53 protein-coding genes and 1 tRNA gene (1 of these 54 running past the window's edge) are annotated in these 57671 nt (G+C 35.2%); 10 read left to right on the top strand and 44 right to left on the bottom strand.

Translation table 11 applies throughout. The annotated features are described in order from the left end of the window. Positions 1–96: the final stretch of a hypothetical protein gene (locus PHD84_03275; GenBank protein MDD5636825.1), read on the top strand. Its footprint begins 720 nt before the window's first position; only the last 96 of its 816 coding nucleotides appear in the window; its start codon lies off the left edge, out of view; its stop codon occupies positions 94–96. A gap of 266 nt (positions 97–362) precedes the next feature. Here the strand turns inward: PHD84_03275 and PHD84_03270 are convergent, their stop codons facing one another. From PHD84_03270 to PHD84_03220, 11 genes are all read right to left on the bottom strand, one after another. Continuing rightward, entirely contained in the window at positions 363–995 is a 633-nt protein-coding gene (locus tag PHD84_03270) for a V-type ATP synthase subunit D (protein ID MDD5636824.1), read from the bottom strand. Positions 996–1001: 6 nt separating this feature from the next. Further along, positions 1002–2375 (bottom strand): V-type ATP synthase subunit B, encoded by a 1374-nt coding sequence (locus tag PHD84_03265; protein ID MDD5636823.1) that lies wholly within the window; start codon positions 2373–2375, stop codon positions 1002–1004. Next, positions 2365–4152, bottom strand: a complete 1788-nt coding sequence (locus PHD84_03260) for a V-type ATP synthase subunit A (GenBank protein ID MDD5636822.1) — start codon at positions 4150–4152, stop codon at positions 2365–2367. The genes PHD84_03265 and PHD84_03260 overlap by 11 nt, the downstream gene beginning before the upstream one ends. A gap of 1 nt (position 4153) precedes the next feature. Next, positions 4154–4786 (bottom strand): V-type ATP synthase subunit E, encoded by a 633-nt coding sequence (locus tag PHD84_03255; protein ID MDD5636821.1) that lies wholly within the window; start codon positions 4784–4786, stop codon positions 4154–4156. A 14-nt stretch (positions 4787–4800) separates the two neighbouring features. Beyond that, positions 4801–5109: a V-type ATP synthase subunit F gene (locus PHD84_03250; GenBank protein ID MDD5636820.1), complete on the bottom strand. Its 309-nt coding sequence runs from the start codon at positions 5107–5109 to the stop codon at positions 4801–4803. A 14-nt stretch (positions 5110–5123) separates the two neighbouring features. Then, on the bottom strand, positions 5124–5543 hold the full coding sequence (locus PHD84_03245; protein MDD5636819.1) for an ATP synthase subunit C: 420 nt from the start codon (positions 5541–5543) through the stop codon (positions 5124–5126). Between the two features lie 5 nt (positions 5544–5548). Further along, positions 5549–7612, bottom strand: coding sequence for a V-type ATPase 116kDa subunit family protein (locus tag PHD84_03240; protein MDD5636818.1), 2064 nt, complete (start codon positions 7610–7612; stop codon positions 5549–5551). Positions 7613–7630: 18 nt separating this feature from the next. After that, positions 7631–8677, bottom strand: a complete 1047-nt coding sequence (locus tag PHD84_03235; GenBank protein MDD5636817.1) for a V-type ATPase subunit — start codon at positions 8675–8677, stop codon at positions 7631–7633. Continuing rightward, the gene (locus PHD84_03230) at positions 8670–9005 is read right to left on the bottom strand and encodes a hypothetical protein (GenBank protein MDD5636816.1); all 336 of its coding nucleotides are present in this window, start codon (positions 9003–9005) and stop codon (positions 8670–8672) included. The genes PHD84_03235 and PHD84_03230 overlap by 8 nt, the downstream gene beginning before the upstream one ends. A gap of 154 nt (positions 9006–9159) precedes the next feature. Then, positions 9160–9888: a ZIP family metal transporter gene (locus PHD84_03225; GenBank protein ID MDD5636815.1), complete on the bottom strand. Its 729-nt coding sequence runs from the start codon at positions 9886–9888 to the stop codon at positions 9160–9162. Next, a complete protein-coding gene (locus tag PHD84_03220) occupies positions 9876–10631 on the bottom strand; it encodes a DUF1722 domain-containing protein (GenBank protein MDD5636814.1) in 756 nt (251 codons plus the stop codon). Before PHD84_03220 ends, PHD84_03225 begins: the two co-directional genes overlap by 13 nt. A gap of 429 nt (positions 10632–11060) precedes the next feature. Here PHD84_03220 and PHD84_03215 point away from each other — a divergent pair, with 429 nt between their 5' ends. From PHD84_03215 to PHD84_03200, 4 genes are all read left to right on the top strand, one after another. Further along, positions 11061–11795, top strand: coding sequence for a radical SAM protein (locus tag PHD84_03215; GenBank protein ID MDD5636813.1), 735 nt, complete (start codon positions 11061–11063; stop codon positions 11793–11795). A 116-nt stretch (positions 11796–11911) separates the two neighbouring features. Continuing rightward, entirely contained in the window at positions 11912–13210 is a 1299-nt protein-coding gene (locus PHD84_03210) for a nodulation protein NfeD (protein ID MDD5636812.1), read from the top strand. Between the two features lie 37 nt (positions 13211–13247). Beyond that, positions 13248–14252, top strand: coding sequence for a flotillin-like protein FloA (gene floA, locus PHD84_03205; GenBank protein ID MDD5636811.1), 1005 nt, complete (start codon positions 13248–13250; stop codon positions 14250–14252). 53 nt (positions 14253–14305) lie between these two features. Then, complete coding sequence (locus PHD84_03200; GenBank protein MDD5636810.1) at positions 14306–14827, top strand: hypothetical protein; 522 nt, start codon at positions 14306–14308, stop codon at positions 14825–14827. Between the two features lie 3 nt (positions 14828–14830). On the opposite strand, the gene PHD84_03195 is transcribed toward PHD84_03200, so the two are convergent. The 11 genes from PHD84_03195 to PHD84_03145 all read right to left on the bottom strand — a co-directional run bounded on the left by PHD84_03195 (position 14831) and on the right by PHD84_03145 (position 28395). Next, a complete protein-coding gene (locus tag PHD84_03195; GenBank protein MDD5636809.1) occupies positions 14831–16012 on the bottom strand; it encodes an ROK family transcriptional regulator in 1182 nt (393 codons plus the stop codon). 53 nt (positions 16013–16065) lie between these two features. After that, positions 16066–17274 carry a sugar ABC transporter permease gene (locus PHD84_03190; protein MDD5636808.1) on the bottom strand — a complete coding sequence of 403 codons (1209 nt, stop codon included), beginning with the start codon at positions 17272–17274 and terminating at the stop codon, positions 16066–16068. Positions 17275–17286: 12 nt separating this feature from the next. Further along, on the bottom strand, positions 17287–18807 hold the full coding sequence (gguA, locus tag PHD84_03185) for a sugar ABC transporter ATP-binding protein (GenBank protein ID MDD5636807.1): 1521 nt from the start codon (positions 18805–18807) through the stop codon (positions 17287–17289). 110 nt (positions 18808–18917) lie between these two features. Further along, positions 18918–19973 carry a substrate-binding domain-containing protein gene (locus tag PHD84_03180; protein MDD5636806.1) on the bottom strand — a complete coding sequence of 352 codons (1056 nt, stop codon included), beginning with the start codon at positions 19971–19973 and terminating at the stop codon, positions 18918–18920. Between the two features lie 147 nt (positions 19974–20120). After that, on the bottom strand, positions 20121–22454 hold the full coding sequence (locus PHD84_03175; protein ID MDD5636805.1) for a glycoside hydrolase family 3 N-terminal domain-containing protein: 2334 nt from the start codon (positions 22452–22454) through the stop codon (positions 20121–20123). Positions 22455–22564: 110 nt separating this feature from the next. After that, the gene (locus PHD84_03170; protein ID MDD5636804.1) at positions 22565–23422 is read right to left on the bottom strand and encodes a carbohydrate ABC transporter permease; all 858 of its coding nucleotides are present in this window, start codon (positions 23420–23422) and stop codon (positions 22565–22567) included. Positions 23423–23436: 14 nt separating this feature from the next. Beyond that, the gene (locus PHD84_03165; GenBank protein ID MDD5636803.1) at positions 23437–24375 is read right to left on the bottom strand and encodes a sugar ABC transporter permease; all 939 of its coding nucleotides are present in this window, start codon (positions 24373–24375) and stop codon (positions 23437–23439) included. 76 nt (positions 24376–24451) lie between these two features. Continuing rightward, positions 24452–25723 carry an extracellular solute-binding protein gene (locus tag PHD84_03160; GenBank protein MDD5636802.1) on the bottom strand — a complete coding sequence of 424 codons (1272 nt, stop codon included), beginning with the start codon at positions 25721–25723 and terminating at the stop codon, positions 24452–24454. A gap of 317 nt (positions 25724–26040) precedes the next feature. Next, positions 26041–26955: a GGDEF domain-containing protein gene (locus PHD84_03155; protein ID MDD5636801.1), complete on the bottom strand. Its 915-nt coding sequence runs from the start codon at positions 26953–26955 to the stop codon at positions 26041–26043. A 27-nt stretch (positions 26956–26982) separates the two neighbouring features. Continuing rightward, on the bottom strand, positions 26983–27921 hold the full coding sequence (locus PHD84_03150) for a 2-dehydropantoate 2-reductase (protein ID MDD5636800.1): 939 nt from the start codon (positions 27919–27921) through the stop codon (positions 26983–26985). A 168-nt stretch (positions 27922–28089) separates the two neighbouring features. Continuing rightward, complete coding sequence (locus tag PHD84_03145; GenBank protein ID MDD5636799.1) at positions 28090–28395, bottom strand: ferritin family protein; 306 nt, start codon at positions 28393–28395, stop codon at positions 28090–28092. A gap of 319 nt (positions 28396–28714) precedes the next feature. Between PHD84_03145 and PHD84_03140 the strand changes: the two genes are divergently transcribed. The 3 genes from PHD84_03140 to PHD84_03130 all read left to right on the top strand — a co-directional run bounded on the left by PHD84_03140 (position 28715) and on the right by PHD84_03130 (position 33200). Further along, positions 28715–30274 (top strand): glutamate synthase-related protein, encoded by a 1560-nt coding sequence (locus tag PHD84_03140; GenBank protein ID MDD5636798.1) that lies wholly within the window; start codon positions 28715–28717, stop codon positions 30272–30274. Between the two features lie 170 nt (positions 30275–30444). Continuing rightward, complete coding sequence (locus PHD84_03135) at positions 30445–32100, top strand: carbon-nitrogen hydrolase family protein (protein MDD5636797.1); 1656 nt, start codon at positions 30445–30447, stop codon at positions 32098–32100. 197 nt (positions 32101–32297) lie between these two features. After that, a complete protein-coding gene (locus PHD84_03130) occupies positions 32298–33200 on the top strand; it encodes a diacylglycerol kinase family lipid kinase (GenBank protein MDD5636796.1) in 903 nt (300 codons plus the stop codon). Between the two features lie 24 nt (positions 33201–33224). On the opposite strand, the gene PHD84_03125 is transcribed toward PHD84_03130, so the two are convergent. After that, positions 33225–34229 carry an aldo/keto reductase gene (locus tag PHD84_03125; GenBank protein ID MDD5636795.1) on the bottom strand — a complete coding sequence of 335 codons (1005 nt, stop codon included), beginning with the start codon at positions 34227–34229 and terminating at the stop codon, positions 33225–33227. 217 nt (positions 34230–34446) lie between these two features. Between PHD84_03125 and PHD84_03120 the strand changes: the two genes are divergently transcribed. After that, positions 34447–34734, top strand: coding sequence for a hypothetical protein (locus PHD84_03120; GenBank protein ID MDD5636794.1), 288 nt, complete (start codon positions 34447–34449; stop codon positions 34732–34734). Positions 34735–34869: 135 nt separating this feature from the next. On the opposite strand, the gene PHD84_03115 is transcribed toward PHD84_03120, so the two are convergent. The 16 genes from PHD84_03115 to PHD84_03040 all read right to left on the bottom strand — a co-directional run bounded on the left by PHD84_03115 (position 34870) and on the right by PHD84_03040 (position 50959). Beyond that, positions 34870–35541 (bottom strand): hypothetical protein, encoded by a 672-nt coding sequence (locus tag PHD84_03115; protein ID MDD5636793.1) that lies wholly within the window; start codon positions 35539–35541, stop codon positions 34870–34872. 49 nt (positions 35542–35590) lie between these two features. Next, positions 35591–36109, bottom strand: coding sequence for a type 1 glutamine amidotransferase (locus tag PHD84_03110; protein MDD5636792.1), 519 nt, complete (start codon positions 36107–36109; stop codon positions 35591–35593). A 20-nt stretch (positions 36110–36129) separates the two neighbouring features. Beyond that, positions 36130–36309, bottom strand: a complete 180-nt coding sequence (locus PHD84_03105; GenBank protein MDD5636791.1) for a hypothetical protein — start codon at positions 36307–36309, stop codon at positions 36130–36132. Between the two features lie 38 nt (positions 36310–36347). Continuing rightward, positions 36348–36614 (bottom strand): hypothetical protein, encoded by a 267-nt coding sequence (locus tag PHD84_03100; protein ID MDD5636790.1) that lies wholly within the window; start codon positions 36612–36614, stop codon positions 36348–36350. Between the two features lie 325 nt (positions 36615–36939). After that, positions 36940–37716 carry a TdeIII family type II restriction endonuclease gene (locus PHD84_03095; GenBank protein ID MDD5636789.1) on the bottom strand — a complete coding sequence of 259 codons (777 nt, stop codon included), beginning with the start codon at positions 37714–37716 and terminating at the stop codon, positions 36940–36942. Position 37717: 1 nt separating this feature from the next. After that, complete coding sequence (locus PHD84_03090; GenBank protein MDD5636788.1) at positions 37718–39307, bottom strand: DNA methyltransferase; 1590 nt, start codon at positions 39305–39307, stop codon at positions 37718–37720. Positions 39308–39487: 180 nt separating this feature from the next. After that, positions 39488–39565: transfer RNA gene (locus PHD84_03085), tRNA-Pro, on the bottom strand. A gap of 22 nt (positions 39566–39587) precedes the next feature. Continuing rightward, the gene (locus PHD84_03080) at positions 39588–40127 is read right to left on the bottom strand and encodes a biotin transporter BioY (GenBank protein MDD5636787.1); all 540 of its coding nucleotides are present in this window, start codon (positions 40125–40127) and stop codon (positions 39588–39590) included. Positions 40128–40188: 61 nt separating this feature from the next. Beyond that, positions 40189–41433 (bottom strand): glyceraldehyde 3-phosphate dehydrogenase NAD-binding domain-containing protein, encoded by a 1245-nt coding sequence (locus PHD84_03075; protein ID MDD5636786.1) that lies wholly within the window; start codon positions 41431–41433, stop codon positions 40189–40191. A 1-nt stretch (position 41434) separates the two neighbouring features. Beyond that, the gene (locus PHD84_03070; GenBank protein ID MDD5636785.1) at positions 41435–45556 is read right to left on the bottom strand and encodes a PEP/pyruvate-binding domain-containing protein; all 4122 of its coding nucleotides are present in this window, start codon (positions 45554–45556) and stop codon (positions 41435–41437) included. Positions 45557–45589: 33 nt separating this feature from the next. Continuing rightward, positions 45590–46570, bottom strand: a complete 981-nt coding sequence (locus tag PHD84_03065) for a biotin--[acetyl-CoA-carboxylase] ligase (GenBank protein ID MDD5636784.1) — start codon at positions 46568–46570, stop codon at positions 45590–45592. Positions 46571–46588: 18 nt separating this feature from the next. Next, positions 46589–47242, bottom strand: a complete 654-nt coding sequence (locus PHD84_03060) for a deoxynucleoside kinase (GenBank protein MDD5636783.1) — start codon at positions 47240–47242, stop codon at positions 46589–46591. A 17-nt stretch (positions 47243–47259) separates the two neighbouring features. After that, a complete protein-coding gene (locus PHD84_03055; protein ID MDD5636782.1) occupies positions 47260–47886 on the bottom strand; it encodes a deoxynucleoside kinase in 627 nt (208 codons plus the stop codon). Between the two features lie 339 nt (positions 47887–48225). Further along, positions 48226–49845 (bottom strand): carbon starvation protein A, encoded by a 1620-nt coding sequence (locus tag PHD84_03050; protein ID MDD5636781.1) that lies wholly within the window; start codon positions 49843–49845, stop codon positions 48226–48228. 167 nt (positions 49846–50012) lie between these two features. Beyond that, the gene (locus PHD84_03045) at positions 50013–50558 is read right to left on the bottom strand and encodes a hypothetical protein (protein ID MDD5636780.1); all 546 of its coding nucleotides are present in this window, start codon (positions 50556–50558) and stop codon (positions 50013–50015) included. Between the two features lie 239 nt (positions 50559–50797). After that, positions 50798–50959 carry a hypothetical protein gene (locus PHD84_03040; protein ID MDD5636779.1) on the bottom strand — a complete coding sequence of 54 codons (162 nt, stop codon included), beginning with the start codon at positions 50957–50959 and terminating at the stop codon, positions 50798–50800. Between the two features lie 135 nt (positions 50960–51094). Here PHD84_03040 and PHD84_03035 point away from each other — a divergent pair, with 135 nt between their 5' ends. Next, positions 51095–51571: an FmdE family protein gene (locus tag PHD84_03035; GenBank protein ID MDD5636778.1), complete on the top strand. Its 477-nt coding sequence runs from the start codon at positions 51095–51097 to the stop codon at positions 51569–51571. 147 nt (positions 51572–51718) lie between these two features. Here PHD84_03035 and PHD84_03030 read toward each other — a convergent pair whose 3' ends face one another. From PHD84_03030 to PHD84_03010, 5 genes are all read right to left on the bottom strand, one after another. After that, positions 51719–53098 carry a dihydroorotase family protein gene (locus PHD84_03030; protein ID MDD5636777.1) on the bottom strand — a complete coding sequence of 460 codons (1380 nt, stop codon included), beginning with the start codon at positions 53096–53098 and terminating at the stop codon, positions 51719–51721. A gap of 83 nt (positions 53099–53181) precedes the next feature. Further along, positions 53182–53853, bottom strand: coding sequence for an aspartate/glutamate racemase family protein (locus tag PHD84_03025; GenBank protein MDD5636776.1), 672 nt, complete (start codon positions 53851–53853; stop codon positions 53182–53184). A 35-nt stretch (positions 53854–53888) separates the two neighbouring features. Further along, a complete protein-coding gene (locus tag PHD84_03020; protein MDD5636775.1) occupies positions 53889–55820 on the bottom strand; it encodes an aldehyde ferredoxin oxidoreductase C-terminal domain-containing protein in 1932 nt (643 codons plus the stop codon). Positions 55821–55835: 15 nt separating this feature from the next. After that, positions 55836–56075, bottom strand: a complete 240-nt coding sequence (locus PHD84_03015; GenBank protein ID MDD5636774.1) for a hypothetical protein — start codon at positions 56073–56075, stop codon at positions 55836–55838. Between the two features lie 42 nt (positions 56076–56117). Then, positions 56118–57536 carry an aspartate ammonia-lyase gene (locus PHD84_03010; protein ID MDD5636773.1) on the bottom strand — a complete coding sequence of 473 codons (1419 nt, stop codon included), beginning with the start codon at positions 57534–57536 and terminating at the stop codon, positions 56118–56120. Between the last annotated feature and the right edge of the window lie 135 nt (positions 57537–57671).

Below are 57671 nucleotides of genomic sequence, written 5' to 3'. Positions count from 1 at the left end.
ACTTTTCCGGATATACAATTTATCTTTTTTAAAAATAGAAAATTAGCTAACGAATGGCTCTACCGCTGGTTTAAAAGGATATGGGTACATTCTTGATTTTACCTGACGATACCAGATTCAGAAATAACCAAATATCATACTCTGGAATGAGAAAAAAATTCTTGCAACATGTAAAGATAAAAAATAATAACTTTCTTTCAAAATTGAAAAATAAATTATTTCATTTGGAATACTACTAGTAAGATATAGGATAGTAAGTAAAGAACTATAGGCTTTAATGTATGGTGTTCAGTCGTTGGTTTTTATTTTCAGCTAACACTTTAATAAAATCCCTGAGGAATAACCATCAATTAAGCAGCTAATTATAAAGAAAGATATTTATGTTGTTTTTTCCTCTTTAATATTTTCAGGCGAAAGAAATCTTCTCTCTCCTTTTCTTCCAACTCCTCGGAAATTGATTTCACCAGAACTTCATATCTAGGTATTTGAATATTTTTTAGAGCATTGGTTCTTTTCTGAGTTCTTTTTATTTCCATAGCTAATTTGTATATTGAATCCTCAATTTCTGCCAGATCATAGATTAGATATTTAACCTGCTGAAATTTCTGTAAAGCTACATCTAAAGCTGTATTTGTGTGATAAAAACTATAACAAGGTTCAACTCTATGTCGTTCATACTTAATCTGAGGTATTTCCACACCCATAACGCTATAAGCAAGAATGTTAAATTCAGTAGCCTGTGGAATTGATCTGGCTATTTCGTTTACTTCATTTATTCCCAGGGTTATATTTGCTACAGTAAGGGCTTCATACGCTTCTTTAAATATTTCTCTTATCTTTTGTTGAGCTTCTGTTGCCCTGTCTACAAAATCCATCATCTTTCTAATAAGGACATTTCTCTTTTTATCCAGCAATTCAAAGCCCCTTTTAGAAAAATCCAGTGCAGTCTGAGCGGCAATCAGATTAGATTTGGTAGCAGCAATATTTCCCTGCATAAATATTCACTTCCTGAGATATTTCTTAAGCAAAGAAGGATCTATCCTATTAAGCTCCTGTTCTGGTAAAATACTGATAAGTTCCCACATGAGATTTAAGGTTTGATTTAGATCACGATATTCTTCAAAATCCTGCCGAACATATTTTTCTTCAAGTTGGCGACCAAATTCCATATAGCTGCGATCAATATAAGAAAGTTCATCTTCTCCTATAATCTGAGCTAAAGCTTTTATCTCCTGGACCCGGGAGTAAGATGAAAAAACTTGATTAGCAATATCAGCATGGTCTTCACGGGTAAACCCTTTACCAATTCCATCCTTCATTAAACGGGAAAGGGAAGGAAGGATATTTATTGGTGGGTATATCCCTATCTGGTGTAAAGAACGACTTAAAACTATCTGACCTTCAGTAATATAGCCGGTGAGATCTGGTACCGGATGGGTAATATCATCATTAGGCATGGTAAGAATTGGTATCTGAGTAATACTACCCTTTGAACCTTTTAACATTCCTGCTCTCTCATAGAGACTGGCTAAATCAGAATAAAGGTATCCTGGATATCCTTTACGGGAAGGTACTTCTTCTTTCGCTGAAGAAATCTCTCTCAATGCCTCACAATAACTGGTCATATCTGTCATTACTACCAACACATGTTTTTCACATTCAAAGGCAAGATATTCGGCAACAGTAAGAGCACATCTGGGAGTAATAATTCTCTCCATAACAGGATCATCAGCTAAATTCAGAAACATAGCTATTCTATCCATAACTCCAGATTCTTCAAAAACCTTATTGAAAAAGTCAGCTTCATCGTGCTTAATGCCAATAGCAGCAAAAACAATGGCAAAATTACTAGCTTCTTCCTCTAAAATGCGAGCTTGTTTAACAATTTGGGCAGCCAACTGATTATGAGGAAGACCATCTCCAGAAAAGATAGGTAGTTTTTGTCCTCTAATCAGAGTTACAAGACCATCAATATTAGATATCCCGGTTTGGATATAGTTTCTAGGATAAAGTCTGGCTATAGGATTCATCGGCCTACCATTGATGTTATAACTCTTTTTTGAATAGATTTCTCCAGCACCATCTATAGGGGCTGCCATTCCACTAAAAATCCTACCTAAAACCTCATATGAAACAGGAATCTCCATAGGTTTTCCTGAAAAACTTACTGCCACATTATTCAAAGAAATACCTGAAGAACCTTGGAAAACTTGAATAACTACCTTATCCTTATCAATTTGAACAACCTGCCCCATTCGGCATTCCTTACCAGGTATCTCTATTTCGACAATTTCTCCATAAACTGCATCTGAGACCCCATTCATTATAATCAGGGGCCCTTCTGCTTTATCCAGTTTAAGATATTTAACCTTCATCAACGGAACCTTCTTTATACATATTCTCCAAGCTATCATAATATTTATTAATTTTATCTATTAATTCCCTGAATGGCTTTATTTTTTCTCCACTAATTTTATATTTCATCATGATTACATCGGAAAATAAACTTTCATCTTTTACTTTGGAAAGAGGTATCCCCTTTTTAATACAGGAATAGGACCTATCATAAAGGTTATCAATTACTTTTAGCATGTTATACTGGTTAGATAGAATAGTATATAAATCCTGGGGATGGAAGGCATTTTGCTGAAGATATCCTATTTTTATTATTCTCGCAATTTCCAGTATAATCCTCTGTTCATCTGGTAAAACATCCTCTCCTATTAATTTCACAATGTCCATTAGTTTATTTTCTTCCAGAAGAATTGCCATCATTTTAGACCTAATATCCATTATTTCTGAAGATACGTTATCTTTAAACCAATCTTTTAAAACAGGAATATAATTACTGTAGGATAAAAGCCAGTTAATGGATGGGAAATGCCTGGCATGGGCTAATTCACGATCTAAGGCTAAAAAGGTGCCTACAATTCTCTTGGTAGATTTGGTAACTGGTTCAGAAAAATCTCCTCCGGCTGGGGAAACAGCACCTATTATAGTTATAGAACCTTCTGTGCCATTGAGATTTTTACAATATCCTGCTCTCTCATAAAAAGCCGTCAGTCTAGAAGCAAGATAAGCCGGATATCCTTCTTCAGCAGGGATTTCCTCTAATCTACCTGAAATCTCCCTTAAAGCTTCTGCCCATCTAGATGTAGAATCAGCCATTACAGCTACATTATATCCCATATCTCTAAAGTACTCAGCAATAGTAATGCCTGTATATATAGAGGCCTCACGAGCTGCTACCGGCATATTGGAAGTATTAGCAATAAGTATGGTGCGATCCATTAATGGATTATTGGTTTTCGGATCCCTAAGTTTAGGAAAATCTTCCAGAACTTCAGTCATCTCATTACCGCGTTCGCCACAACCAATATAGACAATCAGATCAGCATCACTCCACTTAGCTAACTGGTGTTGGGTGATAGTTTTCCCGGTACCAAATCCTCCCGGAATAGCAGCAGTGCCACCTTTAGCTAAAGGGAAAAAAGTATCAATAATCCTCTGTCCAGTTATCAATAATTTCTCCAGAGGTATTCTATTCATAACTGGTCTTGGTTGTCTTATCGGCCATTCCTGAGACATTTTAATCTCATGATTTTGCCCATCTTTATCTAATAAGATAATCAAGGTATCTTCAATAGTGTAATAACCATCTGGCACTACACTTATTACCTTTCCTTTAATATCAGGGGGAATCATTACTTTATGAACAATTATTGTGGTCTCTCTTATTTCAGCAAAAATAGTACCCGGTTTTAAAATATCCCCCTCTTTTGTTACAATTCTAGTATCCCATGGTTTTTCTTTATCCAGTGAGATAAGACCAATCCCTTCAGGAATAAATGGATTTCCTGAATTATAAATTTTAGATAGGGGTCTTTCTATGCCATCAAAGATATGACTCACAATCCCTGGTCCCAACTTTACGGACAAAGGTTTGCCTGTACCGTTGATTTTCCCGCCTATTTTGAGGCCGGTTGTCTCTTCATAAACTTGGATAGTACCGATCTCATTTTCTAGAGAAATAACCTCACCAATCAACTTTTTTTCTCCTACTGTTACCATTTCCCGTACCTTAAAACCTTCCAAATGCTCAGCTTTTACCACTGGTCCGTTAATATAAATAATCCTTCCCATCCCTTGCATCTTATTTCTCCTTATCCCTATCCAGCCATGAGAATAATACTTCTACAATCAGTTTATGACTCTCCTCCAGAATGGTATTAATGGTATAATCTATTTCTAATCGACCATCTCCACTCTCTACAAAAACTCCACCTATTTGTCGATCATCAGTATCAATCTGATAGGTATCCTGGCTTCTGGTGGAATTGATAGTTTTTAAAATCAATTCCTGTCTCTTCTTAATATCATTATTGCTAAATTTAAAACAGACAAATTGGTCTTTAGAAAATCTGGATAATACCTTCTTTATTACCTCTGCTAAAAAAATCGTATATTCGTCTGTTTGCACAAAAGTTTTAACTCTCTTTTTTACTTCCCTAAAAATTCTTTCCATTAATTCTTTTTTCTTTTTTAATACTGCCAAACGCATATTTGACCTGGTTTTTAAAACTATACCTTGCTTTCTACTTTGAGCTTCTTTAGAAATCTTCTCTATTGTGAGTATTTTTTCCTCCTCATAATCATCAATGATATTTTTCGCCCTGTTTTTATGATTTTCTATTATATTTTCTTGTTTTTTCTGGAAGTCGGATTCTATTCTCTCAATGATAACTTTTGTAAACAGGGAAATCTTGTCTTCAATAGTATTTGACATGGGATTTTCTCACCTCAAATCTTGAGTCCTATGGATTCTCTTATATATCTGGTTAAGAAGTCAGGTAAACGCCTACTTCCATGCCGGTCAGGAATCTCTACAATGATAGGAAGATTTCTGGATAGTTTCATCTCGTTAATTTCCGATTGTACCTTCTCTAGCAATAATTCTGTAATAAGTAAAATTCCTAAATCCTTTTTCCCCTTAATCTTTTCTAATTCTCTTAATATCTCTTCCCTTTCATGAACTACTATTCCTTCAACACCTGCTAGTCTCATTCCTGCCAGGGTATGGGTATTATCACTAATTAAAAAGATTTTCATGTTAACCTTCTGTATTATAATCTTCCTAATATCATAATAGAGACAATTAAGCCATAAATAGCAATACCTTCAGCTAAACCCACAAATATTAAGGTTTTTCCCAAAATATTGGGATCTTCTGAAACAGCTCCAAGGGCAGAAGAGCCTACTGCACCCACTGCATAACCTGCTCCAATAGTAGCTAATCCGGTTGAAAGTGCGGCTGCTAAAAACCCCATCCCTGACGAGGGATCTGGTGAAGATTGAGCACTAGCCATATTCGGAATTAAGAAAAAGAGAAAACTCGCTACCAGAATAACATAAGTTACCACAGACATTTTAACTAATTTTCTAATTCTAAGCAGATTATTATTATCCTTCTTTAATAAGAGGTAAAATCCAGCTGCTATAGTTAAACCTGATATAGTCATTGCGATAAATAGTATTATATACATACAATTTAAACCTCCGTTTTCGAATTGACAAAATTATAGGATTTGTTTCCATCAATTGGTAAAACTATTGTTTTAAAAATTACTCTTTTTTTCTCTTTTTGGAGAGATGGTCTCTTAATTTTTAACGGAACATATTCAATTCCATCTCCCCTATAATACTTAGTAAACAACTCATAATACTCTAACCTCAAAGCTTGAATAAATACGATCAGGGCTTCCAGTGTTAGAATAACAATATTTCCTACTACCAGAACTACCCAATTGCTCCAGGCACTACTCATCATATTAGCCAGGGTAAGAAAGGCTATATAAAGTCCAACATGATTCAGGGCAAAAGCGCCAACTCTGAGAAAGGAAATGGTATTAGAGAGCATAGACAGTAACATTTCTATTATGCCAAAACCTTCTTCAATATAATCATTGGCCGATAATTTTTTGTAAATTTTATTTAAATGGAATAATTTTGAGGCAATTGATTTTTTAAATAACATAATACAGAGAAGAACAGGTAGAATTATTATTAAAACCGGTAACAAGTCGTTATGGATGATAAAAGCCTGGTATACGGTATATAATAATAGAAGATAAAGGATGAATCCCGCTAGACCATTTTGTCCAAGTAATCCCTCTTCCAAATTCTTTTCCTTTATAGTATTTATAATATTGAATATATAACTGAGTGAAATAAGTATTATGCCAAAAAATACTGCTATAATCAGCATATTTTCAATATTAGCCATCGGTCTGATAACCAGGGCAGGTAATATTTCCTCCGACCCAAAAACACTGCCATATAGGAAACCAAAAATGATTGAGCTTAAACCTAACCTGTTTAAAACTCCACCAAAATCTATTTTTTGGTAAATATACTCTAAAATAAGACCGCTTATAAGTAGAACAAGTCCCTGACCAACATCGCCAAACATGGCTCCAAAGATAATCATATAAGACAAACCAAAAAAGATAGTAGGGTCCTTTTCTTGATAAGATGGGATGCCATACATTTTTACTAAACTCTCAAAAGGCTTAAATAGCTTTACATTGTTTAACTTAGTAGGAGGAATTGTACCCGAATAAGGTTTTTTTACGTCATCTACTAAAATGATTAATTTATTACCCAATTTTTTTTCTAAATTTTCTTTTAACTTATTTACACTACTGATCGGTACATAACCAAACATAAAAAACAATTTCTTACCTATGGCAACTTCTGACTTAACCTCTTCAATTCTTTTCTCCATTTCCAACCTGGAATACATCTTTTTTAATTCATCTCTATATTGCTCTTTATACTCTTCTATTGATCTTTTCAGTGATTCAATCAATTTTAGGTCTTGCTCAATACTATTATTCAGCTGTTCTAAAACCTCTGCTATAGTGCCTTTCATTTCTCGAGGTATAGGCAGAATTGTATAATTTAGTGAGCTAAAAATCTTCTCTAAGGTTTCCTCCAGAGTTTCCGGAGTAATAGATACCAATATAACATATTTACCTTCTATTGCTACTTTCAATATGACTGCTGGAATATTCTCATAATTCCTCTTAAGCTTATCATAATTTTCTCTGGTAATCCTTATCAACCTGAATACCAGGTATTTCATATTAGCAAAGCGGCTGATATCTAAATTGATTTTAGATAGATATTTTAGGTTGTTTATAAATTCCCTTTTACTATCAATCTCTTTAAATTTAGCCTCAATCTCAAGCATAGTGAAATGTAACACATCATATATTCCTAAAAATTGCTTCATAAAATTGTCATAGTCATATTCTTCACTTAAAAATTCATTCTTTAAATGTGACTTTATATCAAAAAGATCATAGAATAACTTTACAATTCTTTCTTCTTCGGTAAAGTCTCTCCTGTTTGTATAGGATTTTAGAAAAGGTTCTTCTTCTAAGGCTTCAATATTTCTCTCGGTAGGTGGAAGAAAAAAATCAGCTGAATTTACCCTGGTCAAGGCATTAATCGTATGCATGCTGCCTTGCAAAATAATTAAGCGTAAAGCCCTGTTTAAAAGATTCTTCGATCCAATAATCCCCATTATTTTCATTTCTTCTACACTCATAAATGAGTCTCCCTCAGTTTAAGCTACTTTTACCAAAAATTTTTTAGCTTCTTCACTGGATAATTTATACCTTATACTCTCGACAATAGAAATAATGTCTTTTATTTCCAGCTCTGATTTCCAGATATAAGCAATTGTTTGAATAATGCTAAGAGGAAATTTCCGACTTAATAACTTGAGCTTGTAAAAAATAAACCTATTTATACGTCTTTCCATATAGATATCTGTTGACATCTCTTCTTTTTTAAATAAAAAACCATAGACTGAATTTAATGTCATCTGGTAAAATTCTTCTAAGCTCTTTGCATAACACATTCTTTGACGGTCTTTGTAAGTCAATTTATCACCAAAATTTATGGTATAATTCAATAATTCTTCCGGAGATAACTGATAAAACTTTTTCCCCCTATATATCCACTGAATGTTATACAAATCAGATAACAAACCTTCCCATTTTTTTATTAAATATCTATCTGCAGAGAAAATCTTTAATCTTCGGCTTTGAATGATATTAAAATAACCAGTATCTAAAGCCATCTCAAAACGAAAAAGATTCTCCCTTCTGCCATCAATCAGTGGTATTAAAAATTCGAAAAACTCTGATCCCTTCAGTGAATATATTAAATCCCTAATTGTCTTCGCTTTATAAAATTGTTCAGGTTCCATCTGACTGTACTTGCCTAAAAAAGAGAGTGGTTTTTCGATTTCTCCGGGTTCCTTACCATTAAAAATAATTCTAGCAAGTACTTTTAAATCTTCTATCTCATATTTTATACAAAGAGAACGAACCAGTTTTTTATAATCACCACGAAAGTAATAGATTAGTTTGTCAATATTGGTAACCATATTTAGCGTTAGAATATCTTCAATATCCCGCCTGCTGACTATATCTGTCTTTATTTCAGCCAGAAGCTTTCTATAAGGAGTATTTTCTTTTAAATAACTCGCTGTCTCAGCAACAGAAAACATTTTAAGCAGATTTAAATAATCCTGCCTTTTTAAAAACTCTCTTTCTAAAATTCTTATCTTGGTATTTATTGCTGAATAGACTATGATCTTATCCATAATTTTCCCTGTTAATCTCAAAAATTCGCTTAATTATCTCATCAATAATACCTTTTAAGTTTTTTTCAAATTTTTTCTGCATATCTTCCAACAAAATTTTATTTTCCAATCTTAATTGATTTACTTCTTGTTCTGTTTCCTGTTCCATCTTTTGAACAATATACCGGGTTTTTTCCTCAATCTGCTTCTTATAATTTTTTATAATTTTTAGCTCTTCTTCTTTGTATTGATTAGTCAAATCTAGTAGTTGTTCTTTTCTCTTTTCACTTATTTCTATCGCTTTAGAATCTAAATTAATGAGGTTTTCTATGATATCTATCTCTTCCAATATAACACCTTCTTTCAGCTAAACAAATATTGCTCAAATTTGATTATACATCTAAATGTCAATAAGTGAAAAAGAATTGCATAGCGGATGACAATAGAATTTTTAAAAGAAGTTAATCTTTTACGGGCAATATTAATTATTTTTTGGCAATGACTTAGACCGTTTCGGTCATAACAATAAATAGAGCTAGAATAATACCTGCCACAAAAGCAAGTGGGGAATGGTGTTTTTCATGACCTCTTGCTTCCGGCAATAGATGGGAAGCAGAAAGATAGATTAACACCCCTACCACAAAACCGAGAGACAAACCTAAAATAGAAGAGCTTAATTTAGAAACAACAGGATAGGCTAACAGAGCTCCCAGTGGAGTGGTCAAAGCTGACATTAAAAAAGCAAACAAAAATGCTCTTTTCCCGCTGAAACCTCCTTCCATTAAAACAGAAAAAGTAATGACACCCTCAGCAAATTCATGCACTACCAAACCTATTCCGGCTAAAAAACCAGTAAGTATGCTGGTACTAAATGTTACCGCATATATTACACCATCGACAAAGGAATGTATGGCTATACCTTCCACTGCCGTAATACCAAAAGCCAGAGATTTCTGTTTAGTCCTCTGTTGAATAATCCTATTACTAAAAAACATAAATAAAAAACCAACCAGGGCAGCAAGACCAGCAGAATAATTCTTTTCCACCGCTTCCGGAAAGACCAGAACTAAGGGAACTGTAATTAAGACACCTGCAGCAAAGCACATAAAATAAGTATTTGCTCTTTCTGCTAATTTTTTATTCTTATAAATTGTTATTATACCTAGGCCATTAACAATTACTGCTAATAAAGCAAAAAGAACGATCCAGGTAAATGTACTTAATGCGAGCATATTCCCTTTCTCCTTTCTCTTTTTACCATTATAAAAATATCAGCAAAAATAGTGGAGTGAAGAAGATAATTTTTTTGATATTTTATAGACATATCATAAAGTAACTTCATTTTCTCTGAAAAATTATTTAAATCAAACAGGTGTCTCTTTTCTTCTGGACTGGCTTCATTTTTGAAATACCCCCATAAATGTAGAATAACATTTCCTAATGCCTTTTCGGAAACGGGTATTTTCATAAAATTCTGAATCTTTACTATTAAATTATTATCCTGAATAATAGGTAAATTAGGTCTATTGTTCATAAAACTTTGCATTTCTTTATAATACTGATAACCACGGGACATAACAGAATATTTATGCTGAGCCCAAAATTCAGTACCATAAAGAGGTAGTGGGATACGGCCTCTTTGTCCCTTTGCCTGGTATTTCTGATGCAAAATTTCAAATTGTGCTGAGGGTAAATCAATATAGGAAACAGGATTGCATTGTTCTTCCTTGTCAATATATTCTGCAAAACCTAAAGGGCTGAGATGCTTAAAATCCCTGATAGTCATTTCTCTAACCAGTAAGTTATGTCGGAGAACCAGAAGATTTAAATGATCATTCCATCTTTTTGTTTCAGGATGACTGGAATAACCTCTTTTATGCTCAGTAATGATACTGTATAATGCATGAATTTCTGAGTGCTCCCCCAGTAAGCTTTGTCCAGAAAGATAACCAGGGTGAATATCCCAGACCCTCATAATCATCACCAATTTTAAAATAATTTAGTTATATTATTATAATAAAAATTTAATCATCAATAAACAATATATTTTTCTCTATCATTCTATCATAACCAGAATTATCTGTAATATTATATTGTTTTATTGTCTACCCTAGCTTTTTCTATTATTCTTATTGGCAGAACATGATAAAATAATAATAGCTTTTACAGTACAAGTAATCAGTTAATGGTAATTTTATTATTAGCTCTTGACTGGTCAAGTGGTACTTATGGCCGCCTGCATGATGTAGTGGTGGGACCGAATAATGCTCTATATGTATTAACCAACAATCACGATGGAAGAGGTAAGCCTCAGGAAGGTGACGACAAAATTCTACGCCTAACCCTAAAATAAGATAAAATTATTAAATTATTTAGTAAGAGGAATGTTTTAAAAAATTAGACCATGATTATCATCAAGGAAATAAAATCAAAGACTATTCTATCTAAATCAAAAGTCTATCCCTATGCTATCAATCCTTACTTGGGTTGCCAACATGGCTGTATCTATTGTTATGCTCGTTTTATGAAAAAATATTCCGGTCATTCTGAACCCTGGGGAAACTTTGTGGACGTAAAGACGAATGCGCCGGAATTACTGAGTAAGGAAATTGCTAGAAAAAAACTGAGAGAGGTCTGGATAAGTGGAGTATGCGATCCCTATCAACCCTTAGAAGAAAAATATAAAATTACCCGTCAGTGTCTCGTTATACTGGCAGATGAATGTTGGCCAGTTGTAATTCAAACCAAATCTCCTCTGGTTTTGAGGGATATTGATATTTTTAAAAAGGAGAGGAACTTTCAGGTAGGCTTCAGCATTGCCACTGCAGATGATACAATCAGAAAACTATTTGAACCGAATGCTCCTGAAATAAAAGAGAGGATTGCTACCCTTGCTGAATTGCATAGAGCAGGAATAAAAACCTATGCCATGATTGCTCCCATCCTCCCGGGAGTTGAAGATCTTGGAGCAATCCTGGCGGGCAAAGTTGATTATGTAATTATTGATAAAATGAATTATAATTATGCTGATTGGATTTACCGGAAATACGGTCTGGAAGGCAAAAAGACTAAGGAATTTTTTGAAAAAGCGGAAAAGACACTTTCCCAAACATTTAAAAAAGCTGGTATTTCCTGTTAATTGCCTTGCTCTAATTTAAGGTAAATGTTAGTATAAAATTATCTTAATACTATTTTTAAAAAAGAACCCAATAATTTTTTAGTTATGATTAACCGCTAAAATGGAGGGTTGTCTTGGTGAAAAGATATTTTATTATGGTGGTAACTATGATACTTTTAGTTACCTCATTATTTCTACAGGTACAATCTAAATCAGTTTATGTAATACCGATCCAGGGGCAAATTGAACCAGGCTGGCTACTTTTTTTGGAACGTTCTATAAAGGAAGCACAAGAATCCGGTGCGCAGGCAATTATTCTGGAAATGAACACCCCAGGGGGTTTTATTGACACCGCCCGAGAAGCCAAAAAAATCCTCGATAAACTTACTATACCGGTTTATGGCTATATCAATACTGATGCCCTTTCCGCCGGAGCTTACCTGGCTCTGGCAACCAATAGGTTTTTTATGACACCTGGTTCTACCATAGGAGCGGCTGAGCCGATTCTTTTAGGTGGTGGACAGATAGATGAGAAGATGCTTTCTTTCTGGGAAGCAGAAATGAGAAGTACTGCAGAAAAACAAGGGAAGGATCCCCTTATAGCAGCGGCAATGGTGCGCAGGCAGTTAGCTATCGAAGGTCTGGTAGAAGAAGGAGAGTTATTAACTCTTACCACCCTGGAAGCTGAAAAGCTATCTTTCAGCGATGGTACAGTTAATTCTATAACAGAGATATTGGATAGGGTTGATCTATCGGGTAGTGCACTCATTTACAGTTCGGATACTTTTTGGGAAAAATTAAGCGGATGGTTAATAAATCCAATTGTAGCAACTATCCTATTAATGATGGGCTTTTTCTTTCTGGTAGTAGAAATAATGACTGCTGGTTTTGGCATCGGGGGATTCTTAAGTTTGCTTGCCTTTGGCCTTTATTTTGGAGGACATTTTTTAACTGGAGTCAGCGGATGGCCAGCTATCCTTCTCTTTGTTTTCGGCATTATATTTCTATTGGTAGAGGCATTTCTACCGGGTTTTGGTATCTTTGGTATAAGTGGATTGGTAGCCGTAATTATTGCCATAGTACTGGCAGCAGCTTCAACTACTTCCGGGATATACATGCTCTTGATTTCTCTATTTATTGCCGGTATTGCCAGTTTTTTAGCCTATAAATATTTTCAGAGGAAGGGGGCTCTGAAAAGTTTCATATTATCAGAATCAGCTACCCGGGAAGCAGGTTATAGTTCATCGGCAGATTATAGCTATCTGCTGGGAAAAGAAGGCAAAACTGTTACTCCTTTACGCCCTTCAGGAACGGTGGAAATAGAAGGTAAGAGATATGATACAGTCAGTGAAAGTGGCTATTTAGACTCCAGTGAAACGGTTGAAATCATTAAAGTAGAAGGATACAGGATTGTGGTTCGTAAAATAAATAGATAAGTAAAGATAAATCAAATGGAAGAAAGGAGAATTAACTATGGTAAATGTGGGAAATATTTTACCATTTTTGGTTATGGTTTTTCTTATCATCATTGCTTTTTCGATAATATTCAGTTTTATTCCTTTAAGGTTATGGATTGCTGCTTTAGCAGCTGGAGTCAGGGTAGGACTTATGAATCTCATCGGGATGAGACTACGCAGGGTTATTCCCTCAAAGGTGGTAGAACCTTTAATTAAAGCAACTAAAGCCGGTCTGGATTTGAATGTTAACAAGCTGGAAGGTCATTATCTGGCTGGAGGCAATGTGGATAATGTAGTTAATGCTCTCATTGCTGCTCAGAGAGCAAATATTGAACTGGGATTTGAAAGAGCTGCCGCTATTGATCTGGCTGGTCGGGATGTCTTAAAGGCTGTTCAAATGAGTGTTAATCCCAAGGTAATTGAAACTCCTATTGTTGCCGCTGTTGCCAGTGACGGTATTGAAGTAAAAGCCAAGGCCAGAGTAACGGTAAGAGCTAATATTGAACGTTTAGTAGGAGGAGCCGGAGAGGAGACCATTATTGCCCGTGTCGGAGAGGGAATCGTTACTACAATCGGATCAGCTGAAACCCATAAAAAAGTTTTAGAAAATCCTGATGACATATCTCGTACTATTCTAAAAAAAGGATTGGATTCCGGAACTGCTTTTGAAATTTTGTCTATTGATATTGCCGATGTAGATGTAGGGAAAAATATTGGTGCACGACTACAAACCGATCAAGCTGAAGCTGATAAACGCATTGCTCAGGCTAAAGCAGAAGAGAGAAGAGCTATGGCGGTAGCCAGAGAACAGGAAATGAAAGCTGCCGTACAAGAAATGAGGGCAAAGGTAGTAGAAGCTGAGGCAGAGGTACCAAAAGCCCTAGCCCAGGCACTGCGAGAAGGTAAGCTTGGTGTAATGGATTATTATAATATGCAAAATATTCAGTCAGATACCCAGATGAGAGGTACCATATCCAAGATGAGTTCTGATACTGAAAAGAAGAATGATGCCAGCAAATAAAGGTCATAAATAATACTATGAAATAATCCTTATAGAAATAGAGGTGGAATGAGATGGAATTTTTAATCTTTGCTTTTATCCTGATATCAATAGTTTCTTCCTTAACCAGACAAGCAAAAAAGAATAGAAAAAAAGACACCTTCTTTGATCCCTGGTCCTTTGAAGAAGATTTGCCAGAAAATCAACTGAAGAAAGCTCAAGAAAGAATGGAAGCGGAAATAGGGAGAAGAGATATTTTGATAGAAGATGGGAAAGCGGAAATTGAAGAAGCGGAAGAACTAGAGCCTCCAGCAGAAGATGTTCCTCAACAGGAAGAGATAAAAGAATTTATTTTCTCTTCAGATCAAGAAGTAGAAGAACAAACGGAATCTTTCTTTTTATCGAAGGAAGCTCAAGAAAAAGAAGAGGATTTAAAGATAGATACAGCTTCTATTAATCTGGAGAAAGAGCTGAACAGTTTCTTAATGGGGCGTAAGCTACCATTAGCAATTGTAGTTGAAGAAATTTTAGGTCCCCCAAGAGCTCTTAAACCTGCCAGAATTGGGTTGCCTTACGTAAAGGTAGAGAGGGGGTAGAGGCTAAATAAATCTTATTCGCTCATTGATAATCAATTCAGCCATACCATAAACTGCCGCCAAACTACCCAGCTTACTGAATTTTATGGTGGTCTTTTTATAATTAATAGTAAGGGCATTTTCTTTTAGTTTGTTAATTATTTCATCATAGATAAAATCTTTTATCTCTACAATCCCTCCACCGATAACCAGTAACTCCGGGCTGAGTCCATTAATAATATTGACCAAGCCTATTCCTATGTTTTTCCCGGTTTCAGCAAAGATGGCCCTTATTTTTAAATCGCCATTCTTACCATATTGATATATCTCTCTCTTGGTCTTGGTCAGCTGGCTATTACTGCCTGGTAATTTTAAATAACTATTAACAATATAAGTTTCTGAGGCAAATGTTTCCCAGCATCCCCGGTTTCCACAGTGACAGAGTGGACCATTGGTATCAATAGTGATGTGTCCAAACTCTCCAGCATTTCCACTAGCCCCCCGATAGAGCTTACCATTTAAAAATATACCACAACCAATTCCTTCATTAATCGAAACAAAAACCATATTGTTAATATCAGGATAGAAGGATGCTCTCTCTCCTATAGCTGCAGCTTTTGCTTCATTATTTAAGATGATGGGAAGGCTGTATCTGTCCTTAAAAATTCGAACAATGGGAACAGCTTTCCACCCCAGATTGGGTGCAAATTCAAGCATACCCTTTCCTTTATCAATCAAACCGGGCACTGCTACCCCTATACCCAGGAGATTATCAAGGCTAATAAGATGCTTTCCAATCATCCTGTCTATTTCAGAAAACAGTTTGGTTAAGGTTTCCAGGTAATTATCCTTTGATTCTATAGGAATAGTGCTTTTAGAAATCATCTTCATATCCAGGTTAAACAAAACTGTCTTGATTTGATTAACTTCAATCTCTACGCTCAAGATATAAGCCTTATTAGAATTAATGATTAACTGTACCGGTTTTCTACCACCGGAAGAGATTCCTTTATTTGTTTCAATTACATAACCCTTTTCTATGAGAGTTCTGACATGATTGGAAACTGTACCCGGACTATAGCCGGTAATTTTAGCAAGTTCCACTCTGGAGATGGGCCCTTTTGTCTGGATGGTTTTGAATATGCTGCTAAGATTCCATTTCTTTATTGTTATTGAATTTCCCAGGTTGGTTTTGCTTTTGTTCATGATTTGAAACTATTCCTTTTCTTGAATATAATTTTTATAATATTTTTTTTATTTTACGTCTTATTTTTTCTTGATGTTACATCCATATAAACAGCCAGAATCAATATCAATCCCTTAACAATATACTGCCAGAAGACACTCATATTCATGACACTCATTCCATTTTCAAGACTGGTCATAATAAGAGTGCCAATTACAGCACCAAATACTGTTCCAATACCTCCCATTAAACTGGTACCGCCCATAACACAGCCACCGATTGCTGAAAGCTCGTAGTTAGTACCACCACTGGTGGTCCCTGCGGCAACATAACCGGTCAAAATAATTCCACTAACACCGCATAGAATGCCCATCATAACATATGTTTTTAGAACAACTTTTTTCACATTTATACCAGACAGCCTTGTTGCTTCTCTGTTACCACCCACAGCATAAATGTATCTTCCAAACCTTGTATTGTTCATTATATAAGTAACTATTATGGCAATAGCTGCCATAATCAATACTGGAATCTGAATTCCTCTATAACTGTTCATCATAAAAGTAAACACTAAAATAAATACTGAAAATACCGCTGCAAAAAATAGATCCAGACCAAGTGATCTGATTTTAATCCCATATTGTTTCTTTTTCGCTCTATTCTGTAATGTAGATATAAAAATAATTATAATAGCAATAATCGCAATGACTATACCTGTATACGTAGATAGATATCCTTGAGCCATAACACGAAGGGAATCTTCAATGGGAATGATTGTTTTACCTTGAGTGACTCCCAAAATACCACCCTTAAGAACGAATTGTCCTCCAAGCGTAACAATAAAAGCTGGTACTCCTCCATAAGCTATAATGTAACCCTGACCAAGTCCAATCAATAAACCAATCAAAAGACAGATAAGCACTGTAACAACTGTACTGATAATTCCTAATGATTCCATAGAAAGAGAAGGAAACAATCCTGGAAGAAGATTGGGTAAAATAATTGCTTGTAAATAGGCAGCTATTACACTTATAAACCCAGTCATGGCTCCTACTGAAAGGTCAATATTACCTGTTATAATGACTGGGGTCATCCCTATGGCTAGAAATGAGATAATGGTCATTTGTCTTAGAAGATTTGAAAAATTTCTTGTTGAAAGAAATACACCACCAGTTAAAGATCCAAAAAGCAACCAAATAATAACAAGAGCAAAAAACAATGTATATGCCCTAAAATCAATCCTGAATCCCTTAAACTTTTGAATATAATTTAAATCTTTCATTAGTCATACCTGTTATTTTTTTATATTTGTGGCTAACGCCATAATTTTTTCCTGAGTAGCTTCTTTGCGTTCTAATGTTCCAGCACACTGGCCTTCATGCATAATCATAATTCTGTCACTGATCCCCAGTACCTCCTCCAACTCTGAAGATATCATAATTATGCCTACGCCCTTTTCAGCAAGCTTGTTTATGAGATTATATATCTCATACTTTGTACCTACATCAATTCCTCTAGTCGGATCATCTAAAATAAGGATTTTCGGATTTGACATTAACCATTTGGCAATAACAACTTTCTGTTGATTGCCTCCACTTAAAGATTCCGTAATAGTAAAAAGAGAGGGTGCTTTGATGGTAAGGTAATCAGAATACTTTTTGCATTCCTGCAATTCCTTATATTTATCAATATTTAATCTGGTGGTAAATTGCCTAAGGTTTGGTAAAGAAATGTTTTTAAACATTTCCTGTATCAACACCAATCCCTTTTCTTTTCTATCTTCCGGAACCAGGCTTATTCCATATTTAATAGCATCTTCTGCCGAATTAATTTGCACAGGCTTTCCTTCCAGAAAAATATCACCAGTAACTTGATTTCCATACTCACCAAATAAAGCTGTTACAAGTTCAGTTCTTCCTGAACCCATTAATCCTGCTATTCCCAGTATTTCTCCTTTTTTCAAATCGAATGAAACATTCTTAATTATGGATTTATTTTTCAATGACACTGATAAATTCTTTATTTCTAGAAGCTTTCCCCCGGGTTTAGATTTTTTGTCAGGAAATCTTTTTTTCATCTCTCTCCCAACCATCATGGCAATGACTTTCTCTTCAGTAGTATCTTTAGTTTTCACTGTATCGACAACCTGGCCATCTCTAAGTACTGTTATGCTATCCGCAATCCGGAAAAATTCATCTAACCTATGTGAAATATAAATACAGGTGACTCCGCTCTTTTTTAAATTCTTAAGGATCTCCATTAAAGAATTAGATTCGGCATCAGTAAGGGCAGAGGTAGGCTCATCAAGAATTAGTAATTTAACTTGACGTGATAAGGCCTTGGCAATTTCAACCATCTGTTGTTGTCCAACGCTCAATGAGGATATTTTTTTAAACAGAGGAACGTTTAATTTGTATTTAGTAAGAATCTCTTTTGTATCTGAATAAAGCTTCTCCCAATTTAAAATTCCTTTTTCTTCTGGCTCTCTTCCTAAAAAAATATTTTCGCCAGCTGTTAAGTATGGTACCAGAACAAGTTCTTGATAGACAGTGGCAATTCCCTCATTTATTGCTTCTTCAATAGAAGATGAGGTAAGTTTTAATTCTTTTTCATCAAAATAAATATTTCCCTCATAAGTATTATAAGGATATACTCCTGCTAAAATCTTAACTAAAGTTGATTTACCAGCACCGTTTTCTCCGCAGATACCATGAATATCTCCTTTCTTTACATTAAAGGAAACATCAGATAATGCTCGTACACCTGGAAAATCTTTTGTTATATTTTTAATTTTTAAAATAAATTGATCTTTCAAATTTAATACCCCCCATTAGGGTTTTTCATTATATTAGTATTATAAAAGTATCAGATGTACCATCGGTATTATTAATAGCCGGTGGTACATCTGTTAAAGTATTTTAGCTACTATATTCTTGGGGGTCTCTCGGCTTCAGGAACACCTTTATAGACATCATCATAGGACTGATACCCACTCTTTATAATGACCTCATAAAGGTTATCTTTTGTGGCGCCTACAACTTCCAGGAATCGACAAGGCACTGTACCTTTTAGGTCTTCTCCGGTTAGCTCTGCCAATGAGAACTCTTCTAAGCCTTCTACAGCTTCACCTTTAGCCAGCTTGACTGCTATTTCAATTGATAGCGGAACAAGTTTTCTTATATCTTTATATACACTAACCGTAAGCTCTCCTTTAGCTATTGCATTACAACCTGCTGCTGTGGCATCCTGGGCAGAAATAGGAACCTTACCAGCCAGACCCTGAGCTCTTAAAGCTTCAATAGCCCCTAATGCAGTTGAATCATTGGAGGCAACAACCGCATCAATCTCATTATTAGTAGCAGTAAGCATGTTTTCCATAATCTTTAATGCTTCAGCCGTATCCCAATTAGGTACCCATTGGTCTGCGACAATCTCAACCTGACCTTTATCAATATAAGGTTGCAGAACTTCCATTTGACCTTTTCGGACCAGCACTGCATTGTTGTCTGTGGGACTTCCACCAAGAAGTGCAAATTTGCCACTATCTTTGACAGCTAAAACTCCTCTGGCTTGGGCTCGTCCGACTTCCACATTGTCAAAGGAAATATACACAGCATTGTTTGGTGATTTGATTAAACGGTCATAAGCGATACACTTTACACCAGCTTCTGTTGCAGCATCGACTGCTGTTGCAGCAGCTGCACCATCTTCTGCAACAATAAGAATAACATCTGCACCTTGTAAAACCATGTTCTCTATTTGATCATTCTGTATCTTTGGATCATGGTTAGCTTCTTGAACAATAACCTCGGCACCTGCATTATTGGCTAATTTAGTCATCTCTTCAGCTTCTCTTACCCATCTTTCTAAGGTAAAATCAGCAAAAGATAGACCGATTAAAGGTTTGTCGGCAGCAAAAACTGATAGACTCAAAACAATTAAAAATGTAATGGTTAGTAACCCAATCTGAAATTTTTTCATAATTAGAATCTCCTTTTTTATATAATAAAAAAATTAAATATAGAAAAAGTTTATTTATCTAAGCAATCCCCCCTTTTTTTTATTTAGTTTTTTATTACTGGTAGGTATTTCAATTTGCTATCACATATTTTAATATTGATTGTTTCTTTATTCTATAATTTCATACTCATCCACTAAACGGATATGTTCAGAAGAACTTCCTATCATAACCTTTACTGTTGCCGGTTCTACAACATACTTGAATTCTTTATTATAAAAACCAAGTTGTTCTGATAGTAAAATGAAGTACACTGTCTTTTTTTTGCCTGGCTTTAAAGTAATTCTCTTAAAACCCTTCAGTTCTTTTAATGGTCTAGTTATGGTACTTTGTCTATTGTGAACATATAACTGTATAACTTCATCTCCTGTACTGGAGCCAATATTTTTTATATCAACACTTATTTTCACCTGGCTATCCCGAGACACAGTCCTGGGAGTAATAACCATATTGCTATACTCAAAATTGGTATAACTTAATCCATGGCCGAATGGGAAAAGAGGCTTGCTACTCATCTCAACATAATCTTCCTTCCAGTGAGAGCGGCCACCAGATGGTTTATGATTATAATATACCGGTACCTGTCCTACAGAACGAGGAAAGGAAATAGGAAGCTTGCCTCCTGGATTATAATCACCAAAAAGGACATCAGCAATTGCCCTTGCTCCTTCTTCGCCTGGCAACCATGCTTCTATTATTGCCGGTATGTACCTTGCTGCCCAATTAATAGATAAAGGCCTGCCATTTATCAGGACTAAAATAATCGGAGTACCAGTTTTATGAATTTCTTTTATCAATTCTTCCTGTACACCAGGTAAATTTAGGCTTGCTCTGTCTCTGGTTTCACCACTGGTACAGTCATCAATAAGCCCCGATTTATCCCCCACAACCACTATTGCTACTTCTGCCTTTCGGACATATTCCAGCGCTTCAGAAAAGCCTGCTCTGGAATCATCTAACACTGCACACCCTTCAGCATAGAAAATCTTTGTATCTTTGTTTACTTTTTCCTTTATTCCCTCCAGGACAGTCAATATAGGTATAAAATTATTATCCATCTCTACTTTACTGGGAATTGGGGTGTTAAATTTATCATCTTTTTTCATATCCAGAAGTGATTCTATATGACAGGGATAAGCATAATCACCAATAATATTCCTGGCGCTATGAGCATTGGGTCCAATTACCGAAATAGAAGAAAAACCTTTTTTAAGAGGTAAAATATTATTCTCATTTTTTAATAAAACAATAGATTCCTGAGCTATCCTATGGGCAAGATTCCTCTGTTTCGGTGTATCAAATACCTTAGAACTCTTATTTTCATCTACAGAGGGGTTATTAAAAATACCTAATAAAAACTTCTTTTTAAGAATCCTTGCCACAGATTCGTTAATTAATTGCTCATCAATTTTACCCTTCTGCAATAAATCTTTTAATGGTTTACCGTAACAATCAGTACTAGGTAATTCTATATCCACACCTGCTTCAATTGCTAACCTTGCTGCATTTTCCTTATTAGAGGCAATTAAATGTGTCTCCTTAAGCATATTTATGGCAAAATAATCCGATACGACTAAACCATCAAAGCCCCATTGTTGTCTTAAGATATCTCTTAATAATTCTGTTGAACTATGACAGGGAATGCCATCCAATTCATGATAAGCTGGCATAATTGCAGCAACTTTTGCTTCTTTGACTGCAACTTCAAAGGGTAATAAGAATACCTCCTGCATTTCTCTCGGAGGGATATGTACCGGTGCCCAGTTCATTCCACCTTCTGACAGGCCATAACCCACAAAATGTTTAGCAGTAGCCATTATTCCTTCCTTCCAATCATTACCCTGAATTCCCACTATATAATGTAGTCCCATTATAGAAACAAGATAAGGATCTTCTCCAAAGGTTTCTTCTACCCTTCCCCATCGGGCATCTCTGGTAATATCCAGCACAGGAGCTAACGCCTGGTGAGCACCAACTGATTTCATCTGCTCTCTAATGACAACAGCCATTTCCTTAACCAATTCTGGTTGCCAGGTACTTGCCACACCTATAGCCTGAGGAAAACAAGTTGCTCCCTTAGCCATATATCCACAGCAGGATTCTTCGTGAATTATAGCTGGTATTCCCAGTCGGGTATCCTTCAGTAAAAATTTTTGAATCTTATTGGCTATCCTGGCAGATTCCACCGGGCTAAAATTGCTTGCTCCGCCAAGTCGGGTTACCTGCCCGATCCCATGCTTCATCAATTTTTTGGCTTTTCCCTGAGAAAAACTATTACCTTCCAATATCTCATATATCCAGACACTTCCTAATTGAGCAATCTTTTCCTCTAGTGTCATTCGGGATAAAAGATGCTGAACTTTCTTATCAATAGACTGCCTGGCAAAAAGATGATTTTTTTCTTGACAGTTGGCATTGGTCTGTCTATTAACTTTATCCTTCATTTTTATAAATCCTTCATTTTTATATTTTTGTTCTATTTAATTAACCAGTATCAAGATACTATTTCCTTAATTTTACCCTGATTACTTTTATAAACTACCTGTTTTATTAATTAACCTTTCAATGCTCCAGCGGTAAGGCCAGAAACTAATTGACGCTCAGCAAAGATATAGAAGATCAGTGCAGGAATTGCGGACAATAACAAGAATGCTGCTACCAATGATAAGTCCATGCCATACTGACCCTGGAATTGCATGGTACCAAGGGGAAGTGTCCATAACCTTTCTTTATCAATCAATACCAGGGGTACCAGTAAATCATTCCAACTGTTAACCATAGTCAATGCAGCAACAGCTGCCAGGGAAGGGCGAGCCAGTGGAAGTAATACACACCAGAAAAAACCTAATGCGGTACATCCATCTATGCTTGCAGCATCCTGCAATTCAGAAGGAATTGCCAGAAAGAAATTTCGAAGAATTACTATGGAAACCGAGAGATGAAATGCTATCTGTACCAGAATTACCCCCATAAGGTTATTGGTTAAACCCATCTGACGTATCACCAAGTATATAGGTAAAATAGCCACAGTAATCGGGAACATTAAACCCAGAGTAAAAAAATTAAAAAATATATTCTGCCCGCGGAACTTTAACCGCGAAAAGGCAAAGGCGGCAAAGGCGGCAATACTTAAAACTCCTATAGTAGTCATAATCATCACCAGTACACTGTTGCGCAGCATATACCAGAAAATAGGCATGCTGAGGACCTTTTTAATATTATCCCACTTAGGAGGAATAGGTGGAATATATGGTATGGTCATAAATTCTCCGCGAGTTTTTAATGCTCCAAAAATAATCATAACAATCGGGAATAAAATAAAGAGAGCAGCAAGAATTAGAATAATATATTTAAGAATTACCGAATAGTTCTTTTTCAACTTTTTGCTTTTTTTTGAATTGTTTAACAACATATAAAATTCCTCATCTAAGCCATAACTTCTGCTTTCCTGGTAAGGCGCAAATAAATTATAGAAAAGGTCAGCGAAATTAGTAGCATAAATATCGCCACTGCCGAACCATAACCAAACTCAAAACGAACAAAACTGTAGCGATACATATAAGTCGACATAACCTCGCTCGCATTAACCGGTCCACCTCTAGTCATAATCCACACCAGTGCATATACCTGTAAAGAACCGATAATAGAAAGATAAACTGATGTTTTTATAGTACCGGATAACATGGGTAAAGTTATATAGGTTATCATCTGACGACTATTAACACCATCTATTAAAGCAGCCTCTTCAATGTCTCTTGGTATATTTTGTAAACCAGTAATATATAAAAGCATATGAAATCCAACATATTTCCAGGTCAATACGACAAATATGGCCAGCAGAACTAACCTGGTATCAGCCAACCAGGCTTGTGGTTTTAAAAATGGGATAATATTAATAATGGCATTAAGGAATCCTCTTCTGGGATTGGGATTATATAGAATTAACCACATGATTGCGGTAATGACTTCAGATAAAACATAGGGCATAAAAAAAATTGCCCGAAAAAAGGAACGACCTGGTATATTGCGTCCTACGATAAGGGCTAATCCCATAGCTAAAGGAAGTTGGATAAGCAGAGAAAAAATTACAATTAAAATTCCATTTTTAACTGCTTTTAAGAATATTGTATCGGTAATTAAACGTTGATAATTCTCCAATCCAATATAGTCAACTGCTGCACTAAGACCTTTCCAGTTGAACAAACTATAGTAAGCTGATCGGGCTATGGGATAAACTAAAAATAAAGACAAAAATAGGAAGGCAGGCAATAAAAAAAGCAAAATGGTCATCTTATATTTAAATTGCCTGGAAGAATTAAACCTTTGTGTTACTATCTGATTATTATTAAAAATATTTTTCATCATAAAAAGCTATTAAGCAATGTTGATAGGTATGGGAATCAGGCTGATTCCCATACCTATCTTTAGAATCAAAGCTTGTTTACTTTATTTCCCGAGCGGCAGAATTTTCAACCATTTGAGCCGCTTCTCTTGAAGTTAAAGTACCTGCAAATAAACCCTGAACTGCATCGTTTACAACTGAGCCAGTTGCCGGTGGGAGATATTGATCATAGTAAAGTTGGAAATAACCTGCATCTGCTGCACCCTGTTGAACGAGTTTGAGCATTGGATCAGTCAACCCAGCCTCTGCTCCTTTCACTACTGGAACTGATAAGCCTATTTCTGCTTGTCTAATCTGTGATTCTACACTGCTGATAAATTTGAGGAAATCAATAGTTTCTTCAGGAGCATTTTTACCCACAACAAATCCATTTCCTCCACCTAATGCATCATTGGGATGTCCGGCACCACCTTCCACCATGGGAAATTTAAACCATCCTGTTTTATCCCCGAGTCCCTGACCATCAATACTATTCTCCCTAAACGATCCAGGAGCCCATTGTCCCATCAGATCCATTGCAGCTTCACTATTACCCATGAGAGTGGCTTCATCAGCCCAGGTAGCCCCAAGAAAACCAAGTTGGAAAGGATCAGCAGCAACTAATTCCAGGAGTTTTTCTCCTGCTTCTATAAAAGCTGGGTCAGTAAAAGAACCTTCTCTGGAAGCAGCTTTGACAAAGGCTTCTTCCCCTCCAATACGTGCAGCAAGATACTCCCAGTAAAAAGCGCCTGGCCATTTATCTCCTTCACCAAGGGCAATAGGGGTAATACCAGCATCTTTCAGTTTCTGAATAGCTTCAAAAAGTTCACTCCATGTCGCAGGTGGTTTCGCTATGCCAGCTTGAGCGAATAAATCTTTGTTATACCAGAAACCTACCATTCCCATATCGCGTGGCACTCCATAATTTCTTCCTTTATAGGCATAAACACCAAGAGCTCCCTCTGAGAATGTTTCACGCCATCCCTCTTTGTCCAGATAGTTGGTAATATCTTTGAGTAATCCCGCTTCAGCCTGTTCATTCATTGTGCCACCACCCCAGCTCTGGAAGAGATCGGGAACCTCTCCAGACTGCATAACAGTAGTTAATTTAGCTTTAAAATTTTCATTTTCCATTACTGTAATCTCTATTTTAACATTGGGATGCATAGCCATATACTGATTTGCTAACTCTTGCCATAAATCTCTGTGTTCTGTTTCAGTCTGAATATGCCACCAAGCAACGGTAACCTGATCGGCTGCTGCCAATGCAGGAAATACACTACTTGAAAGCAATATTCCAACCAAACATATAACCAAAAAAATTTTTTTCATGATAATAGCCTCCTTTTACATAATATTTCAAAAGTTTCCTTACACATTGGACAGTAAGATAATTAATATTGATAATATGTTAAAATATATTTGTTTTAATATTTTTTTTTGAAAACACACCTCCTTTTTTCTATGTATTAGGTTGTTAAATACCATAATACTTGGGCTTTTGTAGTGCGGTTCTTTGGTAGTTTGTTGTGATGAATACTTTTTATAAAACTTAAATTAAGTATTATATTAATATTTACTTAAATAATATACGATATTTCAAATACAGTCAAGCATATTTATGTTCTATTTTTTATTTCTCTTTCTATCTACTCGAGGTGGGGAAATGGGTGGTTTTCTGGTTTTATTCTTCTTTTGGATAGTTTATTTTTATACATTAGGTCTTCCGCTTCTTTTAATATATCCAGAATATTTTCTGTAGAAGATTGCTTGGTGGAAATTCCTAAAGAAATGCATAGAGGTAGCTCAGTTGTACTCTTGTTCTTACATAAAACTTTTATTCTCCGAGTAATCATTTCTGCATCTTTCTTGCCAGTCTTAGGAAGTATACATATAAATTCATCTCCTCCCCATCTAGAAATAATATCTTCTTCTCTAAAACATTTTCTAAATATGTTTGCCATATTCTTAAGAAGCATATCTCCCCGGTAATGACCAAAAGTGTCATTCACTAATTTAAGACTATCAACATCCCCCATTATTATGCTAATGGGCAGCTGTCGACTGGTATCTAATCTAATCAATTCTTCCTCAAAAAACGCCCTATTATATAGCCCGGTTAGTAGGTCGTGATAATATAGAAATTTTATTTTCTCTTCTGTTTTCTTTCTTTCGGTAATATCTCTCGAAATTCCAAATGTTCCTATGATTTCGCCTTCTTTGTCATATAAAGGCATTTTAGTAGTGTATACCCATTTATAGACTTTGTTATGCCAGGTTTCCTTTTCTATATAATTTATTATTGGTTTTCCTGTTTTGATAATATTTTGCTCATCTTGAAATGCTTGTTGGGCATGCTCATCAGAAAAAAAGTCAAAATCAGTCTTTCCAATAGCTTCCCTGGGATTTTTTAGTCCAATTCTTTCAGCCATACCTTTATTTATGAGGATAAATCTACTTCGCAGGTCTTTAAAGTAAATAGAATCGGGTATTAATTCCAGAAGAGATTTTAATATAAGAGATTCATCTATATCAAATTTTTTCTCTTCTTTTTTACTATCCACAGGCTCCCTCTTAAAGCTTTAATTAATTCAAGATATTAATTTGCTATAGATTTCGGTAATGGTAGGAGCAGCAATACCATATTCTTGAGCCATACGAATTAAGGTTCCGCCAAATATGTCTCTTTCGTTTTTGTTATTTCCTTTTAAGTAATCCTTCTGAAAGGAAGTTGTAGTATCGTAGGGAAATCTTTTAGCTACTTGCATAGAAGTTTCAATTATATCTTGCTTTAAATTGATATCTCTTGACCTGGCAATCATAACAATCTCTTGCATAATGTTTTCAGTCGACTTATGTAATGCGCTATCCTCTATAACTCCACCAATGGTCTTGCCAGAATAGGCAGTCATTAAACTAAAGGCAGCAATAAAGACATACTTTTCCCAGATAGCTGAATAAGGATTTTCAAACCAAGCTGCGCTAATCTCCATTTCTGAAAAGAATTCCCTGAGATTCTGATAATCATGATTTAAGAACTGAGGATCTTTGCCATATACAATATGTCCTTCAGGACCTTTTTGTCTGATAACACCCGGTTGTTCAATACTGGAAGAAACATATACTGCGGCAGGTATAACTATCCCTTTTTGTAAAACTACTCTGATTCGCTCATATATATCAACACCATTAAGTAGAGGCAGAATGATAGTATCATTAGATATATTCTTAGCGATTTCTATTACCGCATAATTTAGATCATACCCTTTTACACAAAGTAAATATATGTCTGGAGTGGGAATATGTCTTATCCTGTCTGTGGCAATATTGGGAAAGCAAAGTAATTCCTCTTTATCAGTTATTACCTGTAAACCTTTTTCTTGAATTGTGGTTAAATGCTCTCCTCGGCCAATAAAATAAACTTCTCTGGCTAAATTATTTTTATTTATTCTATAAGCTATCCTGCCGCCAAAATATCCTCCTACACCACCAATACCAAATACACAAATATTCCGAATTTTTCTGGACATCTTCTTCCTTTCTTCTTGTAGTTCTCTTCTTAATAGATAGCCGGTCAATAAGTAAATAAATTTAAAATATTTTTACTTCAAATGGAAATTAGGGATTGTAGCCTTATTAATTAAACAGGGATAATTGGAGAACAATAAGTGCTGCAGCTGGAATATGCTTCATGGAATTCAATTATTCAACTTGTCAATTTCTTCTTCTACTTCTTTTGCTCCCTCAGTATAGAATTTTTCTTCTTCAGGGTCAAGTTCTTTTAATAGTCTAAGAAACTCACCGGCATGGACCCGTTCTTCATCCGCAATATCTTTTAATACCTCCTGAGCTAACTTATAATCAATTGATTCAGCAAGTTGCATGTAAAGTTGAATAGCCTCATATTCTGCTGCAATCATAAATCTTATAGCACGAATTAATTCTTCCTTAGTTAGTTTTCGGTCTTTCTTTAAACCAGAAAAAGAATTTCCAAAATCTGGCATATTATCTTAATCCCCCTTAAATATTTTTGTCTCTTCTTCATTTATGCTTTATGAATAAAACGTTCCTTTTTTTATAATATCATAAAATATAAGAAACAAAAAGTTATATTGGTTTTTAGTTACAGGAGTTTTAGTCAGATCTAAATATGTTATATTCTTTTGTAAAATGACGGTATACTTTTTAAGAATTATTTTCTCAAAATACTTGTCAGATAATATATATTTAGAGCAATTTTTGACAAAAAATAGCTATTACTATAATATTTGACTATGCTATATATTTTAGATATATAAATATAATTAAAAGGGGTGTTATGAAATGTCCTTTAGTATTTATAACGCTTCTACGGTAAATAAAACTAAACGTAGAACTCCTAAAGATTTCTCGCCTTTCTCGGGAATATGTACGGTTTGTACTAATGACTGCCTGGGCACCTGTGAAATTGGTCGTTCCGCAGTGAGGGGCTCAGAAATATTATACCCCACAGAACGCACCACATCCCAGACAGCATCTGAAAAAGACTACCCGGTAGATTTTTCACACTTCAATATCAACGGACGTTGTTTTGGTTCTTTTGGTACTGAACCGGGAAAAACTGCCTATCCTAATGTCAATTTGAACATAGCAATAGGAAATGAAAAAAACAAACTCAAATTAAAATCACCTTTTGTGTTGCCTGCTATGGCCAAATTAAACTGGAAAGGCTATTTTTCAGGAGCAGCAATTTCAGGTTTAATTGCGGTCATTGGGGAAGATATGCCTACTACTGATCCTGACACTGTTCTTAAACACGGTAAGATCGTCCACCTTCCCATGCTAAAGGAAATGTATGATTCATTTTATCAGTTTAATGAAGGATATGGTGCCTTATTTTTACAGGCAAATTCAGATGATGAGAAATTAGGATTACTGGATTACGCTCTTCAAGAGGTAGGATTTGAGGCAGTTGAGCTAAAACTTGGTCAAGCAGCTAAAGGTATTCAGGGCATGGGGAAGCTTCCCTCTCTGGAAAAAGCCCTGCAATTTCAACAAATGGGATACGAGGTATATCCTGATCCGAATGATCCGACAGTCCAGGAACTTTATAGAAATAATATGGGACCCACACTTTACAAAGTTGGACGTTTACCTGAATGGGAAGAAGAAACCTTTCTGAAACGTGTAAAAAACCTCAGAGACAAAGGCGCTAAATATATCTCCATCAAAACCGGGCCTTTTAGACCTGCTGATTTGGCTAAAACAATTATGCTGGCTTCCAAAGCGGGGATAGATTTTATGACAGTCGATGGTGCCGGAGGTGGTACCGGTAATAGTCCTATCCATATGATGAATGAATGGGGATATCCAACTGTATACTTAGAGACCATTCTCTTTAAAATTTGTCAAAAAATGCAAGAAAGAAATCTGCGCTTACCGACTTTGGTAATGGCAGGTGGATTTTCTTTTGAAGATCATATCTTTAAAGGTCTGGCTCTCGGTTCTCCTTATGTAAGACTTATCGGTATTGGGAGAGCTGCTATGACTGCCGCCATGGTAGGGCAGACTCTCGGAAAGTTAATTCAAAAGGGAAATATCCCAACAGATCTTACTCAATATGGCCAGTCACTATCAGAGATTTTTTGTGGTTTCCCTGACCTCAAAGCACGATTTGGTGATAAAGTGGAAGATATTCCGCTGGGTGCCTTTGGAGTATATAATTATATGGAAAGGATTAACACCGGCTTACAACAGTTGATGGCTTTATGCCGAAAATATCAGTTGCCCTGCATCAGTCGTGATGACCTTATTCCTCTAACAGAAGGGGCAGCAAGGGTAACAGGTCTTACTAAAATAATAGATACTGATTTAGAAGAAATTGATAAGATCGTGGAAAAATAAATTTATATAATATAAAGCATTAAGGAATAAAGGCTCCTTTAGTTAGAAGTAGCTTTAAGACAGCTCGCACTTAAAATAATTTATAGTAGATAAAATAGATTAGACAAAATTAACAAAGGTGCAATACTCTGAATCTATTAAAATAATAAATGAAAGAAAAATAAAGCCTTATGAACAATCATAAAATTAGAGTTGCCTGTCTTCAATTAGAGGCAAGGCCTTTTTTAAAAGAGGCAAAGAATAAAGAACACATTTTACAATTTATTATCAAAGCTGCCCGCTTAAAACCCGACCTGATAATTTTACCTGAGTGTGTCTACCCCTGTTATTTTTTATCCCCTAGAATTATTCCTGATTATAGAGTGCTTACTGCTCTTACTAATCAATTTCTGGATGAAGTAAAAGAATATGCCCGAAAATACCAGATTTACATTGCCCTGGGCTTGCCTGAATTTATTCCGGAAAAAAATCTACTTTACAATTCGGCTGCTCTGATTAATGATAAAGGCCAAGAGATTGGAAGGGTAAGAAAGTCTTTTCTCTGGCATTTTGATAATAAATGGTTTCAAAGTGATAATAACTATCCCGTTTTTGATACCAAAATTGGGAGAATTGGTTTATTTATCTGTGCGGATGGCCGCCTACCCGAAATCACCCGCTGTCTCTCCTTACAGGGAGCAGAAGTTCTATTAGACCTTACCAACTGGGTTACCTCAGGCCTGGAAAGAAAAGCCTGGTCTAATCCCCAAGCAGAATATATGATTCCCACCAGGGCGCTGGAAAACAAAGTCTGGATTGTAGCAGCAAATAAAATTGGTTATGAAGAAAAATCAATTCAATACTGCGGGAAAAGTGCCTTCTTCTCACCAGATGGAGAAACAGTAATCATGGCATCTTCCGACCAGGAAGAAATACTGCTTAGAGAAATTGATTTATCTCTATCCCATCAGAAAAACATTGCTGGTCTGATTGATGTTTTTCAAAGCAGAAAGCCCGAGCAATACAACTATCTTGCTTTGCCTACCAGCGAACTACCCATTTCTAAGGATTCTAAAAAACAATCTAATAAAAAAACGGAGAATTATTTCGCTGCTGTAATCCAAATCGGAGGTTCTGCAGATGAAGAGTTTTCTGCTTACCTATCCAGGATGGAATATTTTTTCCACACCTTAACAGATCAGGAGGTATCCCTCCTTTCTTTTTCTCAACATAATTTCCTTCCTGTTCATAAAAGCCCGGTTGTTCTGGACTTATTACAAGAATTAACTAAAAAATCTTCTGTACTTTGCTCTATTGTCTTAAAGGAACAGAAAAATTCTCTTAGATATAAAACAAGCTTCCTGGTACAATCAGGAAAAATAATAGGTAAATACAGAAAAACACATCTGGAATTACCGGAAAAAGATAAAATTAATCCTGGAGAAAATTATTTCCCAGTATTTGAAACACAATTTGGTACCATCGGTATGATGCTCGATTATGAGGGATATTTCCCGGAAATTGCTCGCATCCTGACTCTAAAAGGTGCTGAAATCATAATCTGGGCAAGCCAGTTCGGTTATGATGAACACCTAAAAATTTGTCAGACCAGAAGTGCAGAAAATAAAATCTTTATCATCTGCCCTAATTCCATTCAGCAAGAATATAACGGTCATAGTATTATCACAGCACCATCAGGACAAATTGTTACTGGCTGTCTGCAAAACCAGGAAGTGGCAAGTATGGCCTCGATTTTCCTCAGTCTGGCCAGGGATAAGACTATTGTTCCTCATACTAAGGCTATTCTTGGTCGACAACCTGAATCTTATCAATTATTAACCTCTTAAAAGATTATGTAAAGATATTGATATTTAGGAGATAGGTAGTTATAATTTTCATTATCTGGCTATTTGAGATATTCAAATGATATAGTAAATATATTAAACAAGATATTCAAGGGATGAATAAGTATTAAGCTAATTTAAGGGTTTTCAAGGGGTAGAATTACCCTTGCCTATCTTAAATATCAGTGAGGATATTTTTTTTGAAAGCAGAACTGATTATCAACCATACTGCTGGTGGTGGAAAACCACAAAAATTTATTTCTGAAATTCTCAGTTATTTTGACCGTACAAACTTAGAGTATCAGATCAGCTGGACTCCCTCTTCCGGAGGAGCAACCACTCTAGCCTGCCAAGCTGCTGAACAGGGGGTTGACTTAATAATTTCAGTTGGTGGTGATGGCACCATTAATGAAATTGTCAATGGCATAATTCAAGCACCAAATCAGCCAACTCTTGGTATAATTCCAGCTGGTTGGGCTAATGATTTTATCAAAAGTACTTCTATACCTAAAGACATCTTGCAAGCCTGCCAGATCATCCCCGGGCAAAAGACAAAAAAAATAGATGTAGGCCTCATTAATGAGCAAATCTATTTTGTTAACGTCTGTGGTATTGGTTTTGATGCTGATATTGCCGCTTTAGCCAATCAGATGAAAACAAATCATCCTGACTGGAAAGCACTAAGCGCTTATGTTTATGTCTTTGCCACTATCCAAAAACTACTCTTACCCCTACCTTCTTTTCAGGCTAAAATAACCATTGATGGTCAAGTGATAGAAGGAGAAATGTTACTTATAGCAATAGCCAATGGTAGAATTGAAGGTGGAAAATTTAATATAACTCCCGAAGCAGAAATTGATGACGGCTTACTCGATATCTGTGTTATTGGTAAAATGAATAGATTTCGCTGTCTCTACCTATTACCCAAGGCTATAAAAGGAACACATCGTGAGGTATCAGAAGTCAGCTTTTTCAGAGGAAAGGAAATATCAATAGAGGTTGATAAGCCGATAAAAGCACAGGTTGCCGGTGAAATATTACCAGCGAAAAAGGATTATCACATTAGAATATTGCCCCGAAAACTTAATGTAATAGTATCCTGAGAGAAATAATTTACCTGCTACTCTCTAAACAATTCTTAGAGCAAAGATGGGGCAATGGGGTACACAATAACCACAGGTGAGACAAAAGTTATAGTTTACAACAGCCTTCCCATCCCTCAAAGACAGGGCTTGATTGGGACACGCCTTTACACAGGTACCGCATCCCTCACAAAATCGGGAAACAATGAGCCTTTTTCTAGAAAATTCCTCTTTGATAAGTTTTTCCTGATTGATCTTTTGGTCTTCAAATATTTTTAGATTTATTCCCAATTCCCGATAATGAACCATACCTACAGCAATGGATTGTATTTCCTTAATCTTTCTTACAAAAGTAATTGCCTCTTCTATCGTTTTTATAAGATAACCACCCGCTAATGCTTTCATAGCATAGACACCCTTACCATTATTAAAGACCTTTTTAATCGCTTGAATCATTTCTGCTGGCTTTCCCCCGATAATACCTAATCCGATTCTATTAATTAAAGGGAAAACAACATCAATTTCTTCGACCTCGGCTGATTTTTCTACCACTTCTAGAGCATGAGTGGAAATCCCTATAGCTCTTATTATTCCTTCCTTTTTTAAGTCCACCAGAGCGGAAAGCGCACCTACTCTTTTCTGAAAAACATCCTTATCCTCTTGTGGAGCATGCAGGTGAAAAATATCAATATAAGGGCGATTCAGCTCCCGACAAGCTTCCAAAACTGCTTCTTTCATTTCTTCATAACCAGTAGCATGTGATTTGCTGGCTATAATAACTTCTTTTGGAAAATCAACAAGGGCTTCTCTAATATAAGGGTAGGTTTTATAAGCCTGAGCAGTATCCAGAAAATTAATACCTGAATCCAATCCTTTCCTAATAATCTTTGCTCCTTCCTGAACTAACATATTAGCCTGCAACGGTCCCATAGGTAAAACACCAAAACATAATTCACTTACTTTTATTCCTGAGTTTCCCAGTGTATTATATCTCATCTCTTTTCTGTCTTCTCCTTCTTTGATTATCCAGGCAAATTTATATAGTATCATAATATAGCTTTTCAATAAAGACTTTGTAATCCACTACATTTTACCTGAATGCTTCCATAAATTCTACCCTTCAGGATTATTATAACCAGAATAGAAGCAGATAAGTAAAATTTATTTTTAAAAGAAACCTGCTTTTATTTACGTCTAAATAGATAGACAGGGAAATTAATACTCCCTTCGTTAAACAAACACTAATCAATAATGGAGGTAAAATATTATGAAGACAAAGAAGGTTACTTTATTACTGCTCGTGGTGACCAGCACATCCCTATTTTTTAGTATTGCTTCCTTTGCTGAGTCGCGTACCCGGAGTGGTTATGTGGGTAAACCCGGGGCATCACCATCGGATTTTCTGAATCAGGAACAGTTTGCATCCGGTAAATGCTTTGGTTTTTCAGAAAGAGGAGCTAAGCCATGGGGAATGATGAATTTAGATCTATCCCAGGAACAGCTTGCTGAAATCAGTAAAATCAGATTAGATTTCCAGAAAGCTGGGGATAATTAAATAATTATAAACAATAAAAACAGATTATATATTACATTACAGAGACTAAAAAACAACAGGGAGACTACAAGCTTCTCCCTGTTGTTTTTTAGTCTTTCATACCTAAGTAAGTTCGTCTTTATTATGATTTGCCCTTTATTTTTGATTAATTCTTTCCAGATAGGTGCAATAGGCAGAACCTGTTTCAGTTATGATAAATTCTTCCTCCTGTTTCCTGATAAATCTTAAAAACTTTAAAATCTCTAAAATGGCTTCTGATTCATTCTCATCAATAGACATCTCAGCGGTCATTTCCTGAAATATCTCTTCTGTTATATAGTGTCTTTCGTTAATTTCATATAAAATATCCTTACTATGCGGAACTAAAAAATAATCAGCAAAAAGGAAGAGCCATTTGACATTATCCTTTTTCTCTTTCTTATACCGTTCTATAGTTTGAGTTATCTCTTCTTCCCTCATTATTTTTTCTTGTTTTTCTATATTTATCTTATCCATCCAGGCCATAACAGTACCAGAAATTATTTCCTGGAATTTATGGTCATCTTTAAATATTTCGGGAATAGCTCGGTGTTTTTGCAGGGGAACAGATGCTCCTAAAAAATTACTGGTGATATTCTGATCTAAAAAATGGTAAATATCTTCCTGAAATAAAAAAATAGCACAAAATGCACAGACAAAGAATAAGGCAATCCAGGAATTGGACAATTGTATCCAGCCTTGTTCCACCGGCCAAAAAATCATAATGATAAGCAGCGTAAACAAGCATAAAACACCATATGGCAGGGCATGTACTACAGCTTTACGCATGTGCTTTTCCATTTTTTAAAAAATAATTACTTATTTTTTGCCTTTACAATTATAATTCATCTAAAACTTTTAGTATAGCGGGTAGAAATGCTGGCAAATCTCTGGGTGTACGGGAAGTAACCAGGTGATGATCTACAACTACCTCTTGGTCTAAATAATTAGCTCCCGCATTTATCAAATCATCCTTAATGGCAAAAAAACAGGTGGCATCCTTCTCATTTAATATCCCTGCTGAAATAGGAACCCAGGCAGCATGGCAAATTGCCGCAACCAGGCCATCTTTTTCAAATATTTTACGGACAAAACTAAGTATTTTCGGATATCTGCGAAGGTGATCCGGTGCAAAACCACCTGGAATAACGACACCTACAAAATCATCTGCTTTTACTTCCTCAATAGATAAATCTGCTTCTACGGGATATTGGTGTTTACTGTAATAGGTCTTCTTCTCCGGCGCTACAACTTTTACCTCATAACCTGCTTCTTTAAGTCTATAGTAAGGATACCACAATTCAGGATCTTCATATAAATTTTCTGCCAGGATGGCTACTTTTTTGACAGTTTCCATATTTATCCCCCCTATAATCTTTAAAATATCATACTATTGATATTACCACAAATCAAAGCTAATAAAAAGATTTTTCTAACACTTGTGTGAATCTTCAAATCTACCCTGTCCTGTCTATCCATTAATTCCTTTTTTATTTCTTCAATAATTTCCTTTGCCTTGTCATAATTTAAAATACACCTACCTTTTGCTTTTCTCACAAGTGAAATTTTCCCCTTGTTATATAGTTCAAGCAAAGCTAGTGTTTTACAATAATTGGTAATAGGCAGCTTACTTCTGTTTGAACTATCCGGTATTTCCGAATAGTTGAATCTTGTTTTAATTCACCCTCTTTATAAATATTTTTTATATGTTCGTTTATTATTGGCAATCCTTTCTCAAAAAGTAGAGCCATCTGTTTTTGCGTTAGCCAAACAGTATCTTCTTTTAAACGAACCTCTAACTGAGGTCCTTCATCGGATTTATATATTATAATTTCGCCTTTTTTAATTTCTTCTTTTGTCATAAAGTTCTCCAGCATTTTTTTATCGGTTTTAGTTATTCCAGTTTTTTTAAAGATTTAAAAAAGTTACTTGTTTATTGAATATGAATAATCCTGTACCATATTGTCATTTTTGTCTTATTTTGGAAATATGGCAAATTATATTTCCATTTTTAGAAATATAAAGATATAATAGTATTCTTTTTCAACATATAAATGCTATATTACACCAACTCGGTATCTAATATTTTGAAGGAATACAGTATTTTTTGACCAACAGTAAATTCTCAACTACTGATTTAAGGTAATCTTATAGGTAATGTGGTTTAATGTGGCTTTAAGTTAACTATCATTTTAGTGTTTTAATTTTTTTATCAATCTCATCATATAACTCTGACCCTGCTTGTTCAAATATCTTTAATAAATCTTCATAAGTATTTTCCCCACCTAACAAGTCCCAAAATTCATGACCCACTAACACTTCTTCCGATAAATCAAATAACCCCTGCAAGGTCCAGCGTTCATAAGGTTTCGGTTCATAAGGATTGTAAGGAATAGCAACTATAGTTTTAATTTTTACATCAGTTTTTTCACTACTTCGCATTGCAATCCAATCCAATAATTGCTTTTTTATCCCAATGAATTCATTGATATTTGGTTTAGCAGTTTTAATTTCAAAATAATATTCTATGCCATTCATTTCTATATAAAGGTCAACTCGTTTTTTCAATTTCCTTCCTAAATTTCCTTTCTTGGCAACCTCTAAAATCTCATCAGTCTCTTTTTCTTTATCAGGTTTGCGCAAAGCTGATCGTAAATCACGCATAATTCTATCAATTGTTAAAACTGACTCACTACTGATATAACCTACAAATTCTCTATATTGACCAATAGCCATTTTTGCTTTTGGTTCAGCTATCAATTTCCCAATTTGTTCAAATATTGAAGTACCTAACATTGTGTTAACTGATTGAATAAAGGAAAATATAGCCATTCTATCTTTGCCAAGTAAGCGAAAATGAAAAGGCATATAATTTGTTTCAGGAGCATAAGTTGCCAGCTTATTGTGGATCTTCCCAATTAAATAATCTTTTATTTGTTTACTTTGTTGGATAGTAAGTGCCATATTATTCTCTATCTTTTAAATGGAATATCGTCTCAGAATAGGGAGATTTGTCTCTTTCCGTCCTATTTAATACAGGGCGTTTAAACTGGTTTATAATCTTCATACTAGCTCGCTGAGCAATTTCTGGATATAGATTGTACTTATCATTAGCAACTAAAAATACGTTAAAATCTTTTGCTAAAAAATTTCGGCAATTCAGTAAAACTTTTGAAATTCCTTCTACATAAGCAACTCGTGCCTCTGGTCCTTTTCCTTTATATAGAGGACCTATTTCAAGTTCATCTTTACGTTGAAAACCAAAAAGATCATAGGCATAAGCATGTTGTTCATGGTAATCAATCTGCCCAACGTAAGGTGGAGAGGTAAAAATCCCCTGGATTTTATTTTTTAACAATAATTCATAAAATTTCTTATTTCGTTTTTCAATTTCCTTAAAAATATCCATTGTACGAGAATCGGAAGAAATAATTATGTAATAAGAATGGGTTTTAAGTTGAGAAAAAGTTTTTAATCGGTAAAATGTATCAATTGCATAACGATTAAACCACGTTTTTATAGAAAAAATTGGTTTACATATTTTTTTGTGTTTCCAACAATAGTAAGTAGTTACTTGTGGTTCTTTAAGGGTAGCTAAATCTGAATGTGTTGTAGCACGACAGGATCTAATTGTTCTACTTAATATTACTGCTAAAATCTTTTTGTTTTTTATATCTTCAATTTTTTTAATTAACTCGAAGGCAAAATCAATCTCTTTTTTTACATTCCTGATATACCATTTATCTAAAAAGTTTTGAGCAGAAAAATGATTAAGTTCAATATTGTATTTTTTAACCAGATCATTATAAATATCTAAGAACTCTTGTTCTTTTTCAGCACCATATTGCTCCTCATCTATTCGTTTTGTGTTCACCTTATATTTGAATTCCGGACTGGGGAAATGCTTGCGATTAAATTCGGCTAATTGTAACAACAGTTCTTCTTCAAAATCTCTAACATTGCTTTTAGATTCAAATTCAGCAATAGCCTTTTGAATTTTTCTGATTTCCTTTTCCAGAGAAGTAAAATCATAATTAAGTAGTTTTGCTTCTGCAATCAGACAATTAAACCGAGATATGTCAATTCCTATGGAATGCATTCCCATTTCATTAGCTTGTACCAACGTGGTTCCAGAACCCATGAAAGGATCAAGAATAATATCTCCAGGCTTAAAATAAACACCTTTTTTAAAATCATCTATATGATCATCTATAAAATATTGAACCAGCTGGGGGATAAATTTTCCTTTGTATGGGTGTAAGCGATGCACATGCTTTGTAGTATCTTTTTCTCTTAAGTGATCAAAAGATAAGGACCAATTTAAATCTTCACCCAGTTGCTTTTTCCAATTTATTTCACGCCAACCTCGATAAGACTGGTAATAATGTCTTAAATCATCTACATCTACCAGTATCGAATTCCCGCCATTGTATTTTCTTACTTTTCCATACTGAATTAAATAGGATATATTAGACTCACTAATTTCTCTCTGTAAAAAATCACTTGCCCATTGGCTTGCTTCTTTAATTGTAAGTAGGGTTTTTGTGTGATACATAGTATTTCCTTAAAATTGTTATTTAAACTTACTATTTTTTGAGATATTAGTAGAAATTTACATTCATTTGTCTATTAATTATGATAGCAAATTAACATAAATCAAGCAATAAAATCATTAAATAGTATCTTCGAATATAACCTTGAAAGGAACTTAGTAATAAGATTAATAAAAAGTAGGTGGTCGGGGCGAGAGGATTTGAACCTCCGACCTCTTGGTCCCGAACCAAGCGCGCTAACCAAGCTGCGCTACGCCCCGCATAGTTACGAACAAAATTATATCACACCTCAGGTAAGGAAACCACTGATTTTAGTCTGAGGGCAAGGAAAGAAGCAATAATCACTTTTAAACAATCACCCGGTAAAAAGGGAATTGCTCCCACCAGGACAGCCTCCTTTATCCCTATTCTGGTGATAATTAATAATTGGATTACTCCAGTAAGATATATTATAAATGCTCCCAGTAATCCCACAGTAAAATAAGACCATATGCTGGCTTCTTTTAACTTTTCAATGAGTTTTCCAATAACATAAGCAGAGATAACAAAACCTATTAAAAAACCTCCAGTTGGTCCCACTAAAATCCCTAAGCCTCCTCTAAACCCGGAAAAGACCGGTAAACCCACTGCTCCCAGCAAGATGTAGATTAATTGACTAAAAGCACCCAGTCTGCTTCCTAAAACCATTCCGGATAAAAAAGTAAACAGGTTTTGTAAACTTATGGGAACTATGCCAATAGGAATGGAAATAAAAGCACCGGCAGCAGTTAGTGCTGCAAATAGGGAAACCAGAGTCATTTGACGAATAGTTATTTTTTTCATTGGCAAACCTACAATTTACAATGTTCTTTAATAATATATCTTTCCACTGTTTTTAATATATTTATAAGTTTTTATCAATATAGATAGCCAGCTTCCCTAAACAGTGAACATAACTGCCATATTCATTATCATACCATCCAAATAAGGTAGAGTGAGTTATTGGAATATCAATTGTTTTATCAGAATTGAATCCCACCTTTTGCAGCATTCCCGGATTAAGGCTGATAAATCCAGTTCGAGTATGAGTATCATGACCCTCTATAACAACTGCATACAGTTTTCCTTTTAAATCTGATGATACATTCTGATTATCGCTGTAACATAAAAGATTTTTTTGTGCTCCTTGAGCTGTGTTCTGATAGATACTATTCAGAAATTCTCGATTAATGATAGAATTTCCTCTTTTATCCAAATAGGTATGAAAAGTAAGATTTAAAATAATGAGAGAAACGGTATCGGTGGGAATTCGAACAGAATCTGCCATAAAACCAACCCTTTTCACCTCTGGCAAAACTTTTTCTAAGGTATTGGCAGCCCCAGTAGTAGAAAGGATAATATTATTAAAGACCATTCTATTTTTTCGTAAATCTGTATCACCAGCACCAGGCAGTGAATCAAGCACTCGTTGGCTATTAGTGGCAGCATGAATGGTGGATAAGGATGCTGTTAGTATATTTTTGGTTTCTTCTCTTTCTAGTAAAGGTCTTACCATGTGGGCTAAAGCAGTAGTAGTGCATGAAGCGGCAGAAATAATGTTATGCTTATGTTGATTAAAGGAAGTGTGATTAATACCATAAATAAGGGTACTGCAGTCCACCGGCATTTTTCTGGATTTATCTTTTATTTTAAAAGGTGCACTATTAATAACCTTTTGAGCTCCGGCAAATAGATGCCCTCTCAGGCTACCTATATCATTATCTTCAGCAACAGTAGGATCATTAAAAGCACCAGTAGTATCAATAACTATTTTTACTCCATATTCTTTCCAGCCTATATTTCTGGGATTTCTCGCTTGACATAATATTTTTACTGGTTTCCCAAAAATTTCTAAAAGATTTTCTTTTTCATTAATAATCTTAATATCTTTTTCTGCCTTTATACCAAATAAAAATCTTTCTATAGAGCCATAAGTGGAATCTGTAGCTATCAAATTGGCAATATCTACCAGATTAGTTCCAACCGAACGCCCTATATTTATTATAAAACTATCAAAATGATTTTCCTGCAGCTGATACCATAAGGTTAATTTACCAATTCTGCCTAATCCATTAATACCCAGGCGATTCTTTGTACTATTTGAGTCCAATTTATAGGTTTCCCTTCTCATTAAAATAAGATATTTGTTCTAAATCAATAGCATGATGACCTTTATAGATATTCCCCAGGTAGGCATCTATGGCAATTTTATCACCAGTTTTGAATTCCGTATTATTAATAATGCATTTCTTTTCCCCTTCTAGTACTATTAAGTGTTTACAATTCACCACACAAACTTTACCTAACTGGGCAGCGGTGACTGCTGCATGAGAGGTGACTCCGCCACGTGAAGTTAACAGTCCATCACATTCAAATATCATTTCAATATCATCCGGTACTGTATCAGGTCGAATTAAAATCTTGTGCTCTTGAGGATATCTTTCTGCCAGCAGTCTTATATCATCCAGGCTAAAAGCAACACGACCATTCATTGCCCCTCTACCGACTCCGATACCCGATCCAGCCAGATGGCTAAGAATATCTGGACTGGTAAAAATAGGAGTTTTTTCTTTATCCTTCAGGGCATACGGTCTGGTTTGCAAGATATATAAATCTTGCCTGTGTTTTGACTTAAAGGTAAATTCAATTTCTTGATGCTCATACCCTCTCTGATAAATTAACTCTTTTGCTAATCTAAGCAATTCTTGATAAATTTCCGGAAATTGTTTTTCCAGAGACTCTCCTCTAAACTGAGGAAATTTTTTATTTTGAAATTCGGAAACCGGTAAAGTATAAACTAATCCAGATACAATATCTTCTCCCTGACTGCAACTGGTAAAATCGCCATATAAGGTAACCTCCGAACTTTTTTCAAATGGTACCTTGGTAAAAAAGACTCCGGTCCCCGATTCAGTATTAATATTACCAAAAACCATTTCCTGTACTATAACTGCTGTTCCCCATTCTTCGGCAATCTGAAGCTTTTTACGAAAAATTTGCGCTCTATCATTGTACCAGGATTGAAATACAAGAATTATAGCCTGGATCAGCTGTTTGAAGGGATCCTCTTCAAATTTAATCCCACAATCCAGCAGCAAAGTTTTATAAGAAAAGGCAATCGCTTTCATCTGTTCTTTGCTAAATTTTCTCTTTTCTTCTACTTCATATTTTTGTTTAAATCCTAAGATAAGTTTGTCAAATTCATCTCGCTCTATTCCATGAGCCATGCCCCAATTTTGTAATAACCTTCGGTAAGAATCCCAGACTGCCCATCCATACTCAGGGATTTTGCTTAAACTTTCGGCAATCTCATCATTCATACCAATATTCAAAATGGAATCCATAGCTCCAGGCATGGGAATGACTGTTCCGGAACGAACTGCCAGGAAGAGAGGGTTTTTTAAATCTCCAAATTTTTTCCTGGTTATTCTTTCTAATTCCATTAATTTATCTCTTATCATCCCCAATATTGCCTGGTACATTTCAGGAAACTGCATGATAGCTTTTCTATCTCGAAACCATTCTGTAGTAAGCACAAAACCTGGCGGAATGGGAAATTTGTAGGAATATAATTTTTTAAGATAATAGGCTTTGGCACCTAAAAATATCTGGTTATCTACTTTAGGATTGGATTTGTGTAAGGAAGTACATAATAATTTGGGATTATAATTGAGTAACATATGAATCACTTCTGGTTTTAATCTCGCCATCATATTTCTTAAAGTACTCAGTATTTTAGAAACATAATTATCTAAACTTTGCACTAAAAAAGCGGCAACGATTATGTCACGGTAAAATTCTTCTGATTTCCGGTAGATAATGTGCTCCTGATTGGTTTTGTTAGAAGTATCGGTCCCCATGATGTTTTGCCGAATAATCGTTTTCAGAGATGAACTGAAGGGCAGTATATAATAATTATCAATTATTTCTTTAATATTGAGAGTAAAAAAATAGAAAATATTCACAAACTGGTCCATGGAAAAGGTTGTAGTTTTAAAACTATAATTAAGCATTTCCAGATGGGAGTTAAAATTCTCATTGGAAATTCCATTTAGACTTAATCCTTCTTTAAATAAATCTAATATTCTGGCAGCATTATGGAAACCATCTATAGTCATATAATCCAGATTTCTTTGACTGATTAATTTACTGATAAGATAATCTGCTAATTTTTCCAGGCGCAGAATTAATCCCATAGCAACTAATTTTTGTTCATAATATTGTCCATACATGGAAGGAATTCCGGAGGCAATATGACGCTTAAGGTATATGCTTTCCTGGGCTTCAGTCTTGGGAGATTCCAGAATGATTTTCTTTAAGCGGGAGATCATATTATAAATAAGTTTTATCGAAGCGGTACATTTGTCATTTTTAATATTATTTTCTAACTTTTTTATTTCCCTGATGGTAAAAATATTTGATTTTTGCAAATCAAGGCAAATAAATTTATAATCCAGTGTATATTTATGTTTTAATAGTTGATAAAGTTCAATCAGATAAATAATTCGCTTGCTATTACAGTCATCAAGGTTTTTGATTTTTTCTAAAGCCTTTTTTATTTCATCAATATCCTTCTCCAGCATAGCTACTGGACTTACTTTCATTGCTTTACAAAGCTTACGTGTAATATTATGTACCGGATCAAACCACTTTCCTGACACAGACAACTCTTTTTGAACATCGCTGGGAAGATACTCTAATAAAGGGTGATGATTCCTGTCATACCAGAAACAAAAAATTCTTCTTATCAGTTCTATCTGTGAGTTATTGCTTTCTACATGTACTTGCTTTCTTAAAAAATGGATTAATCTATCTTCACTATAAGAAAGTTTATCTATATCTGTAGATAGTTCCCTGATCTTTCCCTCTGCTCCAACTGCGCTAAAATAAACCGGAAAAAGGCTTAGTAATTGCTTTATTAACACATAGTTTGATTTGATATCACTATTGAGTAATTTGCTAACATCCCTTTGAAAAAGATCTTCATCTCGAATAAGCACTCCTCCCAGCTTCAAATTTACGATTAAAGCAGATATGAGCTTACTGCTATGCCGGATTGAGCACTTGATTAATTCAAGCCATAATCTAATTATCTTGAGATGATTATTATCGGTCTGAATTTGCCAATCATCGTTAATTTTTACTTCACCAGGATAAATAAAACCAAATCTGATAAGATGCTCAATCAAAGTATCTATATAGGTCTGATCTTCTGTTTGATATATACCTTGCCCCAATCTCAACAAGCATTCTAAAATCTTTTCCATATTTTCAGTTTTGAGGCTATTAAAGAGGGAGAAAGTAGTGGTCAAAAAACTATTCAGAGGTAATTCTGCTATATCTTCAGGGGCAAACCTTTTATAGAGCTGGGCTAATTCCACTAACAGAGAATCTCTTAATCCCATCATTTCCGGGATTTCCAGTAAGTAATAAAGGAAATGTATTTTCTCTAAAATCGATGCATCTTTTTCAAGGTAACCAATTAATTTAGCTATACATTCTTTAAAATCAGGGATGCTGTCCAGTTCCTCCCAGTTATGGGCTTGAGATAATTTTTCCTGCATTTCGGAAATAAATTGTTTTTCTCTTTTAGCGATATTTAAGATTTCTACCTTATATTTCTCAGAAAAATATTTATCCTGCTTTTGACACCATTCCTGGAAATCCAGCTGATTTTTCCATATCTGTATATTTTCCTTTAGAGATACCCTGAGTAAATTCTCCATTCTCCGGGAATAATCTCTATGCTTGGTGAGGTGAGTAGGAAGCTTTTTTAATAAACTCGATGAGTATATTCTTATATCTTTATCATGGTGTAAGGTTTTATCCAGAATATGAAACACTTCTTCAGCAAGAAAATCTAATTCCACTTCCATATAGTCATCTTTGGCTAACTCCCGAATGAATTCAAATAAGGTTTCCAGAACTCGTTGTTTGTCCCTAAAATTAAGCTCTTTATTTAACATATCATTAAATAATGTTAGGATGGCTTTGATAGCCCTACTCGCTTCAGGGTGAGATTTATAAAACCACATATCATTGAGGGCTATCTCTCTGAGTTTTTCATGGACAAATTTTGGTCTGAGAGGAGAAAGGTAAATTTCTGTCAAGAAATTTATTATTCTCTGATGGATACCAAAATAAGCAGAAGAAATATCTAATAACCATTTTTGTTCAGTAGAAAGATTTTTATCTTTTACTACTTGCCTGGTATCTTTTTGTATTATTGGCATTTTACCTTCTTTGTAACCTTCCCTTCTACTTTTTTATTTTAGAACAGTACCAGATATTATTTCCATAGTTTTACCGTCATCCGTTTTAAAAATTAAGGCACCTTTATCTGAAATATTAATAGCTTCTCCAGCAATAATTTTTTCTTCGGTATCCAGCCTAATTCTTTTCCCTATTATATTGTTGTAGAGTTTCCATTCTTCTAAAATTAAGGAAAAATCTTTTCTTTTCAACATCTCATAAAACTTTTCCCACTCAGTACAAAGATACTGCACTAACATAACCCGGGGTATCAATTGCCCAGTAATTTCTTTTAAGGAAATAGAACATTTGCGAATATCTTCGGGTAACTCAGATGAGTCATTATTGGCATTTATGCCTATTCCTACTATAACCCACTGTATATTCTTTGTCTCTGTACTCATTTCAGTTAATATACCGCATACTTTCCTATCATCTATAAGTATATCATTGGGCCATTTAATTTGCGCCTTAATTGGAAACAATTTACTGATTGTGTTAGCTACAACCACAGCAGCCATTAAGGTAATTAATCCTATAGAAGAAGAAATAATTTCAGGATACAATATTATAGAAAGCCAGATGCCACCTGCTGGAGAAAACCATGTTTTCCCTAATCTACCTTTCCCTTCGCTTTGTTGCTCAGTAATAATAATTGTTCCTTCTGGTATGTTATCGGTTTTTCTTAGAATCTTCTGTTTAGCTATTATATTAGTAGAGGTTAGTGCAGGAAAATAATAGATTGTTTGTCCAATATATCTGGTAGTTAGTTTATTTTTAATCTCAAATGGTAACAAAATATCAGGACGGGAAATAATACGATAACTTTTTTGATCATTTATAGAAATAGAATATCCTAATTGTTTTAATTGCTGAATCTGTTTTTCTACTTCTGCCCGGGAAAGTGAGAGCCTATTACTTAATTCTTCTATCGCTATGGGATACTCCTCTGATAGATAAGATAATACGGGAATATCCAGATTTTTTAAATTCATTTCCATCAATTTTTCTATTCAATCCTTAACATCAGTTGAGTCAAAAGAGACTTTTTCTACTCCCTGCAATTTAGTCAGAATTTTTTCAGTGATCAGTTGCAGATGTTCCGTTCTCTGCACAAAATCAAGATCATCAGTGGGAACTGTCAAAATAGGACAAATAGTAAATCCCTCTAACCATTTCTCATACAATATATTGAGTTGTTCTAAGTAGGCTCTGGAAATTTTTTTCTCATAATCCCTGCCCCGTAAGGCAATTCTTCTCTTTAAAGTGTCAACAGATGCCTGCAGGTAAATTATCAGATTAGGCGGAGATAAAAAATCCACCATAATACTGAATAACTCTCTATAATTATGATAGTCTCGGGGTTCCATCAATCCCTGTTCATACAAATTTTTAGCAAATATATCAACATCCTCGTAAATACTACGGTCTTGTACCACAGAAGATGGGTCTCTCACTATAGTCTGGTGATGTTGAAAGCGTTTAGAGAGGAAAAAAACTTGCAGATGAAAACTCCATTTTTTCATATCATAATAAAAATCTTCTAAATAGGGATTGTTTTCTACCACTTCATAAAAAGCCTTCCATCCCAGCCGTTTACTCAAAAGCTTGGTCAAACTTGATTTTCCGCTTCCGATGTTTCCAGAGATAATAATAAATTTTTTCATAACTAAGTGACTCTTTCTCATTCTTTGTCTTTCTCTTGAACCTTCTGACACACAAACTCTAAATCACGACTATTGCCCACAAAATCTAATTCATCAGCATTAATGATGACCAGCTTGGTTTGGGGAAAACTATGCTGATTAGTAAAATAGTCTTCATAAGATTTATTTAGTCTTTCCATATATTGAACAGAGATTTTACGTTCAAAAGGACGGTCTCTGAGCATTATCCTTTTCATCAGTAAGTTGGTGCTGGCTCTTAAGTAGACAATCATATCAGGAGCAGGTATATCCCGACATATTATTTGATATAGATGTTCATACATTGCCAGTTCATTGCCGGAAAGAGTAAGGTAAGCAAAAATCCGGTCTTTAGCAAACATATAATCCGAAAATGACAATTGTCTGAAAAGGTCCTGTTGAGCAGCCTTTACCTGCTGGTCATATCGACTTAATAAAAAGAAAATCTGGGTTCGAAAAGCAAAGTCTTTTATGTCTTCATAAAAATGAGGTAAAAAAGGATTTTCTTCCACAACTTCCAGGATAGCTCGGGCATTATATCGTTTGCTCAATTGTAGCACTAAACTTGTTTTTCCGGCACCAATAGCTCCTTCAACCGCAATATACTTACTCCGGAATGCGTACATTTACCACACCTCTTCTTCTTTTGTAATTCGGGACTAATGATACTTAGATAGGGATTCAAGGTGAATCCTTATCCTTGTGAATCCTTGCATTAGTACTTAGTATATCGTATCTAATATACCGTAAATTATATAATTTATTTTTCTTTATCAAAAAAATTTTTATAGTATCGTAATGTTAAAAAATTCCGATATTCTAAAAAAAGATTGATAATTCCAATAGATAAGGATAAATCAGGCTGACTTTTGCCAGCCTGATTTATTTTTATTCATTGTCGGGGCGTTGAGGCGTTATACTACTTTATAAATATATACTGCCTTTACTTTTTGGCAATCAATTATTTATTTAGCTTCACCAGTGGATACTTTTTCTTTAAATTTACCCAAAGCCTGGAATCCACTATAGACTACAAAGCTAGCTAAGATTAACAATAAAATAGATACTGTACCGAGAAGAACATTGCCCCTACCAAAATTGGTAAAGACCAGATTAATAAGGGCAACAATGGTAACAATCATCATAAAAGCCATAGGATAATAAGTGACTTTGAAGTTTTTACCCAGATGAGCTAGATAGGCAGTGGCACCCATTAAGGATAAACCAGCCAATAATTGGTTAGAAGAACCGAAGATCGGCCAGATTGCAGCCCATTGTCCGGTTAAGGCCAGTGCTCCACCGGCAATAACAGTTATAATGGTACCCATATAACGATTAGAAATAGAGGGCATTTTTTCAGCTGTTAGTTCTTCAAAGCAGTACCTTCCCAGACGTGTTGCTGTATCCAGAGATGTAATCAAAAAGGCAGAGATAGTCAAAGAACCAAAGACAACACCGGTCTGTTCCGGGACACCTAAACCAGCTAAAAATTTACCCAGACCGTGTGCAAATATACCAACTGCACCACCCCATTCAGCCAAACCTGTCTTCATCCCTTCCTGAGTCAATATAGCAGCTGTACCAAGGGCAATAACTGCCAGCACTCCTTCAAGAAGCATGGCTCCGTAGCCTACTAATCTGGTATCTTTCTCATTGTCAAGCTGCTTTGCTGTGGTTCCAGAGGCAACCATGGAATGGAAACCAGAAACTGCACCACAGGCTATAGTAACAAATAACATGGGGAATAAAAATCCTACCCCTGTTTTGAAACTGGTATAAGCAGGATAAACCAAAGTAGGTCTGACAACCAGTATTCCAAGGATTCCACCAATAAGAGCAACATAAAGCAGGAAAGAGGAGAGATAATCACGAGGTTGTAATAACATCCAGACCGGCAAGGTTGAAGCCAGAAAGATGTAGGCAATTAAAATCCAGGTCCAAGTCACTTGATTGAAGAATAAAAATGGTGAATTAAGTCCAATCCAGATGGAAACAAAGAGGAGAATTACCCCAATTACTGTAACCAGTGGTAGACTCATATTGGCACGATAAAGAGCGAATCCCATAGCCATGGCAATCAATAACATTAAAAATCCGGCTGTGGCAACAGAGGCATTAGCGGCAAAAGCCTGGGCAGTTAAAATGGTAAAGACTGCAACCACCAATACCAGAGCTAACCAGGCAAATAGTAAAAACCAGGTTCTTGCTTTCTTACCCACATACTGTCCAATAATCTCACCCACAGATTTGCCCTTATGACGAGCTGAGGTAATCAAGCCGAAATAGTCATGTACTCCTCCTACAAAAATACAACCAAGTACAATCCAGATAAAACAGGGCAGCCACCCAAATACTACTGCTGCAATTGGGCCGGTAATTGGTCCGGCACCGGCAATGGAGGCAAAATGGTGACCTAGTAAAACCGGAGCCTTGGCTGGAACATAATCTACCCCATCAGTCATAGTGTGTGCTGGCGTCTTGGCTTTGTCATCAATCTCAACTAATTTATCTAAAAAACTTCCATATATCCTGTAAGCAATAATATAAAGAATAATGGCTAAAATCAGTATGGTTAACAGACTCATTAGAACAAACCTCCTTCAAAAATGATTAGAAAGAAATTAATTAATAAATGTTTTTAATAAAAAATAATGATTGAAAAATGAGCAATAGATCGATACCCCGACAATAGGATTATACATTTAAATCCTAAAACTTGAGCAAGAACAGATAATATAAGCGATTGTATTAATTAATTAATTACTGATTGTTTTTTACCACCCCCTAATTCCTTTTTAAAATTATAGACTGAGGCAATTTCTTTACCTTTGGGATTACAGTATACGCAACTGTGTTTAAGGTCAATAAGCAATAAACGAATATCACACCAGCCCTTTATTCCTAAGACAAAGGTCTTGCCATATCTGAATCTTTTAGTAGTAGCAATTGCCTCTGGAGAAAAACCTTGAGCAGATATTATTATTCCATTGATTGTGTGAGACATCACCTCAAAAGAAGGGATAACCAGTTCCCGGGTGATATTGATTAAAAATTGAGAAAAATCATTTATAATTCTATCATCTACTAATTGTTCAAATCCCTGGACAAAGATAATTTCTTTTTCCTGGTAACGGTCAATTTGAATTTTTTTGGTAAGAACATGACGGTAATGCTCTAGAACAGAAAGAGCATATATATCTATTTTCTTTCCTGAGATTAATTTGTTAGTTTCAACATTATAATGCAGCTTATATCTTTTTGATAATCCTTCAAGATATTCTGATAATGTGGGTTGCATTTTGCTTTTTAATTTCCTTGCTAGATTTATTATTTTTTTTCTTCACTTAACTATTTTTATTTTATTACAATCATTTTTCGATTGCAACTATATTAATTGTGGGATAAATATTATTTATAAAATGGAACATAATCCTTTCCACATCTACATTAAATACTTACCACTTTTATTTTCAAGCTCATATTGGTATTCTATTTTTTCTTTTTATGCTGGCAAAATGCTAGAATTAATTATTATTCTCATCCACCGCTGCCAGGAATAACAACAATTATTGCACAGATAAACTCATGCCCATGGCCTCCCTGAGCAAATTGATCCGGAATTTTTTCTATAATTATTGTGTTATTAAAAAGATATCTGGAAAGAAAGAGCTGATGATATATGACTATTTTCCTTGACATTTCTCAGCTTTATGATAATATTTAAGTATATTAGATAGTGTTACAATTAATATTTTCGTAACACAATAACCAAAAAAGAAGCAGATCGTGGGAAGACTTATGATAGTGTATAAATGATAAAGCGTAAAGGAATCAATGATTAAATTAGCAGTGGATTATAATAATATCAATGCTATGGTTGAACGTGGCATTAAGCTACATGGTCACTCCGGACCCTACCTTAATCTGGGTATTAAGATGGGTTTATTTGCCCTGGATTTGCTGGGAGTAAAAGGATATTTTGATCTCTCAACTGAAATAGAATTAGAATACCGTACTCCGACATCCTGCTTGATCGACGGTTTACAGATATCTACCGGTTGCACTATGGGCAAAGGAAACATCAGAGTAAAAAATAATCCTGGTATAATTAGAGTCCTTTTCAAATCAGACCACAAAACACTTCTGGTCACCTTAAAACCAGAAATAAACAAACTAATTGACTTCCAAAAAGAAAGCTGCGAAACTCTGGGAGAACAAATCCTGAATATACCCAATAAGCAGATATTTAATTATGAAATTAAATGTGAACCTTCTAAAATAATTGGTGAGCAAAACAGCACTATTCATTAAGGCAAAGAATGTTACCCTTTCAGTCTTCCTTTCATTAAAAAGCAGAAAAGGCTAATTTTTCAAGCTCATATATCAAATCAGAAAAATTAGCCTTTTAATGTTTTCATCAACTTAAACTTTATGATTTTTAAAGAGACAACAATTCATCTACCTTAATACTTTGATAATCTTCCCATATCCTGGATTAACTTTGATAGCACCATGTTCATAAACAACTTCCCCTCTTACTATAGTCTGTTCTGGTTGTCCATAAACTTCCCATCCATCAAAGACTATGGCGCTGTCTTTGCATTTAGTAAACATTTTATCTTTGTCTATTTTGCCTTTCTGATCTGCATCAAAGATAACAAAATCTGCATCAGCGCCTACCATTATCACTCCTTTTTGGGGATATAATCCGAAAATACGAGCCGGATTTTCACAGATTAGTTGTACCATCATAGCCAGATCAAGCTTATCTTCCTTAACTGCGGTAAACATTAAGGGAAGTCTGGTAGAAAGTCCAGGGAAACCAGCCGGAGGTACAAAAATGTCACCATTACCCTTTTCTTTCTCCTCTTTAGTATAGGGAGCATGATCACTGCCAATTATATCAAAATAACCTGCTCTTAAATATTCCCACATCTCCTCTTGTTCAGCTTCACTACGGACTGGTGGATTACATTTAGCAAAAGCACCGTGCTTAACTAAAGCCTGTTCATTCAAAAACAGATAATGAGGACAGGTTTCCGCAATAGCTAATACTCCTTTTTCCTTTGCTTCTTGAACTAGTTGAACTGCCTCGGGTGTACTGATATGAGCTATTTCCACCTTTGCCCCAGTCTTTTCAGCAAAAAGTAATATTTTAGCAGTAGTTTCAATTTCTACAACAGGAGGACGAGATCTCTCATGATAGATAGGAGAAGTCTTTCCTTCTTTCCTGAGCCGGGCAATGTTTTTCTTAATCATATCATTATTCTCGGCATGAAAAGCAGTAATGAGATCAGTTTCAGCTAATATCTCCATCAATTCATACTGATCACCTGTATCAGGTGCAGTCAATCCAATAAATTCCTTTTCCCTCCCTTCGGGAGCTTCATGTAAGAAAGTTTTAAAAGCAACTATACCTGATTTGGAACATGGTAAAATACTTTCTTTCTGGTCAATCCCGGCAGCTCCAAAAAAGGCTATATCCACCACTGCTTCCTTTTCAGCAATAGCCATTCTGCTTTTCACAATTTCCGGAGAATAAGGTGGCGGAGAAGATATGGGCATTTCCAGCACAGTAGTTACCCCACCTAAAGCAGCTTCTTTGGTTCCCGAAAGAAATGTTTCTCTATATTCATCACCTGGTGCTCTAATATGGACATGCGGATCTACTGTTCCAGGTAGAATTGTTTTTCCCTTGGCATCAATAACCTTTTCTGCTTTTAAAGCATTTTTACTAACAACAGCAATTATTCCATCTTTAATACCGATGCTACAGCTTACTAATTGGTCATTGATAAATACATTTCCGGAATTAATCGCTAGATCATAATTGTCCATTATATACCCTCCTGAGATTTACTAATATATTCTAGTTATTTTTACTAAAAATAAAACATTCAATAAATTGTTAATTATGTATTTTACCTATATTTAGCTATTTTGCTAGTTCCAACTCCATATCTAATAAAAGACTCTATCATCATCAAAGCACATACTAGTCCATCAATAACAGGGACTTCTACAACTTTTTCAATTTCTTTATCTAATCCTGCCATTCCAGCACATCCCAGTATTAAAACTTCAGCTCTATCTTCTTGTACCGCCGCCATCCCTTCTTGGAGTAACTTTTCTCTTTTATCGTTTTCAGTTGCAACTACACCTAAACCGGTAGTACGGATTGATGCGCATCGGTCTTCCAAGCCATATTTTTTGACCAAATCCTCTTTTTGGGGTATTTTTTTTCTTTTTAGTGATAATATGCTGAATTTGTGACCTAAAGGTAAAGCATAAAGCATAGACGCCTCGCCAATTCCTATAACCGGTTTATTGGTTAATTCTCTAAGCAGATCTATACCTATATCGCTATGACAGCCAATGATAAATCCATCATATTGTTTTTCCCAATCCTTGAAATATTTTAATAAATATTTTTCAGCAATAGCTGCATCCAAATAACTTTCAATTCCTAACGGAGCTTCTTCGATTTGCTTAACTTCAATTCTTGTATCAGCCAAGGCATATTTCTCACAGATCTTTCTAATCCCATCCGTTACCTCACTAGAACTATTTGGATTAATACACAATATCTTCAAGTGTCCCTCCTTAATAAGACTAATAGGTATTTCAGCTATCTTGCCACTAATTTTCCTTTTTGGGCAAGCCTGTTAGCTATTTTTTTCATTCCTAACTTTTCCAATACTGATCTAGTTTGTTTTCCTGTTTTAATATCCCATTCCCAGAGGCCATAATATTCATCTAACATTTTATCATATTGTTTTCTATCGATTTTAAATCCTTTGTATGGACCCGATTTTACCTCTTCCTGCATAAATCTTTTAGGAGGCATATCATCTTCCCGAGACATATTCGTATGTAGCTCATTAAACGCCTTTTCCATATTTCTGCCCAAGGTCGCATAATAATCCATTAAATCTTTTTCATTCACATTCAATCCCATACCAGTATTTATTAACTGAACAAAATCTGATATATCAAGAAAATTTGCTCCAGACCATGTTCCGACATAATTGCATATACCCAGATTATCTTCAATTTCTTTAGTTTTCCCCTGCCAAAAAACTCCATAAGCTTGATTTTCATAATCAATTACATTAAACTTACCAATACGTGGTTTAGGCCCATATCTTTTATTCCCCATGGTAGCCCCCCTGAGATGTCTGCCAGCAACTGGTGAAGTAGAAACTGCCAGCGCCCATGCTTTGGGGACCCGAAAAGGCTCTATAGAAGGCTGCCCTTTCATATGTATAATATAATCTTCTGAATTTCTGCCAATATTTTTAGCTGCTTCTATTAACCCATCAGCTAATAAATTACCTAATCCTTCTCTATAAGCCAGTTTTTTTAGCATTTCTATAAAAGATTTACTATTACCCCAATTTAATTCCAATCCATTGGTATCATTTTGGGAAATAATACCTTTCTCATATAATTCAAATGCCCATGATATTACTGCTGCAGCAAAATCGCCATCTAAGCCTAATTTGTTAGTCAGTATCCATGATCCTACGACTGCTTCCGGCTCCGAAACATCAACTCGGCAAGCATGCCCCATAATAGTATTAATCCAAAATCCCTCTCCTCTGGTTCCTTGGTATTCTCCTTTGCTTATTTCCATAAAGGGCATGCATCCAGTTGGACATAGATAACATGCCCTGACCTTTTTTACCATACTGGGAACGCCACTTTGGAGATTCATCAATCTGATTCTTTTTTCGTATTCCCACTGGTCATCCTGTCCGTTTTTAGCAACAATATTAGTATTCCAACCTTCCCATTCAGGATTTGTATAAAAATTCAAGGGAGCTTTTCTCATCAGAGCAGTGCTTTCTTGATTTATACACTTTTTGTTGCATTCTGCCACAATAGCCATAAACTTTTCCGGTTCGGCAACATTTATTTTTCCATGTCCACGAGCCACTATAGCCTTAAGCTTTTTATCTCCCATAACACAACCTACACCTGAGCCGCCAGCAGCTTTTGCAGTATCAACTATAATAGCTGAACCCCTTACCAGATTTTCTCCAGCGGAACCGATTGAAGCAATTTTAATATCCCTATCTCCGATTTCTGCTCGTAGTAGTTCTTCTGTTTCAAAGGTATCTTTTCCCCATAAATTCTCTGCATTTCTAATCTGAATATCATTGTCATTAATATACAGATAAACTGGACTTTTTGCTTTACCAATAATAATTAGGTTGTCATAACCGGCATATTTCAACTCAGGACCCCAAAATCCTCCCACATTTGCTGAGCCCTTTCCTCCATTAAATACATTAATGGTTGAAATATCAACACGACATGCTCCGGGAGCCATTGTTCCTACCATACTACCAACACCAAAACAAAGAAGGTTTTCTGGATCAGACCATTTGGTATTCTTTCCAATTTTTTCCAGCATAATTAGAGAATTAATTCCTCTTCCGCCTAGAGTTTTTAAGGCATACTTTTCGGTATTTTCACTCCATATTTTATTATCGGATAAGTCTATCCATAATATTTTACCTGCTAAACAACCTCTAATGTTTCTATTCTTACTCATAATCGTTTATCCTCATTACCCATTTGATAGACTTAGAGCCCCATAAGAACAGTATTTAACACACAGAGGGATTTCTTCCTCAGAACATTGGTCACAAGTTGACATAATCCTCCACTCAGCTTCACCACTAACCGGATTACGATATATTTTTATACTGCTTTTTTCCGGCCAAAAAGTACGGGTATGATGAAATGAACAGGCTAATTGACAGGATTTACAGTAATAACACAAATTAGCATTTCTTTTTATTATCAAATTTTACCCTTTTTTGCTGCCTCAAGATTCTATAATTAATGTTTAATTTTTTAACAGCTCTTTTCCGGCAATACCGACTTTAGTCATTTCATAAGGATCTAGTATCTTATTTAACTTATCTTCATCCATTATTTTATGCTTCAAAACCACTTCTCTGACGCTCTTATTCTTTAGAAAAGCCTCTCTAGCCACCAGGCAAGTTTTTTCATACCCGATATGTGGATTTAAGGCAGTTATAATACCAATACTTCTCTCTACAAATTCCCGGCATCTTTGTTCATTAGCTATTATTCCATCAATGCATTTTTCTCTGAGCATGTTCTGGACGTTGGTCATTAGATCAAAACTCTGCATTAAATTAAATGCCAATACTGGCTCCATTACATTTAGTTCTAATTGACCTGCCTCAGCGGCTAAATTAATGGTAACATCATTGCCTATGATCTGAAATACCACCTGATTAGTTGCTTCGAGAATTACCGGATTTACTTTTCCTGGCATTATAGATGAGCCAGGTTGAACTTCAGGCAACCTTATCTCATATAAACCTGCCCGTGGGCCAGAAGCCATTAACCTTAAATCATTACATATTTTAGATAATACCACTGCCCATGCTTTAATAGCTGACGAAGCTTCTACATAAGCATCAGCATTTTGGGTAGCATCTACTAAATCTTCTGCTATAAGCAAATCAAACCCTGACATTTCTCTTAGTATTTTTTCTACCAGTTTAATATATTCAGGCTCAGCATTAAGGCAAGTTCCTACTGCTGTTGCTCCCATATTTATTGTTTTTAGTCCTTCTATCGACCGAGCTATTCTTTCTCGTGACCTTTTTGCGGCATTAGTATGAGCTAAAAATTCCTGTCCTAACCGTATAGGAACCGCATCCTGTAAATGAGTTCTGCCCATTTTTAAAACATGGTCCAATTCCTTAGCTTTGGTCCGAAAAGACTTCTCTAATTTATCGGTAGCTTCTAATAATGCCTGTGATTTTATTAGTAGTGCGATTTTGATGGCTGTGGGAACTGCATCATTAGTAGATTGAGACATATTTACATGGGTTAGGGATGATATAACAGAAGTATCACCTCTTTCGCCTTCTCCGTATATTTCAATAGCTCTATTGGCAATTACTTCATTGGCATTCATATTATTAGAAGTTCCTGCTCCACCCTGAATTGGATCTAGCACAAATTCTTCATTTAGTTTACCGTCAATAACCTCTTGAGTAGCATCCATAATAGCCTTAGCCCGTTTTTCATCAAGTAGACCAATTTCCATATTGGCTTTTGCCGCAGCTTTCTTAACTATTCCTAATGCCTTAATAAAATCTCTGTCCATCTTATAACCAGTTAATTTAAAGTTTTCCATTGCTCTTAGAGTTTGTACTCCATAGTAAACATCATTGGGAACTTCTTTCTTCCCCAATAAATCCTCTTCAATACGATACTCTTTCAATTTAAATCTCTCCTTTGACTTATTATTCTTTCTTTATCTTATTTGCTATTACTTATCTAATACAGTTTCCTAAAAACATGCCCTATATCCTGGCTACCCCGCTATCACGTGCTGCCTGAGCTACTGCTTCGGCCT

The sequence above is a fragment of the Atribacterota bacterium genome, assembly GCA_028717805.1.
In the GTDB taxonomy this organism is placed as follows: domain Bacteria; phylum Atribacterota; class Phoenicimicrobiia; order Phoenicimicrobiales; family Stramentimicrobiaceae; genus Stramentimicrobium.
Note: the sequence above shows the minus strand (reverse complement) of the source record. Positions and strands in the feature narration are given on the sequence as shown.

Coding starts and splice junctions, on each gene's coding strand:
- PHD84_03255 (MDD5636821.1), bottom strand. CDS start 4,786: ATGTCAAATACTATTGAAGACAAGATTTCCCTGTTTACAAAAGTTATC.
- PHD84_03170 (MDD5636804.1), bottom strand. CDS start 23,422: ATGTTGTTAAACAATTCAAAAAAAAGCAAAAAGTTGAAAAAGAACTAT.
- PHD84_03195 (MDD5636809.1), bottom strand. CDS start 16,012: ATGAACAAAAGCAAAACCAACCTGGGAAATTCAATAACAATAAAGAAA.
- PHD84_03175 (MDD5636805.1), bottom strand. CDS start 22,454: ATGAAGGATAAAGTTAATAGACAGACCAATGCCAACTGTCAAGAAAAA.
- PHD84_03040 (MDD5636779.1), bottom strand. CDS start 50,959: ATGTCAAGGAAAATAGTCATATATCATCAGCTCTTTCTTTCCAGATAT.
- PHD84_03095 (MDD5636789.1), bottom strand. CDS start 37,716: ATGGCACTTACTATCCAACAAAGTAAACAAATAAAAGATTATTTAATT.
- PHD84_03125 (MDD5636795.1), bottom strand. CDS start 34,229: ATGATACTATATAAATTTGCCTGGATAATCAAAGAAGGAGAAGACAGA.
- PHD84_03180 (MDD5636806.1), bottom strand. CDS start 19,973: ATGAAAAAATTTCAGATTGGGTTACTAACCATTACATTTTTAATTGTT.
- PHD84_03260 (MDD5636822.1), bottom strand. CDS start 4,152: ATGCAAGGGATGGGAAGGATTATTTATATTAACGGACCAGTGGTAAAA.
- PHD84_03080 (MDD5636787.1), bottom strand. CDS start 40,127: ATGAAAAAAATAACTATTCGTCAAATGACTCTGGTTTCCCTATTTGCA.
- PHD84_03250 (MDD5636820.1), bottom strand. CDS start 5,109: ATGAAAATCTTTTTAATTAGTGATAATACCCATACCCTGGCAGGAATG.
- PHD84_03270 (MDD5636824.1), bottom strand. CDS start 995: ATGCAGGGAAATATTGCTGCTACCAAATCTAATCTGATTGCCGCTCAG.
- PHD84_03150 (MDD5636800.1), bottom strand. CDS start 27,921: ATGTCCAGAAAAATTCGGAATATTTGTGTATTTGGTATTGGTGGTGTA.
- PHD84_03050 (MDD5636781.1), bottom strand. CDS start 49,845: ATGAGTCTGTTAACCATACTGATTTTAGCCATTATTCTTTATATTATT.
- PHD84_03090 (MDD5636788.1), bottom strand. CDS start 39,307: ATGTATCACACAAAAACCCTACTTACAATTAAAGAAGCAAGCCAATGG.
- PHD84_03020 (MDD5636775.1), bottom strand. CDS start 55,820: ATGAGTAAGAATAGAAACATTAGAGGTTGTTTAGCAGGTAAAATATTA.
- PHD84_03055 (MDD5636782.1), bottom strand. CDS start 47,886: ATGTACGCATTCCGGAGTAAGTATATTGCGGTTGAAGGAGCTATTGGT.
- floA (MDD5636811.1), top strand. CDS start 13,248: ATGGTAAATGTGGGAAATATTTTACCATTTTTGGTTATGGTTTTTCTT.
- PHD84_03245 (MDD5636819.1), bottom strand. CDS start 5,543: ATGTATATAATACTATTTATCGCAATGACTATATCAGGTTTAACTATA.
- PHD84_03030 (MDD5636777.1), bottom strand. CDS start 53,098: ATGGACAATTATGATCTAGCGATTAATTCCGGAAATGTATTTATCAAT.
- PHD84_03200 (MDD5636810.1), top strand. CDS start 14,306: ATGGAATTTTTAATCTTTGCTTTTATCCTGATATCAATAGTTTCTTCC.
- PHD84_03045 (MDD5636780.1), bottom strand. CDS start 50,558: ATGCAACCCACATTATCAGAATATCTTGAAGGATTATCAAAAAGATAT.
- PHD84_03190 (MDD5636808.1), bottom strand. CDS start 17,274: ATGAAAGATTTAAATTATATTCAAAAGTTTAAGGGATTCAGGATTGAT.
- PHD84_03135 (MDD5636797.1), top strand. CDS start 30,445: ATGAACAATCATAAAATTAGAGTTGCCTGTCTTCAATTAGAGGCAAGG.
- PHD84_03065 (MDD5636784.1), bottom strand. CDS start 46,570: ATGAATTTAAAAAATCTGGATATTCCCGTATTATCTTATCTATCAGAG.
- PHD84_03145 (MDD5636799.1), bottom strand. CDS start 28,395: ATGCCAGATTTTGGAAATTCTTTTTCTGGTTTAAAGAAAGACCGAAAA.
- PHD84_03215 (MDD5636813.1), top strand. CDS start 11,061: ATGATTATCATCAAGGAAATAAAATCAAAGACTATTCTATCTAAATCA.
- PHD84_03265 (MDD5636823.1), bottom strand. CDS start 2,375: ATGAAGGTTAAATATCTTAAACTGGATAAAGCAGAAGGGCCCCTGATT.
- PHD84_03225 (MDD5636815.1), bottom strand. CDS start 9,888: ATGCTCGCATTAAGTACATTTACCTGGATCGTTCTTTTTGCTTTATTA.
- PHD84_03220 (MDD5636814.1), bottom strand. CDS start 10,631: ATGAGGGTCTGGGATATTCACCCTGGTTATCTTTCTGGACAAAGCTTA.
- PHD84_03110 (MDD5636792.1), bottom strand. CDS start 36,109: ATGGAAACTGTCAAAAAAGTAGCCATCCTGGCAGAAAATTTATATGAA.
- PHD84_03165 (MDD5636803.1), bottom strand. CDS start 24,375: ATGATGAAAAATATTTTTAATAATAATCAGATAGTAACACAAAGGTTT.
- PHD84_03160 (MDD5636802.1), bottom strand. CDS start 25,723: ATGAAAAAAATTTTTTTGGTTATATGTTTGGTTGGAATATTGCTTTCA.
- PHD84_03140 (MDD5636798.1), top strand. CDS start 28,715: ATGTCCTTTAGTATTTATAACGCTTCTACGGTAAATAAAACTAAACGT.
- PHD84_03115 (MDD5636793.1), bottom strand. CDS start 35,541: ATGCGTAAAGCTGTAGTACATGCCCTGCCATATGGTGTTTTATGCTTG.
- PHD84_03100 (MDD5636790.1), bottom strand. CDS start 36,614: ATGACAAAAGAAGAAATTAAAAAAGGCGAAATTATAATATATAAATCC.
- PHD84_03120 (MDD5636794.1), top strand. CDS start 34,447: ATGAAGACAAAGAAGGTTACTTTATTACTGCTCGTGGTGACCAGCACA.
- PHD84_03060 (MDD5636783.1), bottom strand. CDS start 47,242: ATGAAAAAATTTATTATTATCTCTGGAAACATCGGAAGCGGAAAATCA.
- PHD84_03070 (MDD5636785.1), bottom strand. CDS start 45,556: ATGCCAATAATACAAAAAGATACCAGGCAAGTAGTAAAAGATAAAAAT.
- PHD84_03235 (MDD5636817.1), bottom strand. CDS start 8,677: ATGGATAAGATCATAGTCTATTCAGCAATAAATACCAAGATAAGAATT.
- PHD84_03035 (MDD5636778.1), top strand. CDS start 51,095: ATGATTAAATTAGCAGTGGATTATAATAATATCAATGCTATGGTTGAA.
- PHD84_03240 (MDD5636818.1), bottom strand. CDS start 7,612: ATGAGTGTAGAAGAAATGAAAATAATGGGGATTATTGGATCGAAGAAT.